Annotated in this window: 43 protein-coding genes and 2 pseudogenes (2 of these 45 running past the window's edge); 26 read left to right on the forward strand and 19 right to left on the reverse strand. The window is 60.4% G+C overall.

The window, feature by feature from the left end:
- Positions 1–559 carry the 3' portion of a helix-turn-helix domain-containing protein gene (locus AD668_RS12330; RefSeq protein ID WP_053159038.1) on the forward strand. The gene continues 374 nt to the left of window position 1, outside the view, so the window shows 559 of its 933 coding nt (coding positions 375–933); its start codon lies off the left edge, out of view; its stop codon occupies positions 557–559.
- On the opposite strand, the gene AD668_RS12335 is transcribed toward AD668_RS12330, so the two are convergent.
- On the reverse strand, positions 556–1152 hold the full coding sequence (locus AD668_RS12335) for a cupin domain-containing protein (protein ID WP_053159040.1): 597 nt from the start codon (positions 1150–1152) through the stop codon (positions 556–558). The two genes, AD668_RS12330 and AD668_RS12335, sit on opposite strands and share 4 nt — an antisense overlap.
- Before the next feature lie 165 nt (positions 1153–1317).
- Positions 1318–3279: an FAD-dependent oxidoreductase gene (locus AD668_RS12340; protein WP_053159042.1), complete on the reverse strand. Its 1962-nt coding sequence runs from the start codon at positions 3277–3279 to the stop codon at positions 1318–1320.
- A 462-nt stretch (positions 3280–3741) separates the two neighbouring features.
- Between AD668_RS12340 and AD668_RS12345 the strand changes: the two genes are divergently transcribed.
- The 18 genes from AD668_RS12345 to AD668_RS12430 all read left to right on the forward strand — a co-directional run bounded on the left by AD668_RS12345 (position 3742) and on the right by AD668_RS12430 (position 26228).
- Complete coding sequence (locus AD668_RS12345) at positions 3742–4530, forward strand: class II aldolase/adducin family protein (RefSeq protein ID WP_053159044.1); 789 nt, start codon at positions 3742–3744, stop codon at positions 4528–4530.
- Between the two features lie 239 nt (positions 4531–4769).
- Complete coding sequence (locus AD668_RS12350; protein ID WP_053159046.1) at positions 4770–5417, forward strand: TetR family transcriptional regulator C-terminal domain-containing protein; 648 nt, start codon at positions 4770–4772, stop codon at positions 5415–5417.
- 75 nt (positions 5418–5492) lie between these two features.
- Positions 5493–6209, forward strand: a complete 717-nt coding sequence (locus AD668_RS12355) for a response regulator (RefSeq protein WP_053159048.1) — start codon at positions 5493–5495, stop codon at positions 6207–6209.
- 5 nt (positions 6210–6214) lie between these two features.
- A complete protein-coding gene (locus AD668_RS12360; RefSeq protein ID WP_053159050.1) occupies positions 6215–6988 on the forward strand; it encodes an ABC transporter substrate-binding protein in 774 nt (257 codons plus the stop codon).
- Positions 6985–9231: an ATP-binding protein gene (locus AD668_RS12365; RefSeq protein WP_053159052.1), complete on the forward strand. Its 2247-nt coding sequence runs from the start codon at positions 6985–6987 to the stop codon at positions 9229–9231. Before AD668_RS12360 ends, AD668_RS12365 begins: the two co-directional genes overlap by 4 nt.
- Positions 9232–9439: 208 nt before the next feature.
- Positions 9440–10852, forward strand: coding sequence for an amino acid permease (locus AD668_RS12370; RefSeq protein ID WP_053159054.1), 1413 nt, complete (start codon positions 9440–9442; stop codon positions 10850–10852).
- 362 nt (positions 10853–11214) lie between these two features.
- Complete coding sequence (locus AD668_RS12375) at positions 11215–12006, forward strand: enoyl-CoA hydratase/isomerase family protein (RefSeq protein ID WP_053159057.1); 792 nt, start codon at positions 11215–11217, stop codon at positions 12004–12006.
- Positions 12007–12097: 91 nt separating this feature from the next.
- On the forward strand, positions 12098–13258 hold the full coding sequence (locus AD668_RS12380; protein WP_053159062.1) for an acyl-CoA dehydrogenase family protein: 1161 nt from the start codon (positions 12098–12100) through the stop codon (positions 13256–13258).
- 18 nt (positions 13259–13276) lie between these two features.
- The gene (locus AD668_RS12385; protein ID WP_053159064.1) at positions 13277–15376 is read left to right on the forward strand and encodes an acetate--CoA ligase family protein; all 2100 of its coding nucleotides are present in this window, start codon (positions 13277–13279) and stop codon (positions 15374–15376) included.
- Between the two features lie 10 nt (positions 15377–15386).
- A complete protein-coding gene (locus AD668_RS12390; RefSeq protein ID WP_053159066.1) occupies positions 15387–16994 on the forward strand; it encodes a 5-guanidino-2-oxopentanoate decarboxylase in 1608 nt (535 codons plus the stop codon).
- Positions 16995–17018: 24 nt separating this feature from the next.
- Positions 17019–18209 carry a pyridoxal phosphate-dependent aminotransferase gene (locus AD668_RS12395; RefSeq protein ID WP_053159068.1) on the forward strand — a complete coding sequence of 397 codons (1191 nt, stop codon included), beginning with the start codon at positions 17019–17021 and terminating at the stop codon, positions 18207–18209.
- Positions 18202–19617 carry an aldehyde dehydrogenase family protein gene (locus tag AD668_RS12400; RefSeq protein ID WP_053159069.1) on the forward strand — a complete coding sequence of 472 codons (1416 nt, stop codon included), beginning with the start codon at positions 18202–18204 and terminating at the stop codon, positions 19615–19617. Before AD668_RS12395 ends, AD668_RS12400 begins: the two co-directional genes overlap by 8 nt.
- 99 nt (positions 19618–19716) lie before the next feature.
- Positions 19717–21318, forward strand: coding sequence for an ABC transporter substrate-binding protein (locus tag AD668_RS12405; RefSeq protein ID WP_053159071.1), 1602 nt, complete (start codon positions 19717–19719; stop codon positions 21316–21318).
- Between the two features lie 153 nt (positions 21319–21471).
- The gene (locus AD668_RS12410) at positions 21472–22431 is read left to right on the forward strand and encodes an ABC transporter permease (RefSeq protein WP_053159073.1); all 960 of its coding nucleotides are present in this window, start codon (positions 21472–21474) and stop codon (positions 22429–22431) included.
- A 3-nt stretch (positions 22432–22434) separates the two neighbouring features.
- On the forward strand, positions 22435–23262 hold the full coding sequence (locus AD668_RS12415) for an ABC transporter permease (RefSeq protein WP_053159075.1): 828 nt from the start codon (positions 22435–22437) through the stop codon (positions 23260–23262).
- Positions 23263–23270: 8 nt separating this feature from the next.
- A complete protein-coding gene (locus AD668_RS12420) occupies positions 23271–24911 on the forward strand; it encodes an ABC transporter ATP-binding protein (RefSeq protein ID WP_371259802.1) in 1641 nt (546 codons plus the stop codon).
- 9 nt (positions 24912–24920) lie between these two features.
- Positions 24921–25634, forward strand: a complete 714-nt coding sequence (locus AD668_RS12425; RefSeq protein WP_053159078.1) for an NAD(P)H-dependent oxidoreductase — start codon at positions 24921–24923, stop codon at positions 25632–25634.
- A 138-nt stretch (positions 25635–25772) separates the two neighbouring features.
- Entirely contained in the window at positions 25773–26228 is a 456-nt protein-coding gene (locus tag AD668_RS12430) for a hypothetical protein (protein WP_053159079.1), read from the forward strand.
- Between the two features lie 515 nt (positions 26229–26743).
- Here the strand turns inward: AD668_RS12430 and AD668_RS12435 are convergent.
- A complete protein-coding gene (locus AD668_RS12435) occupies positions 26744–28402 on the reverse strand; it encodes an arylsulfatase (protein ID WP_053159081.1) in 1659 nt (552 codons plus the stop codon).
- Between the two features lie 422 nt (positions 28403–28824).
- Between AD668_RS12435 and AD668_RS28760 the strand changes: the two genes are divergently transcribed.
- Positions 28825–29325 (forward strand): GNAT family N-acetyltransferase, encoded by a 501-nt coding sequence (locus AD668_RS28760; protein WP_082344460.1) that lies wholly within the window; start codon positions 28825–28827, stop codon positions 29323–29325.
- 13 nt (positions 29326–29338) lie between these two features.
- Here the strand turns inward: AD668_RS28760 and AD668_RS12445 are convergent, their stop codons facing one another.
- The 4 genes and pseudogenes from AD668_RS12445 to AD668_RS12455 form a co-directional block, all read right to left on the reverse strand.
- Positions 29339–30661, reverse strand: coding sequence for a DUF1329 domain-containing protein (locus tag AD668_RS12445; protein WP_053159085.1), 1323 nt, complete (start codon positions 30659–30661; stop codon positions 29339–29341).
- A gap of 209 nt (positions 30662–30870) precedes the next feature.
- A pseudogene (locus AD668_RS30340) lies at positions 30871–31845 on the reverse strand (methyl-accepting chemotaxis protein); the annotation flags it as partial.
- Positions 31846–32133: 288 nt separating this feature from the next.
- Positions 32134–32436: pseudogene (locus AD668_RS30345) on the reverse strand (PAS domain-containing protein); the annotation flags it as partial.
- 240 nt (positions 32437–32676) lie between these two features.
- On the reverse strand, positions 32677–33117 hold the full coding sequence (locus tag AD668_RS12455; protein ID WP_053159089.1) for a TspO/MBR family protein: 441 nt from the start codon (positions 33115–33117) through the stop codon (positions 32677–32679).
- Positions 33118–33426: 309 nt separating this feature from the next.
- Between AD668_RS12455 and AD668_RS29905 the strand changes: the two genes are divergently transcribed.
- On the forward strand, positions 33427–33711 hold the full coding sequence (locus AD668_RS29905; protein WP_053159091.1) for a hypothetical protein: 285 nt from the start codon (positions 33427–33429) through the stop codon (positions 33709–33711).
- A 48-nt stretch (positions 33712–33759) separates the two neighbouring features.
- Here AD668_RS29905 and AD668_RS12465 read toward each other — a convergent pair whose 3' ends face one another.
- Complete coding sequence (locus tag AD668_RS12465) at positions 33760–35097, reverse strand: MFS transporter (RefSeq protein ID WP_053159849.1); 1338 nt, start codon at positions 35095–35097, stop codon at positions 33760–33762.
- A 288-nt stretch (positions 35098–35385) separates the two neighbouring features.
- On the opposite strand from AD668_RS12465, the gene AD668_RS12470 reads away from it, so the two are divergent.
- Positions 35386–38256 (forward strand): EAL domain-containing protein, encoded by a 2871-nt coding sequence (locus tag AD668_RS12470; protein ID WP_053159093.1) that lies wholly within the window; start codon positions 35386–35388, stop codon positions 38254–38256.
- A gap of 167 nt (positions 38257–38423) precedes the next feature.
- Positions 38424–38687 carry a hypothetical protein gene (locus AD668_RS12475; protein WP_053159095.1) on the forward strand — a complete coding sequence of 88 codons (264 nt, stop codon included), beginning with the start codon at positions 38424–38426 and terminating at the stop codon, positions 38685–38687.
- 53 nt (positions 38688–38740) lie between these two features.
- On the opposite strand, the gene AD668_RS12480 is transcribed toward AD668_RS12475, so the two are convergent.
- Positions 38741–39358, reverse strand: coding sequence for a dihydrofolate reductase family protein (locus AD668_RS12480; protein ID WP_053159097.1), 618 nt, complete (start codon positions 39356–39358; stop codon positions 38741–38743).
- A 97-nt stretch (positions 39359–39455) separates the two neighbouring features.
- Positions 39456–39725, reverse strand: a complete 270-nt coding sequence (locus AD668_RS12485; RefSeq protein WP_053159099.1) for a hypothetical protein — start codon at positions 39723–39725, stop codon at positions 39456–39458.
- A 181-nt stretch (positions 39726–39906) separates the two neighbouring features.
- Here AD668_RS12485 and AD668_RS12490 point away from each other — a divergent pair, with 181 nt between their 5' ends.
- The gene (locus AD668_RS12490) at positions 39907–41877 is read left to right on the forward strand and encodes a choline BCCT transporter BetT (RefSeq protein ID WP_053159101.1); all 1971 of its coding nucleotides are present in this window, start codon (positions 39907–39909) and stop codon (positions 41875–41877) included.
- 80 nt (positions 41878–41957) lie between these two features.
- Positions 41958–42743: an alpha/beta fold hydrolase gene (locus AD668_RS12495; RefSeq protein WP_053159103.1), complete on the forward strand. Its 786-nt coding sequence runs from the start codon at positions 41958–41960 to the stop codon at positions 42741–42743.
- Positions 42744–42755: 12 nt separating this feature from the next.
- Here the strand turns inward: AD668_RS12495 and AD668_RS12500 are convergent, their stop codons facing one another.
- The gene (locus AD668_RS12500; RefSeq protein ID WP_053159105.1) at positions 42756–44234 is read right to left on the reverse strand and encodes a DUF1254 domain-containing protein; all 1479 of its coding nucleotides are present in this window, start codon (positions 44232–44234) and stop codon (positions 42756–42758) included.
- Positions 44235–44458: 224 nt separating this feature from the next.
- Between AD668_RS12500 and AD668_RS12505 the strand changes: the two genes are divergently transcribed.
- Positions 44459–45355 carry a LysR family transcriptional regulator gene (locus AD668_RS12505; protein WP_053159107.1) on the forward strand — a complete coding sequence of 299 codons (897 nt, stop codon included), beginning with the start codon at positions 44459–44461 and terminating at the stop codon, positions 45353–45355.
- Positions 45356–45361: 6 nt separating this feature from the next.
- Here the strand turns inward: AD668_RS12505 and AD668_RS12510 are convergent, their stop codons facing one another.
- The 8 genes from AD668_RS12510 to AD668_RS12545 form a co-directional block, all read right to left on the reverse strand.
- Positions 45362–46795, reverse strand: coding sequence for an aldehyde dehydrogenase family protein (locus AD668_RS12510; RefSeq protein WP_053159109.1), 1434 nt, complete (start codon positions 46793–46795; stop codon positions 45362–45364).
- Positions 46792–47985 (reverse strand): iron-containing alcohol dehydrogenase, encoded by a 1194-nt coding sequence (locus AD668_RS12515; protein ID WP_053159111.1) that lies wholly within the window; start codon positions 47983–47985, stop codon positions 46792–46794. Before AD668_RS12515 ends, AD668_RS12510 begins: the two co-directional genes overlap by 4 nt.
- 59 nt (positions 47986–48044) lie before the next feature.
- Positions 48045–49526, reverse strand: coding sequence for an APC family permease (locus tag AD668_RS12520; protein WP_053159113.1), 1482 nt, complete (start codon positions 49524–49526; stop codon positions 48045–48047).
- Between the two features lie 476 nt (positions 49527–50002).
- Positions 50003–50584: a hypothetical protein gene (locus AD668_RS12525; protein ID WP_053159115.1), complete on the reverse strand. Its 582-nt coding sequence runs from the start codon at positions 50582–50584 to the stop codon at positions 50003–50005.
- A gap of 273 nt (positions 50585–50857) precedes the next feature.
- The gene (locus AD668_RS12530; RefSeq protein WP_053159117.1) at positions 50858–51535 is read right to left on the reverse strand and encodes a DUF3313 domain-containing protein; all 678 of its coding nucleotides are present in this window, start codon (positions 51533–51535) and stop codon (positions 50858–50860) included.
- A 31-nt stretch (positions 51536–51566) separates the two neighbouring features.
- The gene (locus AD668_RS12535; protein ID WP_053159119.1) at positions 51567–55622 is read right to left on the reverse strand and encodes an autotransporter outer membrane beta-barrel domain-containing protein; all 4056 of its coding nucleotides are present in this window, start codon (positions 55620–55622) and stop codon (positions 51567–51569) included.
- Between the two features lie 413 nt (positions 55623–56035).
- Entirely contained in the window at positions 56036–57166 is a 1131-nt protein-coding gene (locus tag AD668_RS12540) for an acyl-CoA dehydrogenase family protein (RefSeq protein ID WP_053159121.1), read from the reverse strand.
- A protein-coding gene (locus tag AD668_RS12545; protein ID WP_053159123.1) for an acyl-CoA dehydrogenase family protein crosses the window boundary here: on the reverse strand, positions 57163–57671 show its 3' portion. It continues 634 nt past the right edge of the window; only the last 509 of its 1143 coding nucleotides appear in the window; its start codon lies beyond the right edge, outside the window — the gene reads right to left on this strand; its stop codon occupies positions 57163–57165. Before AD668_RS12545 ends, AD668_RS12540 begins: the two co-directional genes overlap by 4 nt.

Here is a 57671-nt window from a genome sequence, read left to right on the forward strand (position 1 = left end):
TCTGTTCATGGCACCGCTCAATTCCCAGCAGAATGCGCTGTTCAGTCGCTGGCTCAGCGGCACGCTGACGCGCCTTTCGCAGACGTTCGATCCGCTGAGTCGCGAAGCCCTGACCCAGCAATTGCTGGACGATTGTCTGTTCATTCTCGACAACGCCTGCGTGTGTCTCGACCAGGGTGCCTTGCAACGCCGCGCCGGGGAGCGGGCGATCATGAAACGGGTAGGGGAATGGGCGGCGGACACGCCGGAAGAACACCTCAACCTGCTGGAGCTGTCACAGGTTGCCGGAGTTTCACTGCGTCAGCTGCAGCACGCCTTCAAGACCTACGCCGGCATGGCGCCGACCCAATGGTTGCGCTTGCGCCGGCTCAACAGTGCCCGCCGCGAACTGCTCAGCCGCACGCCGACGCAAACCACGGTGGCCGAAGTGGCCATGCATTGGTCGTTCTGGCATTTGGGCCGGTTTTCCAGCAGCTACCGCGCCTTGTTCAACGAGCTGCCGAGCGATACGCTCAAGCGTGCGAGTGCCACTGGGCCCAGCGGTCGTGGTCGGCGTTAAAAGGTTGGCGGCGTGATCACCCAGATCACCACCGCATCGACGTCGCCAGGGTTGCCGTAACGGTGCGGTTGCTGGCTGGAGAAGCTGAAGCTGTCGCCTTCATTGAGCTGGAAATACCGTTCGCCGACCCACAGCTCGAAACTCCCCGAGAGCAGGTAACCGGCTTCTTCACCGTCATGGCTGTAGCTTTGCTGGCTGTAGGTGCCCGGCGGAAATCGCGAGTGAAGCATTTCCAGTTGGCGGTTGGCTTGCGGGGTCAGCAACTGGTCGACGATGCCGTCTTCGTAATGCACGTTCAGGCGACTGTTCTTGCGCACCACGATGCCGTCGTCCTCGGGAGCGGTGACGGCTTCGCTGGCGAAAAACCATTGGATGGTCACGCCCAGGCTTCTGGCGATGTTGAACAGCGCGGGGATCGACGGATACGCCAGGTTGCGTTCCAGCTGGCTGATATAGCCGGCGGTGAGTTCGCTCTGCTGCGCCAGTTCGACCAGGGTCATGCCCCGGCGCTTGCGCAGGCCGCGAATGCGCGTGCCGAGGAAATGCGGTTCGGCGCTGCCGGTTGCGGGGGGTGTCTTGCTGTTGTTGCTCATGGAAAATTCCGAACCGGGAAGAGGATCGCATCCCCTGTAGGAGCGAGCCTGCTCGCGATGCGGTGGGTCAGCCAACATTGATGTTGAATGTACTGACGCTATCGCGAGCAGACTCGCTCCTACAGGGGCGGTGTTAGCCGTGAAAGCCCCGGAGTATAAACAGCCTTAAAGCGCCCAGGCGACTTTCAAACCTTCATAGATTGCTTCTTCAGCGGTGCGCGGTGCCAGGCAATCGCCGATGCGACGAAATTCCACCAACCCTTGCAACTCTTCGCCCAGGGTATCCACCGGTTGATGGCCCTGGCACAACACCAGCGTGTCGATGTTTTCCATCAGCATCGGTTCGCCGCTGGCGGTGTGTTGCAGGTAGACGGTGTTGTCATCGCAGCCATACAACCGCGCATAGGGCGTGATTGGCACACCCAGTTTATGCAGCTCGCCGGCCAGTTGATCGCGTACGTACAGCGGCAGGTTTTCCCCGCAATGGGTGCCGTTGACCGCCAGTTGCACCTGATGCCCGGCGCGGATCAGACGTTCGGCGATGCCGGGGCCGATCCAGTCGCAGCGCCAGTCGACGACGACCACTGAACGGCCGATCTGCACTTCATCGCGCAACACCTGCCAGGCATCCACCACCTGCAATTCGCCGCCCCGTTCGAACGCCGGCCAGTAGGGCTCGGCGCCAGTCGCGACAATCACCACGTCGGGTTTTTCTCTTTCTACCAACGCTCGATCAACACGGGTATTGCGGATGACACGCACGCCGGCCAATTCCATCTCCCTTTGCAGGTTGGTACTGGCGCCACCGAACTCGCTGCGTCGAGGCAGCAACTGTGCGAGCAACACCTGACCGCCGAGTTGTGAACTGGCTTCGTAGAGTGTCACTTCATGCCCTCGCTGGGCGGCGACGGCAGCGGCTTTCATACCCGCCGGGCCGCCGCCGGCGATCATGATGCGCTTGCGATGCGGCGTCGGTTTGCGTTCACTGAAAATCAGCTCACGCCCGGTTTCCGGGTGCTGGATGCAGGAAATCGGCAAGCCCTTGTGAAAGTGTCCGATGCACGCCTGATTGCAGGCAATGCATGCACGTACGTCTTCGGCACGACCGGTGTCGGTCTTGTTCGGCATTTGCGGGTCGCAAATCAAGGCTCGGGTCATGCCGCACACATCGGCCTGGCCCCGAGCCAGAATCAGTTCCGCTTCCTGGGGCTGGTTGATGCGCCCGGTGACGAACAGCGGGATGTCCAAACTGGCCTTGAACGTCCCGGCCTCCCTGGCCAGGTAAGCCGCTTCAATCGCCATCGGCGGCACGATATGCACCGCGCCACCGAGCGATGCCGACGTGCCGGCGACGATGTGCACGTAATCCAGCTGCGATTGCAGCCGTTTGACGGCGGCCAGAGATTCGTCTTCGGTCAGGCCCTCCGGGTCGCGCTCGTCGGCGCAAATGCGCAGGCCGATGATGAACTGCTCGTCGGTGGCTGCACGCACCGCAGCAATGATTTCTCGCAGAAAACGCAGGCGCTGTTCCAGCTCGCCGTTGTAGCCATCGGTGCGACGGTTGACCCGGGGATTGATGAATTGCGCCGGCAAATAACCATGGCTGGCCACGACTTCGACGCCGTCGATCCCGGCCTGATGCAAGCGCCGGGCAGCGGCGGCGTAACCGGCGACGATCTCATCGATCATCGTCTGGTCGAGTGCGCGGGGCATTACGCGGAACCGCTCGTTAGGCACCGTCGAAGCGGAGTAGGCCACCGCCAGCAAGCCGTCGCTGGACTCCATGATTTCCCGCCCCGGATGGAACACTTGTGACAACACCACGGTGCCGTGGGCGTGGCAGGTTTGTGCGAGTTTGCGGTAGCCCTCGATGCACGCATCGTCGGTCGCCATCAGCACGTGGGAGGTATAGCGCGCACTGTCGTGAACGCCGGCCACTTGCAACACGATCAGGCCGACACCGCCCTGCGCACGGGCCCGGTGATAGGCGATCAGTTGTTCATTGACCAGATTGTCGGTCGGCATCGAGGTGTCATGCCCGCTGGACATGATGCGGTTTTTCAGGCGCTTGCCACGAATCTCCAGGGGTTCGAAAAGGTGCGCAAAGGCGGGTGTCGAGGTCGGCATGGGGCGGGTACTCCTGGCAGGCTGGCCTGTAGGAGCGAGCTTGCTCGCGATGGACGTTAACGAAAACGCGTGTCGTCTGGACGAACGCGTCGCCCTCCGGTCCATCGCGAGCAAGCTCGCTCCTACAGAGGAATCAGGTTTTCGGTGTTGTTATCATTGGCCTATAGAAATTTACCCTCAGTAAAAAATCAACTTGTTTTTTTACTATGGCTTGCAGTAGTTTCGTGTCGAGCCCGCTCGCCACCGTGGATCAAAGCAAGGTGATCCAGAGCGAATGTTGGTTTTTGGGTCGACCATGGTGAAGAGCTGGAAGAGCGCTTCACTGCCTGGGCTGTAGGAGCTGGCTTGCCAGCGAAGGCGGGCTCATGATCGATGCAAAACCCAAGGGCGATCTGTAACTGGACGCACAACCGCGTCCAGCCGTACTGTCTGCCCCAGCCGATCAGCCTGGAGACCACAAGAATGAACACCATCGCCACCCACCTGGCCTCCCAGCGCAGCGCCACTGAACAGCGCCTGCGAGAAGAGCTGGCTGCGTGTTATCGCCTGATTGCGCATTACCGCATGACTGACCTGATCTTCACCCACATCTCGGTACGCATTCCGGGGCCGGAGCATCACTTTCTGATCAACCCTTACGGGCTGATGTTCGATGAGATCACCGCGTCCAACCTGGTGAAAATCGACCTTGATGGCCACGCTGTCGAGCCGTCGCCATACCCGGTCAACCCGGCCGGTTTTGTGATTCACAGCGCGATCCACGGTGCCCGTGAAGATGCGCAATGCGTGCTGCACACCCACACCAAATCCGGTTGCGCAGTCGCCGCGTTGAAGTGCGGATTGTTGCCGGTAAACCAGATTTCCATGGAGTTCTACGGCCGCGTGGCTTACCACGATTACGAAGGCGTGGCGCTGGACATGAGTGAGCAGCAGCGGCTGGTGGCGGACATCGGCGACAAGCCGGTGTTGATGCTGCGCAACCATGGATTGCTGGCCGTTGGCGAAACGGTGAGCCAGGCATTCTTGCGCATGTATTACCTGGAAAAGGCCTGTGAAATTCAGTTGGCGGCGATGGCGGCCGGTGAAGTTGTATTGCCATCGGATGAGGTCTGCGCGCATACCGAGCGGCAGTTCAACGATCCAGGACGGCCTTTGGAAGAAGGTGAGTTGACTGACTCGGATGCGATGCAATTGGCGTGGTCGGCGTTGTTGCGTTTGCTGGAGCGGGTGGCGCCGGGGTATCGGGACTGATCTGGAATCTGTGTTGCAGGTGCTGACGCTTTCGCTGGCAAGCCAGCTCCTACAGGGATTGTGTCGGGTGCAAAAGGTGCGGCACCCCGAGTTCCTGTAGGCGCTGGCTTGCCAGCGAAGCAGGCACCGCGGTCCCTAAGACTGGAAAGCGACTGGAGACATCCCGTGCTCTTGCTGTACAGTCGTTCAGCTCGCAGCAAAAACGCGGGTCCACCGATTGAGCCCAAGGAGTGTCGCCCATGAATCAGGAAGCCCGTTTTTCCCGCATGGAACCGGAGTTGCGCAAAGCCAACCTGATCGAGGCGACGCTGGTGTGTCTCAAGCGCCATGGCTTCCAGGGCGCGTCGATCCGCAAGATTTCCGCCGAGGCCGGGGTGTCGGTCGGGCTGATCAGCCATCACTACTCCGGTAAGGACGAACTGGTGGCCGAGGCTTACATGGCGATCACCGGGCGTGTGATGACCTTGTTGCGCGACGCCATGGAGCAAGCCGCGCCCAATGCCCGGGAGCGTTTGTCGGCGTTTTTTCGCGGTTCGTTTTCCGCCGAATTGCTCGATCCGCAGCTGATCGATGCCTGGCTTGCATTCTGGGGAGCGGTGAAAACCGCCGAAGCGATCAACCAGGCCCACGACCATTCCTACGGTGAGTACCGCGGCATCCTGCGCAAGGTGCTGACGGAACTGGCGCAGGAGGAGGGCTGGGAAAACTTCGACGCGGACCTCGCCGCCATCAGCCTCAGTGCCTTGCTTGACGGTTTATGGCTGGAGTCGGGGCTCAATCCCGGCACCTTTACCCCGGAGCAGGGCATCCAGATATGCGAAGCCTGGGTCGACGGTTTGCAGGCGGGTGGACGTCAGCGCTTTTGCGGGCAGACGAGTAGCTGTTGATCACTTGTTCAGCAGTGGCTACTCTTTGGCGCTGATGCAGCACCCCTCTAATAAGAAACAAGCAGGACACCGGCAATGACTCCTCGGGTATTGATCGTCGATGACGATCCGCTGATTCGCGATTTGCTGCACGCCTACCTGTCCCAGGAAGGCTACGACGTGCATTGCGCGGCCACCGCCGAGCTGGCAGAAACGTTCCTCGCCAGCCAGAGCGTCGACCTGGTGATGCTCGACATCCGCCTGCCGGGCAAAGACGGCCTGACCCTGACCCGCGAACTGCGGGTCCGCTCGGAAGTCGGGATCATTCTGATCACCGGGCGCAACGACGAAATCGACCGCATTGTCGGCCTCGAATGCGGCGCCGATGACTACGTGATCAAACCGCTCAATCCGCGTGAGCTGGTGTCCCGGGCGAAAAACCTGATTCGCCGGGTGCGCCATGCACAGGTACCACACGCAGTTGCCGCCGTCGTCAAACCGGTCAAACAGTTCGCCGACTGGGCGCTGGACACCGACCGCCGCCGGCTGATCGACCCCACCGGTAGCGAAACCCTGCTGACCCACGGCGAATTCCAGTTGCTCAGCGTCTTTCTGCGCAACAGCGGTCACACCCTCAGCCGCGACCAGTTGATGGATCAGATCCGCAACCGCGAATGGGTGCCGAACGACCGCTCCATCGATGTACTGGTCGGACGCTTGCGCCGCAAGTTGCATGACGATCCGTCGGAGCCACAATTGATCATCACCATCCACGGCGCCGGCTACCTGTTCACCGCTGGCGTGGCAGCCTGATCTTCATGAAGCGGTGGCTGTGGCTGCTGTCAGTGCTGGTGTCGGGCAATGCCCTGGCGAACGAAACGGTGCGCTATTGCGATTATCCGGTGTACCCGCCGATTTCCTGGAGTGACGGCAAACACGTTCGAGGCCTGGCGCCCAGCGTGGTGAAAAACCTCTTCGGCCGAATGGGATACGACGTTGAAGTCGTGGTGCTGGGTAACTGGAAACGCTGCCTGCTCGACGCCGCCGAAGGCCGGGTCGATGTGGTGCTGGCCTACAGCACCGCACAACGGGAGCAAAGCATGCTGTTCTCCACGGTGCCGGTACTGCGCGAAGAAGTGGCCTTGTTCATCAATCGCCGGCACCCCGTGACGTTCGAGGAACTGGACGACCTGGCGCACTATCGCGGCGGCCTGTTGTTCGGCGAGAGCTATGGTGTGGAATTCGATCGCATGGCGGCTCGACACAACAACATCGAATGGGTCTCCGACAGCCGTCAGAACTTTGGCAAGTTGATTCGCGGGCGCATCGACTTCATCACCCAGGAGCGCCGGACCGGGCAGCTGTATGTGGAAAACCTGCCCGGTGCCCAAGACATTGTCGCGTTGCCCAAAGCCTTGAGCGTTGACTACCTGCGGGTTGCCGTCTCGCGCAAATCTCCTCTGGCCATTCACATGCCGCAAATCAACGAGCAGTTGCAGCGCATGGTCGATGCCGGTGATATCGAGCGCTGGTTGAATGAAAGTGAGGTGACTTACCGCGACATGATCAACCTGCCGGCGCACGCGCAATGATTCGCGCCCGGCCCGGTGGACTGCTGCGACGCCTGTTGCTGTTCATCCTGTTGTTCAGCCTGTGCTTCACCGTGCTGGCCAGCAGCGTGCAGCTGTACATCGAGTATCGACGGGAAATGCGCGACATCGATTCGCGTATGGAGCTGATTCGTGCCGGGTATCTGGCCAGTCTGGAACGCAGTCTCTGGGACTTGAATCAGGAGCAACTGAACGTGCAGTTGCGCGGGTTGGTGGACTTTTCCGACGTGGCTCGGGTGCATCTGAGCAGCCCCGACTTCGATCTGGTGCAAGGTAACCTGGAGCCCGTCGGGCCGTTGCGCATCGAGCGGTTCGCCCTGGATTATCAGCCGCCCTCCGGTCCCTTGCGCAACCTCGGCGAACTGGAAGTCAGCACCGATCTGGGCGCGGTGTATCAGCGTCTGTTCGCCACCGGTTTGACCAGTCTGTTGTGGATGGCCGTATTCCTGTGCGGCCTCGCGGTGGCGTTGTCCGGGTTGTTTTATCGGCTGGTCACCCGCCACCTGAAAGTCATGGCCGAGTTTGCCCGAAGCATCGCCGCCGGCGACTGGCAAGAACCGTTGAATCTGGACAAGCGTCGCGGCAGTGATGAAATCGACACCGTGGCCCAGGCTCTTGACGACATGCGCCGCTCGATCCTGCGGGATATCGAGCGCCGGGAAACCGATCGCCTGGCCTTGCAGGACAACCGTGATCAATTGCTGAAGATGGTCGAGCGCCGCACCGCCAGCCTGATGCGCGCCAAGGACGAAGCTGAAGCGGCCAACCTCGCCAAATCGCGATTCCTGGCAACCATGAGCCATGAACTGCGCACGCCGCTCAACGGCATCCTCGGCATGGCCGAACTGTTGCGCGGTGCGCGTCTGGACGAGCAGGACGGCAAACGCCTCGATGCCTTGCACAAGGCTGGCGAAGGGTTGCTGACTATCCTCAATGAGGTGCTGTATTTCGCGAAGCTGGAGGAGGGTGTCAGCCATCCCGAACCGGTGGTTTTCTCCTTTCGACAGCTCCTGGATGAAGTACTGACGCTGCTCGAACCACGCGCTCTGAGCAACGACACCTTGCTGCTGCACCGAATAGACCCGCAGGTCGCCGAGCACCATCAGGGTGCCGAGCAGTTTTTGCGGCAAGTGTTGAGCAACCTGCTGGCCAACGCGATCAAGTTCACCGAAGGTGGCGAGGTCAGTGTCGAGGTGGCGCTGCTCAATCAAGCACCCGAGCAAAGATTGCGCATCAGTGTCACCGACAACGGCATCGGCATCGCGTCCTCCGTGCAGACGAAAATCTTCGAGCGATTCACCCAGGCCAGCGAAGAAGTGGCCCAGCGCTTTGGCGGCACCGGATTGGGCCTGGCGATCTGTAAACACCTGGTGGAACAGATGGGTGGCATTATCGGGGTCGACAGCGAGGTCGGTCGTGGTAGTTGTTTCTGGTTCGAGCTGACGTTGCAACCGGCCAGCCGTGTCGAAAAAGTGCTGCCGGTTCGCGCAGTCGGGCCGGCGCTGGACATTCTGGTGGTCGAAGACGTGGCGCTCAACCGCGAGGTGGTCAAGGGCCTTTTGCAACGGGATGGCCATCAGGTATGGCTGGCCGAAGACGCGGAACAGGCAGTGCTTGAATGCGCCGCCCGGAGATTCGATCTGCTGTTGCTCGACGTGCATTTGCCGGGGATCAGCGGCGTCGAGTTGTGCAAGCGGGTTCGCCACTGTGAAGGACCTAACCGTCATACCCGCATTTTCGCTCTGACGGCCAGCGTGCAACCGGCGGTGGTGCGTGGTTATCTGGAGGCGGGCATGGACGGCATCCTGGCCAAACCGCTGAAGCTGGAAAACCTGCGTCAGGTGTTGCAAGGGCAAGCGCCAGTCGCCACGCCTGTGCCGGACGGCGAGGTCATTGACTGGCCGCTGATACAAACCCATCGCACCTTGCTCGGTGAGCAAAAGGTCCAGGGACTGCTTGGGGTATTGCGTAGCTCGATTGTCCAGCATCGCGAAGCACTGGAGGACGCTATCGCGGCGGATGACTGTACTGAAGTCGCCCATCAGGCTCATCGACTGGCGGGCAGCAGTGACTCGCTGGGATTTCGTGCCTTGGCCTCGGCGCTGCGGGCACTGGAAGAAGCGGCGCTGGCCAACAATCAATCGTCCATCGAAGCGTTGGCACCGCGTGTCCACCAGCAGATGCAGCACGCGCTGAAGGCTCTGGAAGCCCTGTTGCAGCGCTGACGTACAAGTTTGTTACGACTTTCTACAACTTCGATCTTTACGGTCAACGCAAACTTACATCGCTTTCCAATAATCGACGCAACCGCCGCAGCGCGGTCTTCGAAGCTTATTGGAGATAATAATAATGAAATGCCGTAAAGCTGCTTCCTCCCTGCGCCGTGACCTCCTGTCACGCGCTGCGCACCTCACTGACTGCTGAGGTGCCGAAATGAACGACAACACTGATCGCAAAGGCATCCAGCTCACCCGCGCCTTGAAAAGCCGGCACATATTCATGTTGTCCCTGGGTGGCGTGATTGGCACCGGCCTGTTCATGGGCTCGGGCGTGACCATCAACCAGGGCGGACCGGTGGGGGCGATTCTGGCTTACCTCGTGGCGGGTTTCCTGATGTATCTGGTGATGGTCTGTCTCGGCGAACTGTCGGTACAGATGCCAGTGTCGGGTTCCTTCCAGACGCACGCGACGAAATACATCGGCCCGGCCACCGGTTTCATGATCGGCTGGGTGTACTGGATGAGTTGGGCCACCACCGTCGGCCTGGAATTCACCGCCGCCGGCATGCTGATGACGCGCTGGTTCCCGACGATCCCGATCTGGTACTGGTCGGCGCTGTTCGTGGTGGTGTTGTTCGGCATCAATGCCATGGCCACCCGTGCGTTCGGTGAAGCGGAATACTGGTTCTCGGGGATCAAGGTGGCGGCGATTCTCGGGTTCATCGTAGTCGGCGTGCTGGTGATCTTCGGTGTGATGCCCCTGAGCAGTGGCGCACCGGCGCCGATGGCGACCAACCTGATTGGCGACTCGTTGTTCCCCAACGGCTTGTCCGCTGTGTTCGCCGTCATGATGACCGTGGTCTACGCGTTCCAGGGTTGCGAGATCATGGGTGTGGCCGCTGGCGAAACCGATCAGCCGGAGAAGAGCATTCCCCGCGCCGTGCGCAACGTGGTGTTTCGCGTGCTGATTTTCTATGTGCTGGCGATCATCGTGCTGTCGGCCATCGTCCCTTGGCAGCAGGCGGGGTTGATGGAAAGTCCGTTCGTGCAGGTGTTCGACATGGTCGGCATTCCTTACGCTGCGGACCTGATGAACTTCGTGATCCTCACGGCGATCTTGTCGGTGGGCAACTCCGGGCTGTATGCCTCGACGCGGATTCTGTGGGCGATGTCGAAAACCGGCATGGCGCCCAAAAGCCTGTCACCGCTGAGCAAGCGTGGCGTTCCACTGCGGGCCTTGAGCATCACGCTGTGCTTTGCGCTGGTGTCGTTGATGACCAGTTTCGTCGCCGCTGACACCTTGTTCATGGTGCTGATGGCGGTGAGCGGGATGTCCGGCACCGTGACCTGGATTGTCATCGCGCTGGCGCAGTACAAGTTCCGCAAGGCCTACCTGCGTGAGGGCGGCAAACTCAGCGACCTGAAATACCGCGCACCGTGGTTCCCGGTGTTGCCGCTGATGTGCATCACGCTGTGCTGCTCACTGTTCGTATTCCTGGCGCTGGATGAAACCCAGCGGCCGTCGTTGTATTGGGGCTTTGGGTTTATTGCGCTGTGTTATGGCGCGTACTTCCTGATTCATCGCAAACGCCAGGGTGTGTTGGCACCGAGCTTGCCGACGGCTTGATCCCTGTAAGAGCCGACTTGCTGGCGCATATGTTCCTGCAGGAGCCGGCTTGCTGGCGATAGCAGCGCACCAGTCAACCGCGATGTTGAATGTGAGGCTGTCATCGCCAGCAAGCCGGCTCCTACAGGTTTTGCGTTATCGGTGTTTCCCCGCAATACGTTGTTGCCAGTTGTTCGAAGTTGTAACAGCGGCACTGGCCTAACCCTGAAAATCAACAAATAAGCCAATAAAACCAATGTGTTAACGATTGTAGAAGATCGTTACAGGTCATCTCTTCACCAATTGCCGCCTTACTGAACACTCGTTTAGTATGGCCTCAAGTCGCGTCACCTCAGACCAATCACAATAATTCGAGGACTCCCATGACTACTCAATCGTCACTGCTCAGCCAGGTCGAAGCAGGCGTTGCCTTGATCACCCTTAATCGCACTGCCCAGCGCAATGCGCTCGACATCCCGACCCTGAAAAACCTGCATGCCCTGCTGGAAGAATTCAATGCCGATCCGGCCGTGCGTGTCGTCGTATTGACTGGCAGCGGCCGCAGCTTCTGCGCCGGTGCCGACCTTGATGAATGGGCCGATGCCGAAGCCCGGGGCGCGCTGGAAACCTACGGCTGGACCGAAACCGCCCACGCCCTGATGACCCGCCTGCACAGCCTGGAAAAACCCACCATCGCCGCCATCAACGGCACCGCTGTCGGCGCCGGGATGGACCTGACCCTGTGCTGCGACTTGCGCATCGCCGGTCAATCGGCTCGTTTCAAGGCCGGTTACACCAGCATGGCGTACTCACCGGACGCTGGAGCCAGCTGGCACCTGCCGCGACTGATCGGCAGCGAACAGGCCAAGCGCCTGTTGTTCCTCGACGAATTGTGGGGCGCCGACCGTGCCTTGAATACCGGACTGGTGAGCGAAGTCTGCGCCGACGAACAACTGCTGACCGTCGCCAGTGAACTCGCCGCACGCCTGGCCAGCGGCCCGACCTTCGCCTTCGCCCAGACCAAAAAACTCATGCGTGAAGGTGCCGAACGCAGTCTGCCTGAACAACTGCAAGCCGAGCTCGCTGCCGGCCTGCTGTGCGGTCGCAGCGAAGACGGCACTGAAGCCCTGCGCGCCGCCATGGAAAAACGCCCGCCAACTTTTATCGGTCGCTAATCCGCATGCACACCGATCTGTAGGCGCTGGCTTGCCAGCGAAGCCTTTTAGCATCTCCCCATTTCGCCGTTAATGAACAACAGGTAGCACCATGAATTTCCAACTGACCCAAGAACAAGAAATGTTGGTGGACTCGGTACGCAGCTTCGTCGAGAAAGAACTGCTGCCTTATGAAACCGAAGTAGACCGTGCCGACGAGGTTTCCCCGCAGCTGGCGGCACAGATTCGCGGCAAGGCGATTGCCGCCGGTTTCTATGCGTTCAACATGCCCGAAGAAGTGGGTGGTGGCGGTCTGGATTACCTGTCCCAGGCGCTGATCGAGCGTGAGCTGTCCAAGGTCTCCTGGGCACTGCACGTGTTCGTGGCTCGGCCATCGAAAATCCTCATGGCCTGTACCGGCGACCAAATCAACGACTACCTGTTGCCGTGCATCCAGGGTGAGAAAGTCGACTGTTTCGCCCTGACCGAACCGGGCGCCGGTTCTGACGCCAACGCGATCAAGACCCGCGCCGTGCGTGAGGGTGACGACTACATCCTCAACGGCAGTAAGCACTTCATCAGCCACGCTGGCCATGCCGACTTCGCCATCGTTTTCGCCGTGACCGACACCTACGAGCACAACGGCAAGAAGCGCAACGCGGTGACCTCATTCCTGGTCGACCGCAATACCCCGGGCATGACCATCCGCCGTGGGCCCAAGTGTGTGAGCAACCGTGGATACCACACCTTCGAAATGTTCTTCGACGACTGCCGCGTACCGGCCAGCAAAGTGCTGGGCGAAGTCGGCAAGGGTTGGGACGTGGCCAACGCCTGGCTGACCGCCGGGCGCGTGATGGTCGCGGCCAACTGCGTCGGTCAGGCCCAGCGGGCACTGGACGTGTCGCTGCAATGGGCGGCGGACCGCAAGCAATTCGGCCAGCCAATCGGCATCTATCAAGGCGTGTCGTTCAAATTGGCTGACATGGCCACGCAAATACGCGCCGCCGAACTGTTGACCCTGCACACCGCCTGGAAAATGGACCAGGGCAGCATGACCGATGGCGAGGCGGGCATGGCCAAGCTGTTTGCCAGTGAAGTGCTCGGGCGCGCCGCCGACGAAGCGGTGCAGATTTTCGGCGGCATGGGCCTGATGGACGAAGGCCCGGTGGAGCGCATCTGGCGCAACGCACGAATCGAAAGGATCTGGGAAGGTACGTCGGAAATCCAGCGCCACATCATTTCCCGCGAATTGCTGCGGCCACTGCTGCGCTGACCGGCCCGGAGAACTCCCATGTCGCAAACCATTCGTGACAACCTCAAACGCATGCTCGCGCCACAACACGTGGCGTATGTCGGCGGCCGCAGCATGGCCCGTGCGCTCAAGCGCTGCGCCGAGGGTGGATACCAGGGACAGATGTGGCTGGTCAATCCGCAGCACGACAGCCTCGAAGGCGTGCCCTGCGTGCGCAGCATCGCCGAGCTGCCGAGCGGGCCGGATGCGGTGTTCATCGCCACCAACCGCGAGCTGACCCTGACCTGTGTGGCCGAACTGGCGGCCATCGGTGCAGGCGGTGCGATCTGCTACGCCTCGGGCTTCGCCGAAACCGGCTCTGAAGGTCAGGCCCTGCAACAACGATTGCTCGAAGCTGCTGGCGAGATGGCCTTGCTCGGTCCCAACTGCTACGGCCTGCTCGACTACCTGCACAGCTCTGCGCTGTGGCCGGTGGCCCACGGCGGCAAAGCGGTAGAGAAGGGCGTGGCGGTGCTGACCCAGAGCGGCAACTTCGCCTACAACCTGTCGATGAGCGACCGCTCGCTGCCGGTGGCCTACATGGCCTCGGTGGGCAATCAGGCGCAACTGGGTGTCGCTGAACTGATGGACGTGTTGCTCGACGAGCCGCGCGTCACCGCCATCGGCCTGCACCTTGAAGGCCTGAAGAACGTGCCGGGTTTCGCCCGCGCCGCGCACAAGGCATTGGAAAAGGGCATCCCGATTATCGCGCTGAAAACCGGCGTGTCGCAGATCGGTGCCGAACTGGCCCTGAGTCACACCAGCTCGCTGTCTGGCTCCGATGCGTTGTATGACGCGCTGTTCGACCGCCTCGGGGTGATTCGCGTCAGCGGTCCGGTGAGTTTTGTCGAAACCCTGAAAGCGGCGGCGTGCGGCAACCTGCCGGCGGGCAACAGCCTGATCGCGCTCGCCTGTTCCGGCGGCGATGCCGGGCTGATTGCCGACTACGCCGAACGCAACGACCTGAGCCTGCCGAAACTCGATCAAGGGCAGGTCGGTGAACTCGCGCAGGTGCTGCCGACCTACGCCAACCTGGTCAACCCGCTGGATTTCACCACGGCAATCTGGGGTGATGGCGAGGCGTTGAACCGCATGCTCGACAGCGCATTGCGCACCGAAGCCGATGCAGCGATGCTGGTGCTCGACTACCCATCCGAGTACACCGGTGAGCGCAAGGAATGCGACTTGCTGCTGGAACTGTACTGCGCGGCGCTACAGCGTCACGGCAAGAGCGGTTTTGTCACCTCGGCGTTTCCTGAGTTGCTGCCGGCCCATGCCCGTGAGCGTCTGCATGCGCAAGGTGTTGCGGCGTTACAGGGCGTTGAGGACGGATTGGCCGCGTGGGGCCGCATCGCCGGTTATCAGCGTAATCGTCAGGCGTTGTTGGCACTGGGTGAGTCGGCGCTGGTGCCGTTGTGCCCGCAAGCGCTTGCAGGCGAGGGACGCTTGCTCAATGAATGGGATTCCAAACAGGCGTTAAGCGCCTTTGGCTTGCCAACGCCGAACGGTGTTTTGAGCACCCCGCAAAACGCGCTGACAGATGCCCAAACGCTGGGTTATCCGCTGGTGGTGAAAGCCGTCAGCGCGCAGTTGCCGCATAAAACCGAGGCCGGTGCCGTGGCACTGAACCTCAAGGACGGCGCGGCATTGAGCGCTGCACTTGAAAAAATGCATACCAGCATCGCGGCCTACGCGCCGGGTGTGCCGTTCGATCAACTATTGCTGGAGCCGATGGCCAAACCGCCACTGGCAGAACTCATCGTCGGGATCAAACGCGAAAACGATTTTGGTCTGGCGCTGGTGATTGGCGCGGGCGGCATTCTGGTCGAGTTGCTCAAGGACAGTCGCAGCCTGTTGCTGCCGACCAACGACGGCGCCATCCGCAATGCCGTGCTGAGCCTGCGCAGTGCTCCGTTGCTGCAAGGTTTCCGGGGGCGCGAATCGGCCGATCTGGAGGCGTTGGTCGCTGCGATTTGCGCGGTCGCCGATTACGCCTGTGAGAACGCCGCGCAACTGCTGGAACTCGATGTGAACCCATTGTTGGTCGGTGCCCAGGGCACGACGGCGGTCGATGCGTTGATTCGCCTCGGCCAAGAGTGAGGACATTATTATGCAAAGCAAAACCTTGACCGGTGGCCAGGCGCTGGTGCGCCTGCTGGCCAATTACGGCGTCGACACCGTGTTCGGCATTCCCGGTGTGCACACCCTGGAGCTGTATCGCGGGTTGCCCGGCAGCGGCATTCGCCATGTGTTGACCCGCCATGAACAGGGTGCCAGTTTCATGGCCGACGGTTATGCGCGGGTCAGCGGCAAGCCCGGTGTGTGCTTTGTCATCACCGGCCCCGGCGTGACCAACGCCGCCACCGGTATCGGCCAGGCCTACGCCGACTCGATTCCGATGCTGGTGATTTCCAGCGTCAACCACAGCGCCAGTCTGGGCAAGGGTTGGGGCAGCCTGCACGAGTGTCAGGATCAGCGTGCGATGACTGCGCCGATCACAGCGTTCTCGGCGGTGGCACTGATCGCTGAAGACCTGCCGGAACTGATCGCCCGTGCCTACGCGGTGTTCGACAGCGAGCGTCCGCGCCCGGTGCACATTTCGGTGCCGCTGGACGTGTTGTCGGCGCCGATTGCCCGTGACTGGAGCAATGAAGTCGTGCGTCGCCCGGGTCGCGGTCCGGCTTGCGCCAGTGCACTGGATGAGGCCGTTGCCAAACTCAATGGCGCAAAACGTCCGATGATCATCGCCGGTGGTGGTGCGCTCAATGCCACTTCTGAGCTGCAACAAATCAGCACCCGGCTCGCCGCGCCCCTGTTCACCAGCGTCGCCGGCAAAGGCCTGTTGCCACCGGATGCACCGTTGAACGCCGGTTCATCCCTGTGCGTCGAGCCGGGCTGGAACCTGATCGCCGAGGCCGACGTGGTGCTGGCGGTCGGCACCGAAATGGCCGACACCGACTACTGGCGCGAGCGCCTGCCACTCAACGCCGAACTGCTGCGCGTCGACATCGACCCGCGCAAATTCAACGACTTTTATCTGTGCGCGGTTGCCTTGCATGGCGATGCACAACAAACCCTCAGTGGTTTGCTCGAGCGCCTGCCGTCCGGGGTGCGCGACGCCAGTGCCGCGATTGCCTCGGTCGCCGCCCTGCGCGAAGCGGTCAAGGCCAGCCATGGTCCTTTGCAGTCGATCCATCAGTCGATTCTCGACCGCATCGCCGCCGAGCTGCCGGACAACGCGTTCATCAGCACCGACATGACCCAGCTTGCGTATACGGGCAACTACGCCTTTGACAGCCTGGCCATCCGCAGCTGGTTGCACCCGACCGGCTACGGCACGTTGGGGTACGGCCTGCCGGCGGGCATCGGCGCCAAGTTCGGCGCACCGCAACGACCGGGTCTGGTGCTGGTGGGCGACGGCGGGTTCCTCTACACCGCCCAGGAACTGGCCACGGCGGTTGAAGAACTGGACAGCCCGCTGGTGGTGCTGCTGTGGAACAACGACGCCTTGGGGCAGATCCGCGACGACATGCTCGGCCTGGACATCGAACCCATTGGCGTATTGCCGCGCAACCCGGATTTTGCCGCCCTGGCGCGTGCCTTCGGTTGCACCGTGACCCAGCCGCAAAGCCTGGCCGAGTTGCAAACCGACTTGCGTCACGGCTTCAAGCGCAACGGCGTCACGCTGATCGAACTCAAGCATGCCTGTGCGCATTGATCTGCATTTAAAGGGGATGAAGCCATGCGCTTTTCCGATCTGACTCAACGCATCGCCGGTGACGGTGCTGCCGCGTGGGATATCCATTACCGCGCACTCGCACTGCGCGAACAGGGTGAAGACATTCTGCTGTTGTCCGTGGGCGATCCGGATTTCGATACGCCGCAACCGATCGTGCAGGGCGCCATCGACAGCCTGCTCAATGGAAACACCCACTATGCCGAAGTGCGCGGCAAGCGCGCCCTGCGTGAAGCCATCGCCAAACGTCACCACCACCGCAGCGGCCAGGCCGTTTCGGCTGATCAGGTCACGGTGCTGGCCGGGGCGCAATGTGCGCTGTTCAGCGTCGCTCAGTGCGTGTTGAATCCGGGCGACGAAGTGATTGTCGCCGAGCCGATGTACGTCACCTATGAAGCGGTGTTCGGTGCTTGCGGCGCGGTGGTGGTACCGGTGCCGGTGCGTTCTGAAAACGGTTTTCGCGTGTTGCCCGAAGACGTCGCGGCGCGCATCACTCCACGCACCCGGGCGTTGGCCTTGAACAGCCCGCACAATCCGTCCGGTGCGAGCCTGCCGCGCAGCACCTGGCAAGCCTTGGCCGAACTGTGCATCGGCCACGACCTGTGGCTGATTTCCGATGAGGTCTACAGCGAACTGCTGTTTGAAGGCGAACACGTGAGTCCGGCGAGCCTGCCGGGCATGGCCGAGCGCACCGCGACCCTCAACAGCCTGTCGAAATCCCACGCCATGACCGGCTGGCGCGTCGGCTGGGTGGTGGCGCCGCCGTCCCTCGCGGCTCACCTGGAAAACCTCGCGTTGTGCATGCTCTACGGTTCGCCGGATTTCATTCAGGACGCTGCCGTCATTGCGCTGGAAAACAACCTGCCAGAACTGGAAACCATGCGTGAAGCCTATCGCCAGCGTCGCGATCTGGTGTGCGACAGCCTGGCCGATTGCCCAGGGATTCGGGCGTTGAAGCCCGATGGCGGAATGTTCGTGATGGTCGATATCCGCGAAACCGGGCTCAGTGCCCAAGCGTTTGCCGACCGGTTGCTGGATCGTCACGGCGTATCGGTATTGGCGGGCGAGGCCTTTGGTCCGAGTGCGGCGGGGCACATTCGCCTCGGCCTGGTGGTCAGCGCCGAACCGCTGCGCGATGCCTGCCAGCGCATTGCACGTTGTGCGGAAGAACTGATGGAGGCGTTGGTTGATGCTTAATCACAAGGCACTGTTTATCGATGGCCGCTGGCAAAAACCGTCGGGGCAGGGTGTCGCCGAGGTGATCAATCCGGCCACCGGGCAAGTTTGCGGCAGCGTCCCGCAGGGTAATGAACTCGACGTCGAAAACGCCGTGGCGGCTGCACATCGAGCCTTCCCGTCCTGGTCGCGCACACCGTCCAGCGTGCGTGCCGGTTACATCCGTGCATTGGCCGAACAACTGCGCAATCGTGCCGATGAAATGGCCGCGGTCATCACCACCGAATTGGGCATGCCGGTGCAGTGGTGCCGTTCGGTGCAGGTCGATGGACCGATCACCGGCCTTGAGCAGTACGTCGAACTGGCTCATCTCATGGACGAAGTGCGCGAAATCGGCAATTCGCTGGTGATCCGCGAGGCGGTGGGCGTGTGCGCGTTCATCAATCCGTGGAATTACCCGCTGCATCAGTTGATTGGCAAACTGGCCCCGGCACTCGCCGCCGGTTGCACGGTGGTGGTCAAGCCGAGCCAGGAAACGCCGCTGCACGCGTTCCTGCTGGCTCAGATGATCGAAGACGTCGGTCTGCCTGCCGGTGTGTTCAACCTGGTCAGCGGGCCGGGTTCGAAAGTCGGCGAAGCCTTGGCCAAACATCCGGACGTGGACATGGTGTCGTTCACCGGCTCCACGGGCGCAGGCGTGCGGGTCGCGCAAGCGGCGGCGCCTTCGGTGAAACGCGTGTGCCTGGAACTGGGCGGCAAGTCACCGCTGCTGATCGCCGAGGATGGCGATCTGGCGGCGGCGGTGCGCTATGGCGTGCAGGACGTAATGATCAACTCCGGCCAGACCTGCACCGCGCTGACCCGCATGCTGTTGCCGGCCAGTCGTTATGCCGAAGCCGTGGAGCTGGCGTTCGAAGAAACCGTCAGCTTGCGCATGGGCGATCCCCTCGACCCACAGAGCTTCCTCGGCCCGATGTGTTCGGCAGGACAAAAACGCACCGTGCTTGATTACATCAAGGTCGGCCAACAGGAAGGGGCGCGGCTGTTGTGCGGTGGCGATGCTGCGCCAGCGTTTGAACGCGGCTTCTATGTCAGCCCGACGCTGTTCGCCGATGTCGACAACCGCATGCGCATCGCCCAGGAAGAAATCTTCGGCCCGGTGTTGTGCCTGATTCCCTACAACGATGAGGCGCAGGCGATCCAGATCGCCAACGACTCGCCGTTCGGTCTTTCCAGTGGCGTCTGGGCCGGCAGCCCGGAGCGTGCCTTGCAGTTGGGCCGCCAACTGCGTGCCGGCCAGTGCTTCCTCAATGGCGCGGCCTTCAATTATCACGCGCCGTTCGGCGGCTACAAACAGTCAGGCAATGGCCGTGAATGGGGTGAGGAGGGGCTGAACGAGTTCGTCGAAGTGAAGGCGATTCAGGTGTGACCGTTGGCCCATCAACTGATTTTCGCACCGGGCCCTGGCCCGATGTCTTGCGTGTTTTTGAACCGGTAATTCATTAGCTTTTTGATCAGGGGCAGTGCAATGAGCGATAACAAAAACAAGATTACTCAAGCGAACCATGAATTCAGTTTTCCGCGACGCGACTTTTTAAAGTACAGCGCAGCTGCCGCAACAATGGCGGGTGCGTTCTCCATGGGTTTGCCGTTTGGCGCTTTTGCCGAAGAGGCCACACCAAAGCCTGGCGGTGTCCTGCGTCTGGGACTGGCCGGAGGCAGCACCACTGACTCTAAAGATCCGGGTTCCTGGGCTGATACCTTCACCTTCGTCGGCTTCTCGGCGGTCTACAACACCCTGACCGAAATCGATGTCGACGGCACGGCAATCCCCGAACTGGCCGAGAGCTGGACCTCTACCCCCGACGCTCGCATCTGGACCTTCAAGATTCGCCAAGGCGTCACGTTCCACAACGGCAAGGCGCTAGACGCGGCTGATGTGGCGGCGTCAATCCAGCATCACCTCGGCGAGAAGTCCACCTCGGCGGCCAAGACTGTACTCGGCGATGTCGCCAAGGTCAGCGCCAATGGCAGCGACAGCGTGGTGTTCGAGCTGCACTCGGGCAACGCTGATTTCTCGTATGTGGTCGCCGATTACCATCTGGCGATCATGCCGAGCAAAGATGGTGTTGCAGATTGGCAGACCGGCGCCGGCACCGGTGGTTATCGCCTCAAGGACTTCGAGCCCGGCGTGCGCATGACCCTGGAGCGCAACCCGGACTACTGGAAACCAGGTCGGGCGCACTTTGCCGGCGCCGAGCTGCTGGCCATCTCCGACGGCGCGGCACGGGTCAATGCGCTGGTCACCGGGCAAGTGGACGTGATCAACAAGGTCGACCTGAAAACCGTGGCGTTGCTCAAGCGCAACCCGAACCTGTTCATCGAAGAAACCAAAGGCGCCCAGCACTACACCTTCCCGATGCTCACCGACAGCCAGGTGTTCCAGAACAACGACGTGCGCCTGGCGATGAAGTACGCGATCAACCGCGAAACCCTGCTGGCGTCAGTGCTGTACGGCTATGGCCTGGTGGGCAACGACCATCCGATCCAGCCCGGCAGCCGCTTCATCAATACCGCGCTGGAGCAACGGACCTACGATCCGGACAAGTCGCGTTTCCACCTGAAAAAGGCCGGGCTGGATTCGCTCAAGGTCCGCCTGCAAGCCTCCGATGCGGCGTATACCGGCGCGGTGGATGCCTCGGTGTTGTTCAAGGAGCAGGCCCGTGCAGCGGGGATTGACATCGACGTGGTGCGCGAACCGGCCGATGGTTTCTTCTCCAACGTATGGATGAAGCAGCCGTTCACCACTTCGTTCTGGTACAGCAGCCTGACCGCCGATCGCATGTTCAGCATCGGTTACGCCAAAGGCGCGGCGTGGAACGAAACCCACTGGGACAACACGCGTTTCAACCAACTGCTCAACGCTGCCAGGGGCGAGATGAACGACCCGCTGCGGCGGGAGATGTACAACGAAATGCAGGCACTGTGCCGGGACGAAGGCGGGGCGATTGTGCCGTTGTTTGCAAGCTCCGTGGCGGCGCGCTCGAACAAGGTGGCTCACGGCGCACAGACCGCGCCCTATGGCGAACTGGATGGGCTGCGGGTGATCGAGCGGTGGTGGCAGGCGTAATGCCGGGAACGATGGAGATCCCCTGTAGGAGCTGGCTTGCCAGCGAAGAGGCCCTCGAGCCATGCGCCGCCCATGCGGGCGCCATCGCCAGCAAGCCGGCTCCTACAGTGGTGTTTGCCGTCTTTACAAGCGTGCCATTCAAGGAACTGCACAATGAGAAGTATTTTCAAGCTGTTAGGGCAGCGCCTCGCGTTAGGCCTGCTCTCGTTGTTCGCCGTCTCGGTGATTATCTTCCTGGCCGTCGGCCTGCTTCCGGGCGATATCGCCCAGGCCATGCTCGGCCAGTCCGCCACTCCGGAAACCGTGGCGGCCTACCGCGCGCAACTGGGTCTGGACTTGCCGCCACTGACGCGCTTCTGCCACTGGATCTGGCACTTGCTGCAAGGTGACCTTGGCGTGTCACTGGCCAACCAGCGTCCCATCGCCGATCTGGTCAGCACCCGTTTGGGCAATACCTTCAGCCTGGCGCTGCTGGCGGCCTTGGTTTCCGTGCCATTGGCCTTGCTGCTGGGCATGCTCGCGGCGTTGTACCGCAACAGCTGGTTCGACCGGTTGCTCAACACCTCGGCCCTGAGCGCGGTGTCGTTCCCCGAGTTCTTCGTCGCCTACATCCTGATCCTGGTGTTCGCGGTGAAGCTCAACTGGTTCCCGAGCATTTCCAACCTGGCGCCGGACGCGTCCCTCGGCACGATCCTGGAGCGCTCGGTGTTGCCGGTCGCGACCCTGAGCCTGGTGGTGATCGCGCAGATGATGCGCATGACCCGCGCATCCTTGATCAACCTGCTGGCCAGTCCCTACATCGAAATGGCCCGGCTCAAGGGCATCAGCCAATCGCGGATCATCTTGCGCCATGCCTTGCCCAATGCCCTGGCGCCGATCGTCAACGTGGTGGCGCTGAACCTTGCGTACCTGGTGGTCGGCGTGGTGGTGGTCGAAGTGGTCTTTGTTTATCCGGGGCTCGGCCAGTTGCTGGTGGACTCGGTGGCCAAGCGCGACATCCCGGTGGTGCAGGCCTGCAGCCTGATCTTCGCCGCGACCTACATCCTGCTCAACACCAGCGCCGACGTGCTGTCGATTGCCAGCAACCCACGCCTGATGCATCCGAAGGGGTAAACCATGAACCTGTTGAAACAAGTGTGGCGGGCGCCATTGAGCGCCCGGTTCGGGCTGCTGATGATCCTGCTTTATATTCTGGTGGCCGTGTTCGCGCCGGTATTGGCGCCGTTTGGCGAAACTCAGGTGGTGGGCGCAGGCTTTGAGCCGTGGGGCGGGCAGTTCCTGTTGGGCACCGATAACCTGGGACGCGACATGTTCAGCCGGCTGGTCTACGGCGCGCGCAACACCCTGGGCATTGCATTCCTGACCACGGTGCTGGCGTTTCTGCTCGGAGGCTTGAGCGGTCTGATCGCGGCGATCAAAGGCGGCTGGGTCGATCAGGGCTTGTCGCGGGTGGTGGATATCCTGATGGCGATTCCACAACTGATCTTCGCCTTGCTGATCCTCAGCGTGGTCGGCACCAACGCCACCTCGCTGGTGCTGGTGATTGCGCTGCTGGACGCGACCCGGGTGTTTCGCCTGTCCCGTGCCGTGGCGATGAACGTGGTCGTGCAGGACTTCGTCGAAGCCGCACGCCTGCGCGGTGAAGGCCTGTGGTGGCTGGTCACCCGCGAAGTGCTGCCCAACGCTGCCGCGCCGCTCATTGCCGAATTTGGGCTGCGCTTCTGTTTCGTGTTCCTGTTCATCAGTGCGCTGTCGTTCCTCGGCCTGGGCATTCAACCGCCTACCGCTGACTGGGGCAGCATGGTGCGCGACAACGCTGTGTTGATCACCTTCGGCGACATCAGCCCATTGCTGCCCGCCCTGGCCGTGGCGTTGATCACGGTCAGCGTCAACTTCGTCGTCGACTGGATGCTGCACAAATCCAGTGGCCTCAAGGAATGCTGAACATGACGATGACTAAACCTTTGCTGCAAATTCGCGACCTGCACATTGAAGGTCACTACGAAGACGCCTGGCATCCGCTGATAAAAGGCATCGATCTGACGCTGCAACGGGGCGAGGTGTTGGGGTTGATTGGCGAGTCCGGCGCGGGCAAGTCGACCCTCGGCCTGTCAGCCATGGGCTACACCCGCGACGGCTGCCGAATCACCGGTGGTTCGGTGCATTTCGACGGCATCGACCTGCTCAAGGCCAAGCCTGAAGCCCTGCGCAAACTGCGGGGTCTGCGTATTGCCTATGTGGCGCAAAGCGCGGCGGCCTCGTTCAATCCGGCCCATCGATTGATCGACCAACATGTCGAAACCGCCGTGAAAAACGGCGGCATGAGCCGCGAACAGGCCATGCGCGAAGCGGTGGAACTATATCGCGTACTGCGCCTGCCCAACCCCGAAACCATCGGCCATCGCTATCCGCATCAAGTGTCAGGCGGGCAGTTGCAGCGAGTAATGACGGCGATGGCCATGGCCTGCCATCCGGACCTGATCATCTTCGACGAACCGACCACTGCGCTGGACGTCACCACCCAGATCGAAGTGCTCGCCGCGATTCGCGATGCGGTGGCGACCTACGGCAGCGCGGCGATCTACATCAGCCACGACCTGGCGGTGGTGGCGCAAATGGCCGACCGCATCATGGTGCTGCGTCACGGCAAACTGGTGGAAGAGGCCGAGACCCGACAGATGCTTGGCGATCCGCAGGAGGACTACACCAAATCGCTGTGGGCGGTGCGCAGTTTCCGCACCGAACCCAAGGCCTGCCCGCAACAGGAACAACCGCTGCTGGAATTGCGCAACAGCTGCGCCAGTTACGGCCAGCAACCGGTGCTGCATGACGTCTGCCTGAAATTGTATCGCGGCCAGACTCTGGCGGTGATCGGCGAGTCGGGCAGCGGCAAAAGCTCCACGGCGCGGCTGATCACCGGTTTGTTGCCGTCGACCTACGGCGAGGTGTTGTACGATGGCCAGCCGCTGCCGGCGGATTTTCGTCAGCGCAGCAAGGAGCAATTGCGGCGCATCCAGATGATCTACCAGATCCCCGACACCGCGCTCAATCCGCGTCAGCGCATCGTCGACATCATCGGCCGTCCACTGACGTTTTATCTTGGCCTCAAGGGCAAGGCCATGCGCGCCAGGGTCGCCGAGTTACTGGAAATGATCGAACTCGACCCCGCTACCTTCATGGAGCGTCAGCCCCGTGAACTGTCCGGTGGGCAAAAACAACGCCTCTGCATCGCCCGAGCCCTGGCGGCCGATCCGCAACTGATCATCTGCGACGAAGTGACCTCGGCGCTCGATCAGCTGGTGGCCGAAGGCGTCCTGAAATTGCTCAACCGCCTTCAGCAAGAATTGGGGGTCGCGTACCTGTTCATCACCCACGATGTTGCCACTGTGCGGGCGATTGCCGATGAGGTATTGGTGATGCAACGGGGCAGGGTGGTGGACCACGGCTCGCGCAGCCAGATCTTCACCCCGCCGCATCAGGACTACACCGGTTTGCTGTTTTCTTCCGAACCGCAAATGGACCCCGACTGGCTCGACCGGCTGCTGGCCACGCGCGCTTCTAACTCTTCAACCGATACGCTGGAAAAAGTCTAAGGAATCACCATGAAAGTACTGATCGTCCACGCTCACCCGGAGCCGCAATCCTTCACCGCCGCCCTGCGGGACCAGGCCGTCGCCACCCTTGAAGCCCAGGGCCACGAAGTGCAGGTCAGCGACCTGTACAAAATGAACTGGAACCCGGTGGCCAGCGACGCGGACTTCTCGTCGCGGGAAAACCCCGAGTACCTGGTCTACGCCCTGGAACAACGCCTGGGCGTGAAAAGCCAATCGCTGGCGGCGGACATCCAGGCTGAACTCGACAAACTGCTGTGGGCCGATCTGCTGATCCTCAACTTCCCGATCTTCTGGTTCTCCGCGCCGGCCATGCTCAAGGGCTGGATCGACCGGGTGCTGGTGTCCGGCATCTGCTATGGCGGCAAGCGTTTTTACGATCAGGGCGGTCTGGCCGGCAAGAAAGCGCTGGTCACCGTGACACTGGGCGGGCGCGAACACATGTTTGGCGAAGGCGCGATTCATGGGCCGTTGGAGGACATGTTGCGCCCGATCCTGCGCGGAACGCTGGCCTATGTCGGGTTCGACGTGCTGGAACCGTTCGTGGCCTGGCATGTGCCGTACATCAGTGAAGAAGCGCGCAAGGGCTTTCTGGAGGATTACAGCCTGCGCTTGCAGCACCTGAGCGACGATCAGCCGCTGGTGTTCCCGAAACTGTCGCAATTTGACGAGCAGTTGTACCCGAAGCCGGGCGTCGAAGCCTGATCGACGGGGCGGAGGGGGTGTAGCGGTGAACTACACTTTACTGGTGTTTCACCCGATCGTCGGCGACGCGCATTGTCGCTCGCCGTCCGCCACTGAACCCAGGGCTTTGCACGTGTGGCAGGCCTGACGGAGGTCAACATGAAAAGGTTTTCGCCGGTTAGCCTGTGCATCGCATTGTCACTTTTGAGTGCCCCTGGATGGGCCCAGACGGTGGTTCCGATGAAGGGGCAGAGTTCGCAGCAAACGCAGACGGATATGACCGAATGCCAGAACATCGCCAACAGTCAGAGTACATCGACGTCTTCGTCTTCATCAGGCGGACGGGCCAAGGGGGCGGCGGCGGGGGCGGCAGCCGGTGCCGTGGCGTCGGGCGTGCGCAGCAATCAGCACGAAGAGTTTGATGACCGTGTCGACAGCGATGTGAAACAGGACATACGCCAGGACCGTTCCAAGGAGGCTGCTGCGGCCGGCATGGTTGTCGGTGGCTCACGCCAGCGTCAGGACCGCCGCGAAGAGGAAAAGACCACAGCGGCGAATACCACGACGGCCTACAACAGCTGTTTGCAGGGCAAGGGGTATCAGATCAATCCTTGAAGCGGTACAGGTTGCACCCCTGTTCCCCGTGGGAGCGGGCTTGCCCGCGATGACGTCCTGTCAGGCGACTTCAATTGCGCCTGACACACCGCCATCGCGGGCAAGCCCGCTCCCACAGTTTTTTGTGTTTGGGATATCTTCTTCAATCTGGGCTATAGGTGTGTTTAAGGGTTGTAGGACGTTACTTCTCGCAAGCTACAACACCTCGCGTCATTGCCTACAGCTACGCCGGAATCCGCCGGCTTGTGCGCCTTGAAGCCAGGCTCTATCGTTTGCCGGTCGTTGAGAAACAGCAGCGATCGGGTTTGGTAGCCCGGGTTTTACAAGGTTCAGCACGTCACTGCTTGCAGCGTTTTTCTGCTCTGCTACATGGTGGCCATGCACAGGGCGTCCTTGGGCGCGCCGGTTTCCTTGTCCCGGTCTACCAACCTGCGTATGGCCACCGCCCTACGTTTCGACCCAGGCTCGATGTTTGAGCGTGACGACCCCGTGCAGGGCCGTCACTGCGAAGGTGCCTAGTTGCCAGCGGGCAATGACAGGTTGATGCCGTCTTTTTTCAGAGCGTCACGCAGGTACTGGAATTTCTGGTACTGCGACAACTCGATTGGCCCGTCGTAACCCATGCTTTGCAGTTTGCGTGGCGGATAATCGACATAGGTTTTCATCAGTTTGATGATCGCGGCAGAGATCGGCACCATCGTCCAGGTGCGCTCGGTGAAGTTGTTCATGAACAGGTCATAGCGCTCTTGCGGGTCTTGCCACAAGTCAAAGACCTGAGGCACCACCGCCACATATTTTTCTGCGCCTTTCCATCCCAGATTAGTGTCCACAGCGAGGCCACCGGTCTGCGCGCCATTATCACCGCGCAAGTTGAACACGGCCTTGTAGTTTCCGACACGGGCCGCACCCGGAGACAGTTCGTTCTCTGTGAAGTAGAACCACTCCTTGCGTGGAGACGGGCCACTGCCGGTGAGCACCGGTGTCATGTCGTAACTGTCGAAGATGATTGGCTGACCTTCGCGATCTTTTTCCGGCAGTTTCACCCCGGCAACGGCAGCGAACGTCGCCATCAGGTCCAGGCCACCGAGGATCTCGTGGTTTTTCGTGTCCGGTTTGATCTTGTCGGGCCAGACGGCGATGGCCGGAACCCGGTTGCCGCCTTCACGCACGGTGCCCTTGGTGCCGCGGAACGGGGTGTAGCCGGCATCCGGATAAACGTCCTGCCAGGCGCCGTTGTCCGTGGTGTAAACCACTAACGTGTTCTTATCCAGACCCAGTGCTTTGAGCTTGTCCATGATGCGCCCAATGTGGGTGTCGAGTTCGACGACAGAGTCGGCGTATTTGGACTTGGACATGGACTTGTGAATGAACTCCGGTGCCGGCATGTTCGGTTGGTGCACTTTCATGAAGTTGACGTTGATGAAGAACGGTTTGTCGGATTTGGCGGCCGTGTCGAGAAACTCCAGGGTGGCTTTTTCAACGTAGTTATCAAAGAACGGAATGCCAACCACGCCTGGCTTGCCATCCACGACAGGCGTGTCGACGTACTGACCGTTGACCTTGAATTCTTCGACGGGTTTTTCACCCGCCTTGCCGGACAATGCGCCTTTGGTCACCTTTTGAAACATCTCACGGGTTTCCGGATCCATGTCCGGGAACCAGGTCGGGTCGGCGTAGGTGTAAGCGTTGAGGTGATAAAGGCCGACGTATTTCATCACGTCATAGCCTTGTGCGTTGGGCAGTGCGTAATCGGCTTCGCCCAAATGCCATTTACCGGTGAAGTAGGTGTCGTAGCCAGCGGTTTTCAACACCGAAGCCAACGTCCATTCGGCGGCCGGCAAGCCGCCGCCCTGACCCTGAAAGGCCACGGTGGTCATTCCGCTGCGGTTGGGGATGCGCCCGGTCTGCATGGCAGCCCGGCCTGGCGTGCAACTGGGCTGGGCGTAAAAGGAATGGAAGGTGACGCCTTGGGCGGCCAGTTGATCAATGCTGGGGGTCGGCATGCCGCGCCCGACACCGCCACCGTAAGGCCCCAGGTCACCGTAGCCGGTGTCATCGGAAACAATGAACAGGATATTGGTTTTTTCGGTTTGTGCCGCTTGGGTCATACCGTTGAGTGCCAACAGGAGTGAATAGGCAACGTAAAGCCTGGAGCGATGCGGGAGTCGTTGCATGACGGCCTTCCTTTATCGGTGTCGATCCCGGGTGTTGCCTCTCTCAATCGAGTCTGCAACGACCAGGATCCTGGTGAGTTACCCCCCAAACCTGTGCCCGGAGAGCGCAAGGAGAACAACTAACCCGACAACAGAACTCCCGTTCGCTCATCAAGAGGCCCGTTCTAGCCTAGTTTGCTTATTCACCTTGCGCGGGGCCAGGGCGCAGATTTCAATGTCGCTCGTCGCTTTGTGGTGCAGTGAAGGGTTATCGTCAGGTTTTCAGCGTGATTTACTTCGTTGCTTGTGCGACATCGCCGCAGGCATTGACAACTTCCAGCAGTGGATCAGTTGCCTGATGGCGCTATTGGCTAGCGCATTCATGCAGCCCTGCGAGACGAATCAAATAAAGCCACCGCTTGTAAACACAAGGAATGTGCAAAATGAATTCATTCAGGGTTCGCGAACTGGAACGGGCCGATGCCCAAGCGCTGTTGGCATTCGAAGTGCTTAATCGCCAATGGTTCGAATCACATATCGATGCGCGCGATCCCTCTTTCTACTCATTGCCGGGAGTTGCCGAACATATTGATGATTATTTGTCTGGTTTGGCGGTCGGTCGCTGGCACCCCTTTGTTCTCGAAGATGCCAATGAACGAATAGTGGGTCGCGCCAATTTGAAATGCATCGACCCCTTGCAGGGCAGTGCCGAAGTGGGCTATCGGATTGATCAAAGTGTTTGCGGCCAGGGTCTTGCGACACTGGCGCTTGAACATTTGATCCGGGAGGCAAGGGGGCGCTGGGAACTAACGCAGCTGGTGGCTTATGTCTATGCGCAAAACGCGGGCTCCAGAAAAGTACTCGATCGGTGCGGCTTCGTGCTTGAACAACCGTCTTGTAGCGACAAGACGGTGGGCGAATACCGATTCGTTCTTTCTCTCTAGATAGGTGTCCGCCTCAGCGAATGCCGGCACCCGCCATGGATTCCGGCACCCACTGCGCCGTCGATAGCGGCGCGATGTAGTGAATGCCGCCATGGGGGCCGACTACGCCGTTGATGTTGTAGGTGCCCTGGGAAAGGTCGTAGGTCATGAACGGGGTGGCATCCGGGACCTGCTCGTCATAGCTCTGGCTGAGAAAAGCGAAGGAGCCACGGTAAAGTTGTCCCTTGGTGTCGTATTGATCGGAGGCCACAGCGGCCCAGGTGTCTTCATCCAGGTAAAAGCGGCGTTTCTGGTAGATGTGTTTTGCACCGGGCTTGAGGTTGCCCTCCACCACGTAGACGCGGTGTTTTTCCCAGCGCACGAAGTCCGGGGAAAGGTAATTGGGGGTGGTCAGCGACTTGGCATCGCGGGCATAGGTCAGTTTGTAGGTGTTGTAGGGCACGATCATTTCCTGCTTGCCCACCAGGGTCCAGTCATACAGTTCGAGTGCACGGGCAGTTCCCGGGTTCGGCGTGTCGTAGGCCAGGATCGAAATCTGTTTGACCCGGCGCTGGGCCGGCATGTACTGCCAGGCGCGACCAGGACGTTGCAGCGGGTTGGTGGCGTTCTTGAGCATGACCGACTCGCCGGCTCGCCGCGCAGGTCCGGTATAGGACAGCTTCAACTGGTAATAGATGTCGGAGTTGTTGATCGGCTTCGACATGTTCTCGTAGATCGGGAACGAGACAAATGCTTCGCCGGTAACCGCCAGGCTCGCCACACCCGCCGAGTCGACACTCCACGAATCGTATTTGGAGCGGATGTTGACGCCTTGATAACGCAGCAGGAAATTCCACATCGCCTCGGCGCCCGATTGCGGGATCGGGAACGGCACGCCGGGCAAGACATTATCGAAAGCTATCCCGCCACTGAGGGATTTGGCGCCGGTGGCATTCTTGCGGCTGTTTTCCAGTACCGCCTCCGGCAGCGATGCTGTGCGATGGGTCGGGTAAACGTCGATGCGGTAGCCGGGGAAACGCTTGGCCAATGCAACGGTGGTGGCCGTCAGCATGCCAGCGTACTGATCAACGTTCTTGCCATTGATTACCAGCAGGGGTTTCTCCGCTGCGTAAGGATCCGGGCGCATGCTGTCACCGGTCTTGAAACCGGCCGGGGCAGTGGTCAGGCCACCGCTGTAAGGCGGGATTGAACCGTCGGCGTTACCGGCCTTTTCAGCGCCAACCAGCGTCAGGCTGGCGCCCAGTTCGGCGGCTTCCCGACTCGAGACCAGGGCCTGTGCATCAAGGGCCAGGGTCGAGAGCAGTGACGCAGCCAAAAGACTTTTCACGAATTTCATATTGTTATTCTCCTGCTTGGCGTACCAAACAACGCGTGACTCAGGCGGAGTTTTTTTAGTACTGCCATTAAAACGCCCGCTGGTGGGAGGCGCTTTACATTTGACGACAGACGCTTGGCTATCAATGACAGACCCAAATTTTTGCGAGGGGCATTCGGCTGCCTGACTCAGACAGCCGAATGCGCGGGGAGGGAGGGTGAAGCGTTAGGCTATCGGCTGAAACGCTCGGCCAGGCCGTGCAGGTAATCGGCCATTGCTTCAAGTTCCTTGCTGATCGCGGCGCCTTGCTGGGCCTGACCGGCGCTGTGATCGCACAACTGGGCGATACGGGTGATCTGTTGGTTGATGTCTTCAGTCACGTGGCTTTGCTCTTCTGATGCCGACGCCATTTGCTGGCTCATATCGGTAATGCGGCTGACGGCTTGACTGATGCCGACCAGGGCTGTCTGTACCGCCTCGACACGCTGCATGCTTTCGCGGGAAATCTGCTCACCCTTGCTGGCTGAGGAAACGGCGCGATCAACACCGACATGCAGTGAACTGATGATGCCGTGGATCTGCTCGGTCGACGTGCGAGTGCGTTGCGCCAGGGAGCGCACCTCGTCGGCAACCACGGCGAAACCTCGGCCTTGCTCACCCGCCCGGGCCGCCTCGATCGCCGCATTGAGCGCCAGCAGGTTGGTCTGTTCGGCAATGGATGTGATGACGTCGACGACGGTGCCGATTGACTGCGTCTCGCTGGCCAATGTGTTGACTGCCTGACCGATGTCATTGACGGCTTCGTTCATGGCTTCCATCGCGTGCAGGCTTTGCTGGGCCAACTGGCTGCCATCTTTCGTCAACTGGTCGGCTTCGGAGGCGGCATGCGCGGTACTGATGACGTTTTGAGTCACCTGTTGAACGGTTGCCGCCATTTGCGAGATGGCCGCAGCGGACTGATCCGTTTCATTGCGCTGGCGATCCAGCGATTGCGCTTGTGAACCGGAGAGTTCGGAGGACTGTGCTGCCTGGGACTTCACATTGACCACCGCGTCGACGAGACGGGTCAAGGCGGTCTGCAAGCGCGCTTCCTCACTCAGCATGGCCATGTCCAGTCGACCCTGGGGGCCGTGGTTGTCGCTGTAGGTCAGCGCGACCAAGGGATCGGAAAAGGCTTTCGGGTGTTCGGCCAGGGTGCGCTCGATGGCGCTGCGGTGTCGGGATTCGATCAGGTACCAGGCAACACTGAGGCTCGCCACCAGAATCCCCTGAGCCGCGGTGCCTGGGAGCCAGTGCCCCGCCAACAGCGAAACCCCGCCTGCCATCAGTAATGGCCAGGCGTTTTTCAGTGGCCGCAAAATCCGTGCACTCCGGGCAACGATCGGCTTGCCGGCCCGCATCCTCGCATAGAGTGCCGAGGCGCGACGTACCTGGTCGCGACTGGGCACGGAGCGCACCGACTCGTAACCACTCATGCGGCCGTTTTCATAGATAGGGGTGACGTAGGCACTGACCCAATAGAAATCGCCATTCTTCGAGCGATTTTTCACAATCCCCATCCAGGGTTTGCCTTGCTTGATGGTGTGCCACATATGCAGGAATACCCCGGGTGGCATATCGGGGTGTCGAACCAGGTTGTGGGTCTGACCGACCAGCTCGTCGTAAGTGAAACCGCTGATATCGACAAATGAGTCGTTGCAATAAGTGATTCGGCTATCGAGATCGGTCGTGGAGATCAAGCGTTGGTCGGCGGGGAAGCTTCTTTCATGCTCGGTTACAGGCAAATTCACACGCATAGAGTGCGATTCCTTTTCGGATTATTAGTATCAGTCAGAGCATGTAAATCAGAACCGGTAGAGCGGCTGAATCGACTACGAATAACCCCGCCGTGGGTACTCGCAGCCGATGGATTCCTGCAGTGCTGGCTAACGCCGATCAGCCCGGTCCCGATACTGCTGGCGACTTCGTTCTACGCGGATTTCGGCAATGTCAACGATGCTTTCGACGACAATTGCTTTTCATTTCATGACATTGTGTCAGCGGTTATTACACAGGATGGAGAAGTTCAGCGCGGCGGCTACGCACAGCCACACAAGGTAAGGAAACAGAATCAAACCGGTGATCACGTCAATCTTCAAAGCCATCACCACCATGGCCGCGACCACAAGCCACAGCATCGAGAGGATTAGCATGCCTGCGAAAATTCGCTGTGCGCCGAAGAACACCGGGGTCCACAGCGTATTCAGCGCAATCTGCGCCGCCCATAACGCCAGCACCGCCTGACTTCCCGGTAGCAGGGTCAACCGGTAACCGGCCCAGGCGAGCAACAGATAGATAATCGACCAGGCGACCGGAAACGCCCACTTGGGGGGGGTGAAACCAGGTTTGACGAGAGATTCGTACCACGGGCCCGGTTTGAAAATCAGACCTGTGCTTGCCGCGGCAGCGCAGGCCAGTAGAAAAATCATAAACGTCATCGCTTGTCCTTCGCTGTAATCAGCGCTTGGTGGTCTCAAAGAGAGGACGCTTGTTGAAGCGAAAAGTTTGGATGGAGGGATGAGATACCTCACGTCAGCGAGTCGCCAGTGCCTGGGGGTGATGGTGGCCCGCAATAAGCATGGCAAAAGGACTTCAACTGCTCTGCGTACATTGGCGTGAATGCAATGACGCTGAGGAAACAGTAAGCGAACTGGTTGGTGGGCACTAGACGGGAGAATCGGCAAGGGTTCATGAGGTTTGTTCATTAGTCGGTCCTCGCCCTCCTTCCTGTCCGGAAAGCGCCCGCCATGAACCTTCCTTCGAACAGCACTAATTATGCGGCGGCACTGCGGACGATGAGCTGGGCGACATTAGGTGCACTGACCTATCCACTTTATTTGTTGCATCAAATGACTGGCTTCATGATTTTCAATGTTGCCTATCCGGCGGTGAGTCCACATGTACTGCTTTGGGGCACCATCGCCTTGATGGTGAGTGCGTCTTATCTGGTCCATAAAAAACATAGAGCTTCCCGTTGCCAGGCGGATAAAAAACTGCCTTCGCTTTCCTTCAGCCGTGTCAGGGCTCAATAGCCGGGGTGAAGCGCTTGCATTGCTCCACCGCCCCGGCTTGTTTGCGTTTCAGGCCGCAGCCTTCATGCCCACGCCTTTCTCCTGCGTCGGAATATCATGCAGCGAAATCCTTGAAGTCTCCGGCAAGGCCAGTCCACCCGCCAGCGCGAGCAATGCAACCGCAATCAGATAGAACGCTGGCGACAAGTTGCTGCCGGTGGTGCTGATCAGCCACGTCGCCACCAGCGGTGCGGTACCGCCGAAAAGGGTGTACGCCATGTTGTAGGTGATCGCCGACGCGGTGTACCGGGTGCGGGTGGGGAAGGTTTCAGAGAGCAACGCGGCCGTGACCACGCCACACAACACTGCGCCGACCGCCAGGAGCATCACGCCGATGATGGACGCTGCGAACGAGCCGGAACTGGCCATCAAAAACGATGGATACACGACCAGGATCAACAGCACACACGCCGTCATGACCGTGATTCGACGCCCGACCCGGTCTGAGTACAGCCCGGCCAGCGGGCAAATGGCGGCAGCGAACAGCAAGGCAATCAATGACACCAGCAGCGCCGTCGCACGACTCAGGCCACCCGCGACTTGCAGGTAGGTCGCGAAGTAGGTGGTGAACATATAAAACGAAAGCGCCGTGAGTGACACAAAGGCGCCCAGGCAACAGATCGCCGCACCATGGTTGCGCAAGGTTTCCTTGAGCGGCGAGTGGGCGACTGCATGTTCCTGTTTCACCGCCTGGAAGGCCGGTGTTTCATCCAGCTTCCAGCGCAGGTAAAGCCCCACCAGACCCAGCGGGGCAGCAATCAGGAATGGCAGGCGCCAGCCCCAGCTGCCCATCGCTTCGGCCGATAATGAAGCCTCCAGTGCGTAGGCCACCACGGCTGCCGCAGCGAACGCGGAAAAGGTCGACACCGGGATGAAACTGCCATACCAGGCACGTTTATCACTGGGTGCATGCTCCATCAAATACGCACAGGCCCCCGCGTATTCGCCCCCGGCGGAAAAACCCTGGGCGCAACGGATCAGCGACAGAAGAATCGGCGCCATGACCCCGATCGCAGCATAAGTGGGCAGCAAACCGATCAGGGTCGTTGCACCCGCCATCAGCAAAATCGTCATCGCCAGGGTTCGCTTGCGGCCGATCCGGTCGCCCAGCATGCCGAAGAAAATCCCGCCTAGAGGCCGAAACGCAAACGCCACGGCGAACACTGCAAAGGTCTTCAGCAGTGCGGCACTGGCATCGCCGCTGGGGAAAAATTGCTGGGCAATGGTCGTGGCCAGGAAACCATAGACGGCGAAATCGAACCATTCGACGAAGTTGCCGATGCCGGCCGCTACAATCACTCTTCTCAACGTACTCGGGCTGACTTGTTCTGTCGTTGCATTCGTCATGCTGATCCTCGACTGTTCGTCCATAAGTCTTCGATTATCGGGGCAGGGGCCAGGACGGTTCACTTCAGAAGTGTCATCCACATAGCCAGTACCGACTTCATGTCGATGAAACAGGCATGATTCGCGCCAAAACCGTGAGACGAGTGCCGCTGTACCGGTCACGGAAGAGACACCAAAGTGAATAAAATTATTGAAAAAAACCGCTATACGCTTTAAACGGGAAGCTCGCCGGCTCATTGCTAGCAACTATTGAAGAAAGCATCGCCGGTTTTGGCTCAGGGAGCGCTGATGAGTTTTAGTACGTTGACCGACTTCCCGCGGCAATCAAACGACTGCGACGGTGTCGGTACGATCTGCGCAGGCAACGACGATACGATCGAACAATTGCTCGATTCAGCGCGCAACTGGGCCCACACCACCGCCTGGGCGTTTTATCGTGCCGGTGAACAGATGCATTGCGTCGGCCAGGGCGACCCTCTTGTCCAGTGGCCCGCAAACATTGCAAATGAGCAGTTCGCAACCTTTTGTTCGACCCGTCGCTTGCACGGCTGGCCGACCGGTAAGGGCGAAAGTGTGTTGGGCTGGCTGCTCGCGCCAGTCCATGATGCCGACGAGCCGGCGCTCGCCGACTTCGCCCGACGCCTGGGCATGCAGATACAGACCAATACCCTTGCCCGTGCGCAGATCACCCAGCGGGTGCTGTATGAAATCACTTACCTGGCCAGTTCGACTCGCGACCGCTCAGTGTTTCTGGTGGGGGTTCACCGGCTTCTGGCCAGCCTGATCGACGCCGAGAACTTCTATCTCGCGCTGTATGACCCGCACAGTGGCAAGATCGACTACCCGTACTACGTCGACATCATTGACGTCGATGCCCTGGAGTCGGAGAACTACGAATACCTTGTCCCTTCACGCCTGTCGTTGACGGGCCAGGTGTTGACCACTGGCCAGCCATTGCTGATCGACGCCGCCGGGATTCTCGCGGCGCAGGCCGAGGGGCGTTTCTACTGCGTGGGGGATCGCCCCGAGTTCTGGATGGGCGCGCCGTTGAAAAACGCCTCGGACGAGGTGTTTGGCATGCTGGCGATGCAGGTCTACGACGTTTCCCGTACCTACAGCGCCGAGGACCGCGCGCTGTTTCTGGTGGTGGCCCGGCACGTGGCCATGGCGCTGGACCGGATTCTGCACCGCGAGGACCTGGAAGCCACAGTGATGCGTCGCACCCTGGAGCTGTCGGCGCTCAATGATGCATTGCGCCAGGAAGTCGCCGAACGCGAGCGTGCCGAGCATTTGCAAAGCGCGCTGTTTCAGATTGCCGAACTGTCGAGCCAGCCCGGCGACATGGCCGAGCTGTTTCACACCTTGCATGGCATCGTCGGCGATCTGCTGTTCGCGCAGAACTTCTACATTGCACTGTTCGACGACGCGACCGGCGAAGTGACCTTTCCGTATTATGTCGATGAGCGGCAGACGATCTGTCCTGCGGCACGACGTGGACGACGGGGTTTGACCGAGTACGTTATCCGTCAGCGCCGACCCTGCCTGATAGACGCAAGCGAAGCTGAACGATTGTCTGCGCAGGGTGAAATCGAACTGGCCCATGAGTCGGTCCGATCCCATTCCTGGCTGGGCATTCCCTTGTTCGATGGCGATGTCGTGCGTGGCGTGCTGGCAGTGCAAAGCTATACCGCGCAGGTGTGCTACACCCAGCGTGACCAGGAACTGCTGACGTTCGTGTCGCGGCACATCGACACCGCCTTGTCGCGGCGCACGGCCGCCGAAGCGATTCATGTCGCCAATCTCAAACTCGAAGCCCGGGTGCAGAGCCGAACCCGCGAGCTCGATCACGCCAATGCCAAGTTGCAACACGAAAACTCCCACGATGCGCTGACCCGGCTACCGAATCGCACCTATCTGCAACAGCGCCTTAATCTGGCCTGGTCGCGGTTCGGTAGCGAAGGCGGGCACCTGGCCGTAATGTTCATCGATCTCGACCGCTTCAAAATGGTCAATGACAGCCTTGGCCATCATTTTGGCGACCTGCTGTTGATGGAGGCTGCCCAGCGTTTGCGCGGGTGTCTGCGTGACACCGACATGTTGGCGCGCCTGGGGGGGGATGAGTTTTCGGTGCTGGCTCCCGAGGCGCCGCTGGAGGTGATGATCGAAATCGCCGAACGGATTCTGGTCGCGTTTGATCTGCCGTTTTTCATCAATGGCTATGAAGTTTTTTCGTCCTGCAGCATCGGTATTGTCAGTGCCGACAGTCAGTTTCATCACGAGCCCGCTGACCTGTTGCGCGATGCCGATGCCGCGATGTACCGGGTCAAGAGTGCCGGGCGCGACAGCTATGCGGTGTTCAATCAGGAAGTGCGCCGTGAAGTCTCGGACCAGGTGGAGCGTGAGGGCGCCTTGCGTAATGCGCTCAAACGGACGGATGAACTGCTGCCGTATTTTCAGCCCATTGTCAGCGTCGAAACCGGTGAACTCATGGCCCTGGAAGCGCTGATTCGCTGGCATCAGCCGGGTGGCCGGGTGATCGAACCTGGCGAGTTTCTGCCGGATGTAGAGGGCTTGCGCCTGATCGGTCGGCTGGACCTGTACATGCTCACCAGCATTGCCGTGATCCTCGCACAACCGGAACACGCCGATTGGCCTGCCGTGCACATCAATTGCTCCAGTTACAGCATGACGCGCCCGGATTTCGCCAGTGAGGTGCTGGCGCTGTTGGACCGGCACGGGGTCGCGCCGTCGCGGATCTGCCTGGAATTGACCGAAGGTGCGTTGGTGGCAGAGCCCGCCATCGCCCGATTGACCATGCAGCAATTGGCCGACAACGGCATGTCGGTGGTGCTCGATGATTTTGGGGCCGGGTTTTCATCCCTCAGCTATGTGCATCAATACCGCTTCAGCGGCTTGAAGATCGACAAGTCGTTCATCCTCGAATTGACCACCAGTGCTCGCAGCCGCGCAATCGTCCGGGCGATTGTGCGGATGGCCGAATCGCTGGACCTGAGCGTGGTCGCCGAAGGCGTCGAGGATCAAGCGACGCTGGACCTGCTGCGTGAAATGGGTGCCGGGCAGGCCCAGGGTTTTTACTTTTCCAGGCCGATGGGGCTTGAGACGTTGTTGGCCAGTGCGCTGTTGAATCCCCAGGGTTGAATGTTTCGCGACCGGCGGGAAGCGACTTTCTTGTGGGACCGCTCAGGTCGACCTATCGTTAAATCCCTGAAGTCATACAGTTGCAGGCGCGAGCTCGCTCCTGCAAAAAACAATCAGCATTGTCCACGGGGCATGAGGTGATTGATTGCTCCGCACGGAGGTAAATCATGATTCGCAAGTTATATCTGACAGCCCTGGCCGCACTGGCCATTGCAGCGGGCGGCAGCGGGTTGTCGACGCTGGCCTACGCGACCGATCAGGCTGACCAGCGACAAGAGTCGCGCGATACCAAGCAGGAAGGGCGCGACGCGGCCCGAGAGGTCAAGGAAGAGTGCAAGGAGGGCGATGAAAAGAGTCGCAACGACTGCCGTCAGGACAAGCGCGACACCAAACAGGACAATCGTGACACCGCGCGAGACATCAAGTATTAACGTTCTGTATCCAGCCCCCCGCACCTCGCGGGGGGCTGAGAACTTGTGCCCCGTTATCGGAATGATCCGGTACGCACTTCGCCGCTGCGCACGTAATGGGTAATCAGCACTCCACCGGGCGTGACAGTTGAATGCGCCAGGGTGAAGGCCGATGCCAGGGCGTTGTCGTCGAACAATCGCTTGCCTCGTCCCAGCACAATGGGGTGAATCAACAGTCTAAGTTCGTCCACTAGCCCGGCTTCAAACAACTGGCGCACCAGGTCTCCGCTGCCCTGGGTCAACAGGGGCGCGCCGTCCTGTTGTTTAAGCGCGTGAATGGCGTCGGCAAGGTTTCCCTCCAGCGCGTGACTGTTGTGCCAGGCAAGGTTGTCCCTGCGATGGGTGGCCACATGCTTGGGCACGCTGTTGAACAGGCTGGCGATGCTGCGGCTGTTTGAATCGTCCTGCCGGTGCGGCCAATACCCGGCGAATATGTCGTAGGTGCGACGCCCCAACAGCAACTCGAAGGGTTTTGCGAACAGCTCTTCAATGGCCTGACCGAACGTGGCATCGGTGTAGGGCACAATCCAGCCACCGAAACGGAACCCGCCGCTGGTGTCCTCATCAGGGCCACCGGGCGCTTGAATAACGCCGTCCAGGCTGATGAAGGCGGCAACAATGAGTTTGCGCATGGTCTTCTCCTGATGGCTTCTCTTGAACGATCATCGTTTGTCGAACGAGTCGCTGCCAAATCGACAATGCGTTGGAACCGCGCCAACCCATGGGGCGTCAGTTCTTCACGTCCTCGACCGAACTGCTCGACGACGCCGCATCTTTTTCCGTTTCATGCGACTCGGCGCCCGAGTTTGAACCTGACGACTCTTCGCCCTTTTTGTCGGCCTTCTCCTCATTCGATTCAGGCCCCTGAGCCTTGTTGACGCCAGGAACAGCGTCCGGAGGAAGGGTATGCTCATGAACGTTCTTCTCGGTCGCAAGCGCCAATACGGAGCCCGTCGACAACAAGCTTGCCAGTGTCAGCGCGGCTATTTTTCTGTTCATGGAGGGGGCCATCCATTCGAGGGGTATAGAGCGTTGGAAGCGCAGGCGAGGCAAAAGGTGCGCACGCGCTGACGAGCGGCAGGAAGTGGCTGCGCTGACTACACTCGATTAGCCGTTGAAGCCCACGAGCATGTTGGATAGCACATGCGAACTCTTTGCGTCAGAAGAGAACGACTCGATCATGGACAGCCCTTCCAGACCCAAGAGCACCCTCAATCCCCCCGTCTTTTATACCAGCGCCGTACTGATCCTGGTGCTGGTGCTCTACGCCGTGATCTTCCAGGTCGAAGCCCAGACCCGGTTCGACTTTATCCAGCAATGGATCAACACCAATGTCAGCTGGTTCTACATCCTGGCGGTCGCACTGATCCTGATCAGCACAGTGTTCCTGGCCGTGAGTCGATATGGGGACATCAAGCTGGGCCCGGATCACAGCGAGCCGGATTATCGCAACAGCAGCTGGTTTGCCATGCTGTTCTCCGCCGGCATGGGCATCGGGCTGATGTTCTTCGGGGTGGCCGAGCCAGTCATGCACTTCACCAGCCCGCCGGTGGGCGAAGGCGGTACGGTGGCGGCGGCGCGCGAGGCAATGAAAATCACCTTTTTTCACTGGGGCCTGCATGCCTGGGCGATCTACGCCATGGTCGCGCTGATCCTGGCGTATTTCAGCTTTCGCAACGACTTGCCGCTGACCTTGCGCTCGGCGTTGTATCCACTCATAGGCGATCGTATCTACGGGCCAATCGGCCATGCCGTCGACGTCTTTGCCATTCTCGGCACGGTGTTTGGCGTCGCCACGTCTCTAGGCTATGGTGTGCTGCAGATCAACAGCGGTTTTCACCACTTGTTCGGCTTGCCGGTGAACGCCACGGTCCAGGTCATTCTGATTGCATCGACGTGCGCGCTGGCGACGTTGTCGGTCGCCAGTGGCCTGGACAAGGGCATACGCATCCTGTCCGAGCTGAATCTCGGACTGGCTGTAGTGCTGATGATTTTTGTCCTGCTGTTGGGACCGACTGTTTTTCTTTTACAGGCCTACGTACAAAACACCGGCGCCTACTTGTCCGACATCGTCAACAAGACCTTCAACCTGTACGCCTATGAACCCACCGACTGGATCGGCGGCTGGACCCTGCTGTACTGGGGATGGTGGCTGTCCTGGTCGCCCTTTGTGGGGCTGTTTATTGCGCGTATTTCACGGGGGCGAACCATTCGCGAATTTGTCTGCGGTGTGCTGTTCGTTCCAGCTGGTTTCACCTTGTTGTGGATGACGATATTCGGCGACACGGCGATCCACATGATTCTCAACGAGGGCGTGACCGAGCTGGCGAAGGTGATTGACCAGGACAGCTCGCTGGCGTTGTTCGCCTTCCTGGAACACTTCCCGTTTTCCGGTCTGGTGTCGATGATCGCTGTGCTGATGGTGGTGGTGTTTTTTGTCACCTCGGCCGATTCCGGTGCACTGGTGGTGGACATGCTGGCGTCATCCGGGCATGACCACTCACCGCTCTGGCAACGGATTTTCTGGTCGGTGACCATCGGCGTTGTGGCGATTGCGCTGCTCCTGGCCAATGGCTTGAAAGCCTTGCAGACCGCGACGATCGCCAGTGCGTTGCCGTTCTCGATCATTCTGCTGGCATCGATCTGGGGGCTGTTCAAGGCACTGAACCTGGACGCCACTCGCCGTGGTTTGCGCAACCAGGCATTGCCGGGCCCGCATCATTCACGCCATCCCCACGGCGGCTGGCAACGGCGGCTGCGCAACATTGCGATGCTGCCCAGGCGCTCCCATGTCAATCGGTTCATTGCAGAGGTGGTGAAGCCCGCGTGCGAGGAGGTGGCCGGCGAATTGCGCAAGCAAGGCTACGAGGTCATGGTGAGTGAGTCCGATGGCAACGTGGCGCTGGAACTGGTGCATGCAGGCGAGGGGCGCTTTCTTTATGAGGTGCGCCCCCGTGCGTTCACCGCGCCGAGCTTCGTCATCCGCGACAGCGAGGACGGCAGCGATGCCCGCAAATATTTCCGCGCCGAGGTGTACTTGCGTGAAGGCGGGCAGGACTATGACATCATGGGCTGGAGCCGCGAGGACGTCATCGGCGATATCCTTGATCAGTACGAGCGTCACTTGCATTTTTTACATGTGGTGCGTTGAAGTGATCGGCTTCAATCGGGAACCAACACATGAAGGCTGAGCGCCTCGCGGCCTTCATTCATTGCAATGGAACATCATTGATGCAGCGCATTTCTACCCGACAACACTGGATCGATACCCCAAGCGGACAGCTATACGCCCAGAGCTGGAACCCGGACGAGGAACAGGGCACGCCCATCGTGCTGTTGCATGACTCGCTGGGGTGCGTGGCCTTGTGGCGTGATTTCCCCGAGCGACTGGCGCAGGCCAGCGGGCGCCGGGTGATCGCCTATGACCGCTTGGGTTTCGGGCAATCGGCAGCCCATCCCTGCACCCTGGCGCTGGACTTTATCGAGGAGGAAGCCACGGGAGGCTTTCAGGCTGTGCGTCAGCATCTGGATTTAAGTCGGTTCGAAGTGTTCGGCCACAGCGTGGGGGGCGGCATGGCTGTGAACTGTGCCGCCGTTTACCCCCAGGCTTGCCGGGGATTGATCACCGAGTCTGCACAGGCGTTTGTGGACAGCGGCATTTGCCAGGGTATTCGCGCAGCCGAGCGCGAGTTCGCCGGGCCTGGGCAATTAAAGCGGTTGCATAAGTACCATGGTGACAAGGCCGATTGGGTATTGCGCGCATGGGTCGACACCTGGTTGTCGCCGGCATTCAGTCAGTGGACCCTGGACGGGGCGCTGCAACAGGTTCGCTGCCCGGTGCTGAGCCTGCATGGTGAGCACGACGAGTTCGGTTCCCATCTCCATCCAGAGCGCATCACCTCGCTGGCTTCGGGCCCGACGACCCTGCGGCTCCTGGAAAACTGCGGCCATGTGCCCCATCGGGAACATCCCGATGAGGTACTGGCAATTGTCTGTGAGTTTTTGCGAGCGGTTTGAAGTTCGTCTCGATCAGTTGGTTTTCAGCACCGGCGGCGGGGTCCAGTCACCGTCGAGGGCATCGGCTTGCGGCCAGTAGGCGCGGATGTACAACGAGAAGTCGGCGTCTTTGGGCGCTGGCAACCAGTTGCTTTCCTTGTCTGCGCCCGGCGACTCACTCTGCACATACAGGGTCAGCGAACCGTCGGGATTGGTTTGCAGCGATTTGTTCTTGGTCCCGATGGAGTAGCGCTTCAGTGCATTGGGCGCGAAGAAATGCTGTTCGTTGTACAGCGTCAGCGACCAGAAGCCCTTGACCGGAGGCAGCTTGTTCTTGGCGAAGGTCACGCTGTAGCCGTTGCGACCATTGAGGCGCAAGCCGTTCTGATCGAGGTCCTGATAGAAGTATTTGGTCTCTTTCTGCTGGTTCACGAAAATGTTCGAGCGTGCGACGGCGGTGCGGCTGAAGTAGTCGGTGCCGAAGGCTGCACCATTGCTCACGGTGCTCCAGTAATCCGGTAATTGCAGGCCATAATTGCGGAACTGCAACAACGGGTCGATCACTTCGCGGTCGGCTTTTTTCGCTTCGTCGATCATCGCGGCGCGCAGTGCTGGATCAGCCTTGGCGATGGCGGCAAGGGCAGCCATTTGCGCGTAACGGGCTTCTTCGCCCGGCAATGGTTTGGCATCTTTGAGCAGGGCCGGCAGTTCGTCGAAGAATTTCTCCGGGATCACCCACTTGGTTTCGGCGGTGCCTTCGGCGGCCTGGGCGGGGAATTTCGGCTGCAGCCTCCAGTCGCGGCGTTTGAGTTTGCCGTCGTATTTGGACAGCGGATACATGTCGATCCCGGCCAATGCCGGCTGTACGGCCTGGCGATCCTCGGCGGTGTCGTCCTGGAATACTCGCGGAATCACGAAACCGGTGTTGGTGCGCGCGCGGTAAACCCGGGTGATGCCGGGTGGAACCTTGCCGTTCCAGTCCGGGCCCACCAGCAGGTAAAACCCCGGTTGGGTGTTATACATCTTGCCCAGTTCGGCAAAACTGTCGGAACGCAGGTCCACCACCTGGTAGACCCAGAAGCGTTTGCCGAAGTCCGGCACCTGCAGCACCACCGGTTCAATATCCAGCGCGATGCTGCCAGCGCCGTAAACGACGTCCTGGTTAGGGCAGGCGACCAGGCGCTCGGCCGGGTCGATGTAGTCGCTGAGCATCGACAGTTGGTTGATCGGTGCCACGGGTACGATCCCGCCCATCAAGCCTGGCTCGGGCAGATCCTTGAATGTCTGGCGGCGGTTGTAGATGTTTGCCATCGGCCAACCCCAGAAATACGCCTCCCGCGCCATCATGCGCACAAACGGTTCGGTCACTTTCGTGCCAGCGACGGGGCCGGCGACCGACCCGGCGACGTTGGCCTGGGTAGCGGGACTCTGGGCGGCCAGCACCGAGGTGGCGACAAACGTACTGACGAAGGTCAGGGCGAAGAGGGCATGGCGCCCGGTAAATGGCTTCATGAAGCATCCTTACTTGATGGCAATGACTTGATGCAGGTGCACTGCCTGAGAAAGATAGCTCATCTTCGGTGCGAGGATGACAGGTGTGTCAAATGTCGCTGCATCGTGTTTAAACGTTTATTGTATTCGCTGCGCCGACGCCCGCTTCGCGTCGAATTGTCTGGAGCGCGGATTGTACCCCTCCAGAGGCGTGCTCCAATCAAATCCGGTTATCGAGAAAAACTGTGCTCAGAAACGTGACGGACATGGACTTGCGCTTGTTGCGCATCTTTTCCATTGTCGTGAAATGCGGTGGATTCACGGCGGCCCAGGCCGAGCTGAACATGAGTCAATCGAACATCAGCACGCATATTTCAAGCCTGGAAAAACGCCTGGGGTATCGGATCTGTGAGCGGGGCAAGGGCGGGTTTCGCCTGACCGAAAAAGGCCAGCGGATTCTCAAGGCTTCCTCGGCGTTGTTCGGGGCGGTGGATGCGTTTCGTGATGAAGCACAGGATCTTGCCGGGCGCCTGGTCGGCGATCTTTACCTGGGCCTGGCCGACAATATCGCGACCTTGCCGGCGGCGCGTATCGATGCCGCCATTGCGCGTTTTTATCAGCGCGAGCACGACATGCACCTGCACATTTTCGTCAACTCCCCTACGGAACTGGAACGGGCAGTGATTGACGGCCAACTGGACATGGCCATTTCCTACTTCAGCCGACCATTGCCGACACTGGCTTATCAACCACTGTATTCGGAAGAAATCGGCATCTTCTGCGGCCTCAAGCACCCGCTGTTCAGCGTGGATTCGCCGAGCCTCGAGCAATTGCGCGCCTGTGACTGGATCACCCACGGCTTCCTGCCGGCCGATCAAGTGCTGCCCGTTGCAGCGCAACGTGCTTCCGCCACGGCGCACCACATGGAAGCGGTGGCCCATGGCGTACTGGCCGGCACCCACCTGGGTTATCTGCCGGCACACTACGCCCGGCCCTGGTTGCAGAGTGGTCAGATGCGCGCGCTGCACCCCGAAACGCTACATTATGAGGTGCAACACAGCATGATCACCCACGTCGGTCACCCGCAAAGCGAAGCGGTGCGAGCGTTCGTTTCAGACCTGTTGGCTGAGCATGGCCTGTAGGCGAAATCAGCCCAGGCAACGCGTCACATGTTTGACCGACTGATAGGCTGACAGGCCCCATGGGCCGAGTTCGCGGCCAATGCCGCTGCCCTTGATGCCGCCCCAGGACGTTTCAACGAACACCGCCTGAATCGAATTGATCCACACGTGGCCGACTTCCAGGGCATTGGCGACGCGTTCGGCGCGCTGCAGATCGGCGCTGATCACCGTCGCCACCAGACCAAAACGGCTGTCGTTGGCCAGTGCCAATGCCTCTTGCTCCGAATCGAAACGGTGGACGCAGAGCACCGGGCCGAAGATCTCTTCGGTCCATAGCCGGCTGGTCAGCGGCACATCCGCGTACAGGGTCGGGCAGACGAACCAGCCCGCGTCACGCAGCACGTCGCCACCGGTCAGGCAATGCAGGCCTTCGGCGCGGGCGATGGCGAAGTAGTCGGCCACTTTATTCCACTGTGCCTGACTGGTCAGCGGCCCCATGTCGACTTCTCCGGTCACCGGATTGCCCACCCGTTGCTTCTCGAAGGCAACCTTCAAACGCTCCATCAGTGCATCGGCAATATGATCCTGCACCAACAAGCGAGACGTGGCGGAGCACATCTGCCCGGCGTTCCAGCAGATCCCGGCAACGATCCATTCGACTGCTTGATCGAGGTCGCAATCGTCGAATACCACGATGGCTGATTTACCGCCCAGCTCCAGCGTCACTGGCCGACAATGGGCCGCCGCGCTGTTCATCACCTGACTGCCAACGCCGTTGCTGCCGGTGAACGACAACTTATCGAGACCTGGATGGTTGCTCAGCGCCGCACCGGTTTGTGCCTTGCCACCGATAATGTTCAGGACACCCGCGGGCAAGCCCAGCGCATCGGCAATCTGGCCGTAGGTCTGCTCGATCAACGGCGTGATTTCCGAGGGTTTGAGCACCACCGTACACCCGGCGGCCAGGGCCGGTGCCAGCTTCCAGGCACTGGTGACCAGCGGGAAATTCCACGGCACGATCAAACCGACCACACCCACCGGCTCCAGACGAGTGCGTGACGAAAAACCGCGGACGGCCAGCGGTACATCGCGGTGCTGATGGTCCGCCAGACCTTCGGCCAGGTCCGCGTAGTAGGTAAAGGTAGCCACGGCATCATCGACATCGACGACGGCTTCGTGTCGAGGCTTGCCGTTGTTCTGCATCTGCAACGCGATCAACGTTTCACGGCGCAGTTCGATCTGTTCGGCAAAGCCTCTCAAGTAGACCGCCCGTTCTGACGCACGGGTATTGCGCCAGTCCGGGAGCGCCTGACGGGCGGCTGCGACGGCCTGGTCCACTTGCGCGGCGCTGGCCACTTGCAGTTCGGCGAAGGGCTCGCCCAATGAGGGATCGAACACGGTGATCAGATCAGCGTCATCGCCCGTGACCCAGTCGCCGTTGATGTAATGGCAGGCGCTCATGGTGTTACTCCTGGCAGAACACCGTGGACGGCGTTGCGAAAAATCTGGCTGTAATCGGCGGCACTGAGAACGCAGGCGTTGGTGTCCGAAGAGGAAATGTCCGCGAGCGCTTGTTCTCCAACCCAGCTCGCTGCCTCATCATTGATGCCGATTAGCTGGAGCGAATGAGGAATCCCGAGACGTTGGCGCAGGTCCAGCACCCAATCGAGAAACCCGTTGAAGTCCGGCTGTTGCAACTCCAGGTAGCGGGCCAGACGCGCAATGTCGAAACTGATCGCAGCTTGGTTGGCGATCAGGACATACGGCAGCAGGATCGCATTGAGCAATCCGTGGTGCTTGTGATAGCGCGCACCGAGTGGGTGGGCGAGGGCATGCACACCGCCCAGGCCCTTCTGAAACGCCACGGCGGCCATGGCCGAGGCGACCAGCATGCCTTCGCGGGCGGCCATGTTCTGGCCGTCGCTGACCGCATCCACCAGGTGCTGTTGAATCAGGCGCACGCCTTCCACCGCCACGCCGGATGACATCGGGTGATACAGCGGCGAGCAAAAGGCTTCGATGTGATGGGTCAACGCATCCATGCCGGTGGCAGCGGTCAGCGTTGGTGGCAGGCCACGGGTCAGCACCGGGTCGAGGATCACGCACGCCGGGAGCAGTTCCGGGTGGCTGATCACACGTTTTACGTTCAGTTCGCTTTGGGTCAGCACGGCTTCACGTCCCAACTCGGAGCCTGTGCCGGCGGTGGTTGGCAGGGCAACCAGACGGGGCAGGCCCAGGCGCGGGAAGTCCGCCAGTGTCGGGTAGTGCGCAATGACCTGCGACCACTCGAAGCGTTCCAGACCCTCGGCATCGATGGCCGCCAGGCTGATGCCTTTGGCGGCGTCCATGGCGCTACCGCCGCCCAGGGCAATCAGCGAGTCATGATTGCCCGCCTTGAACGCGGCTACGCCCCGGCGCACATCATCCATGCTCGGGTTGCTGGCGATGTCGCTGAACAACCCGAACGGCAGGCCCGTATCGGACAGATGAGCCTTCAACAGTGCCAGGGGTTCCAGCGCCAACATGCCGGGGTCAGTGACCAGCAAGGGATTGCGCATGCCCAACAAACTGCAGCGTTCGGCCAATGCGTCGAGCGCACCGGGCCCACAGAAAATCTCCGTGGGGTAATTCCAGTAGTGAAGCGAAGACATTTGCAACTCCGGATCAGCGAGGTCCTGGGTTCGTGGACCTCGCGCAACAAGACAGGGGATTATTCGGTACGCAACCGAGGCGTGAGGGTGCGCAGGTAAGGCTTGGCCCAACACATGTAGATCAAGCCCAGAACTGCCAGGATCGAGAACACCAGGATCACCGCCCAGACCTGGAACCACGGCGCACCGGCTGGTGCGAGCGACTCACGAGGCCAGGCCACGTTGATGCTTTCGAACACCAGCCAGAAGAATGCCGCGAGGTTGATCGCCACGCCCCAGCGACCGAGACTGAAAGTGCCGGGTTCGGCTTTCCAGGTACCGCGCAGACGGGCGAGCAGGGCACAGGTCACGACGATCAGAAACACCACAAAGAACCCGCCGCTGCCGAACGCGATCAGGGTGCCGACGGCGGTCGCGTTGAGGCCCAACGCCAGGCCGAAACTGGCGAACAGGGTGCTGAACACCATCGCGGCAAACGGCACCTTGCGCTTGTCCACCCGACGCAGCAGCGCCGAAGCCGGCAGGATCGAATCACGGGCCATGCCAAACACGGCGCGTCCGATGTAGGTCTGGACAGAGACTACGCAGGCGATGAACGCCACCAGCACGATGCCCACGAAAGGACGTTCCGCCCAGGCACCAAAGGCGTCGACGACGGCCGGCGTCACCGGGTCAATGACCTGGCCGGAGACCATGGCAGCGGTGTCGGTATAGGATAGCGTGACCGCGAACGCGGTGAGCATCACGGTCAGGCCGACCAGGATCATCGAACGCAGGATGGCGCGCGGGGTAGAGGTACGGGCATCGGCGGTTTCTTCGGAAACTTGTGAGCACGCATCAAACCCCAGGAACGCCCAGCCCCCCACGGCCATGGCCGTCAGAAAACCCGAGAAGTAAGCACCGTCACTGCCCTGGGTGGAGGTCAAGCCGTCCAGCAGCAAGGAGAACGAGTGATTGCGAAAAAACAGCAGCAACAATACGCCGATGCCAATCGAAGCGATCGCTTCGGCAATGATGCCGGCGTTGACGAAGTATTTGAGCGGGTTGATCCCGAACAGATTCACCCCAAGACCCAGCAGCAACAACACTGCACCACTGAACACCTGGGCATTCGCCGACGGCGCTTGACCGGTGAAAAACAGCCAGAGCCAGAACCCGCCCAGATAAGCCACGGTGGTCAGCGAAGCCAGGGCCGAGGCCAGGTACATGAACCCGGTGAACCAGGCCCAACGATCGCCGGCCAGACGCTTGACCCATTGGTAACAGCCTCCGGCGAGCGGGTACTGGGAAGCCAGTTCGGCATAGACCAGCGCCACCAGCATTTGCAACGCCAGGCAGAGCGGGACGATCCAGACCCAGGACGGCCCGGCGTTCATCGCGCCCAGCGACATCACGGAATAGATCCCGACCACCGGCGACACGGTGGCAAATCCAACGGAAAACGAAGACCAGAGCGATAACCCGCGGTGCAACTCCTGTGCGTAGCCCTGGCTTTGCAACAGGTGTTCATCGGCGTTTTGCCGGGAAAGCGGGGCGGTCATTGCCCACCTCCAGCGATTGCATGGAAGGGGGCGCAACGACCGGCACGCTGGCGTGCGAACTTGGCTGACATAGGAATTCCTTGGGTCGGCAGACACATTATTTTTAGGATCGCCTTTTTCAGGCGTACCGACAAAACGTGCTCCTTCGAGAGAGGAGTGCCGAAAGCTTAAAATGCTCAAACATTTAAATGAATCCATATATGCGTAGGCTGGCATCTGGATTTATTGATGTTTGAAAAGCTCGGTCCGAATTCCCCTTCTTGCCTCCCGCTCCCCACGATTTCTACCCCTTTGAGGGGCCGAAACAAGCCCTGCGACTCATAGCATCGCGTCGCGGTAACGGTAAAAAAACACCAGAAACCACCGAGCAGTTGCGCTCCGAGAACCTTTGAGTGCCCCCGGCGCTTCAGGCTTTAGTGCCCAGACAAAATCTGTTCGTTTTTGAAGAGCAGGACGTCAGGTTGGGTTTCACCAAGTTAATGTTTTAACAAGCCTGAATTGATGGCCCCAAAAATCATTACAACCAGAAGTGATGTAAGTGGAACAAACAGAAATCTAATGGCGGTGTCCGGATCGTCTTTTCTGTTTTTGTAGATGGATACCAGCGAAGCGATGATCGCGATGACGTATATCAGCAGGATGAAGTAGGTGATGCTGTCTCCTTCAAACAGTCCTGGGTATATATAAACGCCTGTGAAACAAAGGTAGACGAGGGAGTTTGATATTGGCTTGCTTTTGAAGTCTCTCCAGAGCTCGCGTGTGCCGACTGCCCTGAAATAGCTTCCCGCATAAAGACTTATCAAGAAAAGTACATTGATGTCTGTGCGGCTGTAGTGCAGTCCGATCAAGTTCAGAGTCTGTGTGACAGGGTCGGCAATATAGTCGTGATAAAACGATAAGCCTTCAAGAATGAAAGACTTCCATTTGAAAATCGTCTCTGACAGTGAAGCAATCGAGCCAATGTTAACGAACAACGACACAGTGATGATCAGTTTCATCAAGAGGGAGCTGTTCGACCACATTTTTTTTGCTTCATCCCAATCGCCTTTTAACCCCATCTGTACTGCCCCCCCTGGCGTAGATACAAGAATACGATATCAGTGCCGTAACAATTTCCGTCCCTTGTGTCTGATAACGTTCCTTGCTGATGCGTAACGCTCTGTTGTGTTTCAGTTTCGTATCGAACACAACACGAGTCGGGCAGCAAAGGCGACGTGGCAATTGGCTACTTCAAGGAGTGTAGCAGCGTACCTGTAGTCCGTTTCTGTCTGAATCGGGCCGTGAACGAGACAGTCTTGCAGCGATCGCCAGCCAAGTAAGGTTCGTCCCTTTCAACGATGGATGAACGCCCAGAGATCGGTGTTCAGTTTTTCGATTGCGTCTTTAAAGTCTTTGGTGGTGATTCGCTGACTCTCGTTCTCCAGCCGGCTGCCGAACACCTTACGCACCATTCTGGCCATGGTCTGATGGGTTCTCGCGTCAATGAACTCGGCTTCGATAAACAGATTGGTGTCCTGGTCCCGGTGACCTGTGGCGGCCTGTGTCGCGCCGACAACCGCCGCGATCGGCATCACTTCATACCACTTCATGCCTTCGTTCGAGGCGCTGACACCGGTAATGGCCGCACGCAGGATCAGGGGGTGGGACCCGGCCGGCGCAGCGGCCGCGTTAGACACCCTCTGGTACTTCTGGCCCAGTATGAGTTTGGCCTTTCTGGACATGAAGTCCTGCAAGTCGGCCAGCGTCTGCTGATTGACCTGCTCGTTGGGTTTGGGCGCGGGATAGAACTCCAGCGTTCGGAACGCAATGGTGTCATAGGCATTGGGGTTCCACGACGGGCTGACCCAGCGCATTGCCTTCTCACCCGTGGTGGTGGTCACTTCTTGCAGGTTGTCGTAGTTGGACAGGAAACCCGAGTACTGCTCGCGTTCAGTGACCTGGGAGGTGCAACCGCCGAGTAGCAGGCCGGTCAATGCGACGCCAATAAACAGTTTAGGTACCCAAGTCATAGGGAGACGCTCCAATTACTTCACCGACGAGTCAGAAGTCGTACTTCACTCCAAGCATGCCTTCATAGCTGTGGCTATCGCCATCAAAGGATTGCTGATAGCCCGCAGAGATATAGAAGGTAACTTTCTTGTCGGCTTGATAGTCGACGCCCAGGTTGGCCTCCCACCAGCTCCCGCTGATATCCGATTCAAAGGGCACGAAGCCGTCGGCCGAGGAGAACTCGGTTTTTGGCTGCCCCTTGAATTCATGCCAGACGCTGGGGCGCAGCCAGCCATTGGTCCGCAGTGTGTCTCCCTTGTCGTTTTCGCGAAACCAGTCTTTGGTCAGGCGCACGCCCAGACGGCCGATCAGCGAGTCAACATCCTTGAAACGCACATCGGCTGCGATGTCGCTGCTGTCATCCAGGTCGATGCGCGAATAGATCAGTTGGGCCTGGGGTTCGAGGTAAAGGTTTTCGAACTTGTCCTCGCCTTCGCCTTCATCGATCAGGAACGGATAGCCGGTTTCCACTGAGGCGGTGTAACCCCAGCCCTTGGTGTCCAGTTCATCAATGTCGCCCGGCTTGGCCTCGATGTCGAAGTGGTGGAGTTGCAGCACGCCATCGACGTAGGCACCTTCGGGACTGAAGTGCGTCCAGTAACCGCCAACGCTGTAGGCGCGCAGAACGTTATTGCCGGCACCGAATCCAGTGTAATGCTCCACACCGCCGTCAATCTTGCCGATGGCCAGGGACAGTCCCGCCTGATCGTGACTGCCATCGGTGTCTTCGCCGCGATACAGATCCAGACCAACCTGGAACGCCTGCAGGTCATAGTTGTACGCCGGGGAGTCGCCGAACGGGCCGTCATGGCTGCTGTCCCGTTCGCCGCTGCGAAAAATCATCCGGCCCCAGCCGATCGATGGGCCGTAGGTTTCTTCATGCTCCTTGGGCAGCGGATCAGTGGGCATACGCCGTTCTTCGGCGACCCGCTCGTGCAAGGTGTCGATCACGCCACGGCTGTAGACCAGCGCGAGCGCCGGGATGGCGCCGTACAGCGAAGTTTCCGGGCGGAAATTGGGCACGGGTGGCGTAGGTGGGGCAGGGGGCGGCGGGTTTGGTGGAACCGGGGTTGGAGGCGCCGGCGTGGGTGGGTCGTCCGGGGGAACCGGCGGCGTTGGGGGCGTTGGTGGCGTTGGCGGCGCTGGCGGCTCCGGTTCGGCACTGGAACGCAGGTACCAGGCCTCACCATTGCTGGCGTCCACACTAGAGCGATGCAACGTGTACTCGTACGGACCGGCAATCGCGCGGTTGCCCATGCGAAAGGCGTTGGCGTCGGTGATGCCGCCATTCGACGTGTCCACCACCAGAATGCCGTTGCCGGTGGTCAAGGCACCTCGTCCCAACACGCCGCTGGCATCCCTGGCATTACGGATGAGCAAAGCAGTGTTGCCGGTGGCCAGTGCAGTAGCCGTCCCTCCATCGATGACCAGTCTGTCCGAGGGCGAACCGTCACCCTCGAGGAAGGTATGCAGCGCGATTGCGCCGTCACCGCTGTAGGTGTTGACGGTGAGGGTCTTGAACACGCCGCCCACCGGGGCTGAGAACTCGATGAGGCTGGGGTCGTTGACCAGGTTGGTCAGGTTGGAGTCACCGGTCATGCGCCAGACGCTATTGTTGCTCAGGGTCAGGTTGGAAACGCTGCCCGGCGCGGTAAAGGCAGAACCGACGACCGTCGATCCGGAGAGGCTGACATTGGCAAGGCCAGGGGTAGTGGGCGGTGCGGGTGCTGTGACGGGGGGCGACTGCAGCGGCGGCAGGTCGCCGGTGATCTCATCCGGAAAATCGCCAGGGCCGGTGAGGGGCGGTGGCGAGGCGGAAAGCGCGACAAAGTCGTTGATGGTTCCCACACGCAACCATTCACTGGCGCCCGTTGCAGTAGAGTCGGCAAGGGTCACATTGGCATCGCCGGCGATGCCAATAATCGGGCCGCTACTGTTGGTCAGGGCGCTGCGGGTGAAGTCTGCCTTGGAGACGGCCCCCGGTATTCCCACCGCATAAAGGGTCATCGAATCGGCGCCACTGGCTGACACCTTGGCGTCGGTGCCGCTGATACGCCCGCCAATCAACGCGACGGCGCCATGGGCATTCGCGCCGGTGGTCTGGATCGAGCTCTGGTTGACGGTCACCGAGGTGGGATTGTCACGCGATAGCGCGCCATAGGCACCCGTGCCCTGAGTGAGCACGGTGCTGCGGTTCGCGATCACATTGGCTTCGCCGCGACCAGAGGGCGTTGAACCGTAGTTTTCCAGTACCGCCCGCAATCCATCAGCACCGGTGCCGCGAGTGGTGATCGAGGAGTCGTTCACCGTCACCGTGGCGACATCGACCGGCTGATCGTTGCGCGATTGTGCCTGGGCCCCAAAGGCATTGAGACCGGTGGTTACAACGGTGGTGCGATGGGTCGTGGTATTGGCAGTGAACCGGCCCGCGCCGACCTGTTCGGCGACGGCGTACACGCCCACTCCCAATTCACCGGCGGTGGTGATCCTGACGTCATTCAAGGTGGAATTGCCGCCATCGTCCGACCAGGCGCCCATGGCGGAGAGCCCCGAGGTATTAACCACCGTGCCGTTGGCAACCAACGTGCCGTTAGGGTTACGTGCGCCAAGCCCATGGGCGAAAGATGACTGCCGGACTTGATTGCCGGTGGTGGTGACGGTGCCGCCGTTGAGCGTGACGCTGCCGCCAAGGTCGGCAATGGCGCCCATGGCATTGTCGTCGCCACTGGTATTGATCGTCACGTTATTCGCCGTGACGGAGCCTGGCGTACTCGTTGCACTGCTGGCACTCAATGCTGCGGAGTTGGCGCCTGTGGTGGTGATCGATGAATCGCTGATAAGAATGCTCGCGCCGTCCCGGGCCGTTACACCCACGGCGACGGTGGGGGTCGTGGTGTTGACACTGCTGTTGCTCAGCGTCAGGTTCGAGCCGGCGCCTTCGGCCTGCACCGCCGATGCAAACGGCCCGGTGACGCCATTGAGCGCAATGCTGCTGTTACTGACCTGCGCCACACCGCCAGCTTTGATGGAAATCCCGAATGTTCGGCTACCCCCGACCTGGATCGCCGTGTCTGCCACCTGGGCCTGCGAATCGGCGCCTTCGACGGAAAGACCAAAGCCGCGCAGGCCGGTGGTGGTGATCGCGCTCCCGGCTCCGCTCATCACAATCCTGCCCCCGGTGTTCGCCCGTACCCCGGCATTGGGAAAACTATCGTTATTGCTGCTTCCCGAGTTGGTAAAGGTACTACTGGTCAACACCAGGGTGCCCCCGGCCTCGGCCAGCGCTGCCGATGCGTTGGTGCCGGAAGTGCTGGCGCTGATGCCGGTGGCGTTGATCTGGCTGCCGGTGCCGGTCGCGTACAACCCATGACTGCCCGCTTGAGTGGCCGTATTGATCGCTCCGGCGGAGGTAATCTGTGCGGCGTTGGACAGGTTGACCACGCCACCGCTCTCGGCCAGTACCCCGAAGGCTGCGCGGGAACTGGTGCTGACCGAACCACCGGAGAAGTTGATCTGGCTGTTGGCTCCGGTCGATACCAGGCCGTAGTTGCCCGTGCCGTTGGCCCCACCTGTTACCAGCACAGTGGTGTCGATCAGCGTCACTACACCGCTGTCGTCAGCAACCGCACCGCGCATGTTCAGGGAGGTGCCTGAAGCCGGGGTCAGATCGATGACGGCACTGGCCGCCGAGACATTGCTGCCGGCGCCGGATGCGCGCACGCCGGTCTGTCCGGTCGCGGCGGCGCCAACGGAGGTCGTCGTGACGATACCGAAATTGAAACTGATGGTGGCGTCTTGCAGTGCCAGCGCCCCCAACGTGGTGGCCGCGGCGAGATTGAGGGTAACGGCATCAGCGGTTATCAGCCCCGCCGCTCCATTGGCGTTCAGCCCGATGGCACCGGCCGGAGTGACATTCACGGTGGTGCCGGGTGCAACCGTACAATCAGTGTTATTGGCCACCGCGGGTGCAGGGCAAACCCCCGCGGACCAGGCAGGTACCCCCACACCACTCAACAGCGCCACCGTGGCCGCAATCTGCAGCCGCAATCGCCATTCGGGGGATGAACCAGGATCTGTAATCCCAATGAAAGGAAGGCTGGTATAGGCCGTCGGCTCAGACTGCTCAGGCATTGGACGGGGGAATCTGCTGAACGAACCGGACGAATTCACGTGTCGAGTCATGGCGATCAAATCCCTCTGCGAATCTTCGAAGCAACCTGTCGAGATTCCCTTCAAAAGCGTCCATTCGACCGAGGGGACTGCGCAATTCGGATCGCGCACGGGGTCATACGCCAGAGACTACTTTGGGATGTGCCTGGGGTTGTGCTCAGGCTCACTTGGATGTTCGTGGTGTGGCCTTCGTGTATGGATCCAAGATACAGCGTAGTCGGTTTTTTCGGCTCGTCCTGCAGGTGTTGTGTGCGGCGACAATGGGTCGGATTGTCGCCGCCGGTACGTTTTCAAACGGGATGAAGATCCCGCGCCGTCAAACCTGCCCAGAACCCTTCGCTTCCCGCCGCAATCGCCGCCTGACCCAGCACTTCGGCCCACTGTGCATCGCTGCCAAACTCGTCACGCCATGACCACAACCGACGGGTTGCGAAGTGCAGGGTGTGCTCATGGGTAAAGCCGATGGCACCGTGCACCTGATGCGCCACCGAGGTCGCCAGTGTGGCGGCTTCGCCGGCGCAGACTTTGGCCACGGCCACGTCGAACAGCAAACTGCTGCGACTGCCCGGTTGGGCAGCCATGGCCTGACAGGCACTGTGAAGGGCCACTTGCGTAGCCGTTCGGGCCAGGCCGATCGCGCCGGCCATCTGCGCAAGCTGTTGCTGAATCGCCTGAAATTTTCCGATGGCCTTGCCGAACTGCGCACGCTCGTTCGCATAGGCCACCGCCTGATCAAGGCTTGACTCCAAAGCCCCGACCAACATGCAGGCGCGCATCAGAGCACCGAACAACCACACAGGCTCTGCAATGTCGGCCACTTGAAGCGCCACCATTGCTTTGGCAGGCGTGGCGTCGAAATGCAGGGTGTCGCGTTGTTCGCCCGCAAAGTTGCTGCCGGGCTCCACGCGAACCAGAGGATGCTTGAGATCGACCAGTGCAATGCGCCCGCGCGGATCGGCAACGACCGCCCATTGGCAACTGCGTGCCCAAGGCACACTGGTAGCGCTGCCACTCAGATTGCCGTCTTCGCCCAGCTCAAGATCACCGCAATGTCCGGTCTGAATGACTGTCATTGGGCCTTCTGGCACGTCGAGTCCGACGCGGCCCAGTAACATCGCAGCCAGCATGGTCTCGCTCAGGGCAAGCGGGGCTTTCCAGTAGCCGATGGCGCGCATTACGGGGCTGACCTCAAGCCAGTTCGCACCGCTGCCACCCGCGTCCTCCGTCACCAGTGCACCGGGCAGACCGTTGTCCACCACGAGTTGCCACAATTCGCTCGCGGCCTGTCCGGCATCGAAGCGGGCCAGCACCTCGGGGGTGATCTGATCGGCGAACAGGCGTTCGACGCTGTCGGCAATCATCGATTGCAGTTCCGATGGCGCGTTGGCGTCCACCGCTTGATCATTGAGTGCCTGGTTCATCGCAGTCCTAATCCTCTCGCAATAATGCCGCGAAGAATTTCGCGGGTGCCGCCACGCAACGAAAACGAAGGGGCGGTCTGAGTCAGATACCGCATCACCTGATCGAGCCTGGAACCCGGTTGCCGGGTGCCGCCGAACAGATCGTGGGCCAGGTCGGGCAGCGATTGTTCCAGCAGCGCGCCTTGATCCTTGACCAGCGCGGCCGGTGTCGCCGGGTTTTCACCGCGGGCGAGCATGCCGGCCACACCCAGTGACATTTGGCGCAATGCGCCATATCGCGCGGCGACTCGCCCCAGGCTTACGGCATGGCGCGAGTTCTGCGGATCGGCGGCATCGAGCATTTCCAGATACAGCTGCGTGCAGCTGAGGTAGCGCTCCGGCCCGCTGCGCTCAAGCGCCAGCTCCGCACCGACTTGCTTCCAGCCATCACCCGGTTGGCCGATGACAAAATCATCGGGGACGAATACGTTGTCCAGGAACACTTCGTTGAAATCGTGCTCGCCCA

Origin of the sequence: Pseudomonas sp. P1.8, from assembly GCF_001269805.1 — a bacterium.
GTDB lineage: Bacteria > Pseudomonadota > Gammaproteobacteria > Pseudomonadales > Pseudomonadaceae > Aquipseudomonas.

Excerpts from the sequence above, each read along its gene's own strand:
- AD668_RS12540 (WP_053159121.1), bottom strand. The coding sequence starts at position 57,166 with ATGAACCAGGCACTCAATGATCAAGCGGTGGACGCCAACGCGCCATCG.
- AD668_RS12510 (WP_053159109.1), bottom strand. The coding sequence starts at position 46,795 with ATGAGCGCCTGCCATTACATCAACGGCGACTGGGTCACGGGCGATGAC.
- AD668_RS12515 (WP_053159111.1), bottom strand. The coding sequence starts at position 47,985 with ATGTCTTCGCTTCACTACTGGAATTACCCCACGGAGATTTTCTGTGGG.
- AD668_RS12530 (WP_053159117.1), bottom strand. The coding sequence starts at position 51,535 with ATGACTTGGGTACCTAAACTGTTTATTGGCGTCGCATTGACCGGCCTG.
- AD668_RS12395 (WP_053159068.1), top strand. The coding sequence starts at position 17,019 with ATGCGCTTTTCCGATCTGACTCAACGCATCGCCGGTGACGGTGCTGCC.
- AD668_RS12425 (WP_053159078.1), top strand. The coding sequence starts at position 24,921 with ATGAAAGTACTGATCGTCCACGCTCACCCGGAGCCGCAATCCTTCACC.
- AD668_RS12480 (WP_053159097.1), bottom strand. The coding sequence starts at position 39,358 with ATGCGCAAACTCATTGTTGCCGCCTTCATCAGCCTGGACGGCGTTATT.
- AD668_RS12410 (WP_053159073.1), top strand. The coding sequence starts at position 21,472 with ATGAGAAGTATTTTCAAGCTGTTAGGGCAGCGCCTCGCGTTAGGCCTG.
- AD668_RS12340 (WP_053159042.1), bottom strand. The coding sequence starts at position 3,279 with ATGCCGACCTCGACACCCGCCTTTGCGCACCTTTTCGAACCCCTGGAG.
- AD668_RS12485 (WP_053159099.1), bottom strand. The coding sequence starts at position 39,725 with ATGAACAGAAAAATAGCCGCGCTGACACTGGCAAGCTTGTTGTCGACG.
- AD668_RS12455 (WP_053159089.1), bottom strand. The coding sequence starts at position 33,117 with ATGACGTTTATGATTTTTCTACTGGCCTGCGCTGCCGCGGCAAGCACA.
- AD668_RS12465 (WP_053159849.1), bottom strand. The coding sequence starts at position 35,097 with ATGACGAATGCAACGACAGAACAAGTCAGCCCGAGTACGTTGAGAAGA.
- AD668_RS12365 (WP_053159052.1), top strand. The coding sequence starts at position 6,985 with ATGATTCGCGCCCGGCCCGGTGGACTGCTGCGACGCCTGTTGCTGTTC.
- AD668_RS12415 (WP_053159075.1), top strand. The coding sequence starts at position 22,435 with ATGAACCTGTTGAAACAAGTGTGGCGGGCGCCATTGAGCGCCCGGTTC.
- AD668_RS12370 (WP_053159054.1), top strand. The coding sequence starts at position 9,440 with ATGAACGACAACACTGATCGCAAAGGCATCCAGCTCACCCGCGCCTTG.
- AD668_RS12380 (WP_053159062.1), top strand. The coding sequence starts at position 12,098 with ATGAATTTCCAACTGACCCAAGAACAAGAAATGTTGGTGGACTCGGTA.
- AD668_RS29905 (WP_053159091.1), top strand. The coding sequence starts at position 33,427 with ATGAACCTTCCTTCGAACAGCACTAATTATGCGGCGGCACTGCGGACG.
- AD668_RS12500 (WP_053159105.1), bottom strand. The coding sequence starts at position 44,234 with ATGAAGCCATTTACCGGGCGCCATGCCCTCTTCGCCCTGACCTTCGTC.
- AD668_RS12520 (WP_053159113.1), bottom strand. The coding sequence starts at position 49,526 with ATGACCGCCCCGCTTTCCCGGCAAAACGCCGATGAACACCTGTTGCAA.
- AD668_RS12430 (WP_053159079.1), top strand. The coding sequence starts at position 25,773 with ATGAAAAGGTTTTCGCCGGTTAGCCTGTGCATCGCATTGTCACTTTTG.
- AD668_RS12335 (WP_053159040.1), bottom strand. The coding sequence starts at position 1,152 with ATGAGCAACAACAGCAAGACACCCCCCGCAACCGGCAGCGCCGAACCG.
- AD668_RS12360 (WP_053159050.1), top strand. The coding sequence starts at position 6,215 with ATGAAGCGGTGGCTGTGGCTGCTGTCAGTGCTGGTGTCGGGCAATGCC.
- AD668_RS12405 (WP_053159071.1), top strand. The coding sequence starts at position 19,717 with ATGAGCGATAACAAAAACAAGATTACTCAAGCGAACCATGAATTCAGT.
- AD668_RS12435 (WP_053159081.1), bottom strand. The coding sequence starts at position 28,402 with ATGCAACGACTCCCGCATCGCTCCAGGCTTTACGTTGCCTATTCACTC.
- AD668_RS12525 (WP_053159115.1), bottom strand. The coding sequence starts at position 50,584 with ATGGGGTTAAAAGGCGATTGGGATGAAGCAAAAAAAATGTGGTCGAAC.
- AD668_RS12345 (WP_053159044.1), top strand. The coding sequence starts at position 3,742 with ATGAACACCATCGCCACCCACCTGGCCTCCCAGCGCAGCGCCACTGAA.
- AD668_RS12385 (WP_053159064.1), top strand. The coding sequence starts at position 13,277 with ATGTCGCAAACCATTCGTGACAACCTCAAACGCATGCTCGCGCCACAA.
- AD668_RS12470 (WP_053159093.1), top strand. The coding sequence starts at position 35,386 with ATGAGTTTTAGTACGTTGACCGACTTCCCGCGGCAATCAAACGACTGC.
- AD668_RS12420 (WP_371259802.1), top strand. The coding sequence starts at position 23,271 with ATGACTAAACCTTTGCTGCAAATTCGCGACCTGCACATTGAAGGTCAC.
- AD668_RS12475 (WP_053159095.1), top strand. The coding sequence starts at position 38,424 with ATGATTCGCAAGTTATATCTGACAGCCCTGGCCGCACTGGCCATTGCA.
- AD668_RS12495 (WP_053159103.1), top strand. The coding sequence starts at position 41,958 with ATGCAGCGCATTTCTACCCGACAACACTGGATCGATACCCCAAGCGGA.
- AD668_RS28760 (WP_082344460.1), top strand. The coding sequence starts at position 28,825 with ATGAATTCATTCAGGGTTCGCGAACTGGAACGGGCCGATGCCCAAGCG.
- AD668_RS12445 (WP_053159085.1), bottom strand. The coding sequence starts at position 30,661 with ATGAAATTCGTGAAAAGTCTTTTGGCTGCGTCACTGCTCTCGACCCTG.
- AD668_RS12375 (WP_053159057.1), top strand. The coding sequence starts at position 11,215 with ATGACTACTCAATCGTCACTGCTCAGCCAGGTCGAAGCAGGCGTTGCC.
- AD668_RS12390 (WP_053159066.1), top strand. The coding sequence starts at position 15,387 with ATGCAAAGCAAAACCTTGACCGGTGGCCAGGCGCTGGTGCGCCTGCTG.
- AD668_RS12350 (WP_053159046.1), top strand. The coding sequence starts at position 4,770 with ATGAATCAGGAAGCCCGTTTTTCCCGCATGGAACCGGAGTTGCGCAAA.
- AD668_RS12490 (WP_053159101.1), top strand. The coding sequence starts at position 39,907 with ATGGACAGCCCTTCCAGACCCAAGAGCACCCTCAATCCCCCCGTCTTT.
- AD668_RS12355 (WP_053159048.1), top strand. The coding sequence starts at position 5,493 with ATGACTCCTCGGGTATTGATCGTCGATGACGATCCGCTGATTCGCGAT.
- AD668_RS12400 (WP_053159069.1), top strand. The coding sequence starts at position 18,202 with ATGCTTAATCACAAGGCACTGTTTATCGATGGCCGCTGGCAAAAACCG.